The 57,671-nt window shown below is 69.5% G+C and carries 52 protein-coding genes (1 of these 52 running past the window's edge); 43 read left to right on the top strand and 9 right to left on the bottom strand.

Annotated features, from left to right (window positions below; translation table 11 throughout):
* On the bottom strand, nucleotides 1–1,226 hold the 5' portion of the coding sequence (locus ACFUJ1_RS18290) for a helix-turn-helix domain-containing protein (RefSeq protein ID WP_378647032.1). 358 nt of this gene lie to the left of the window's left edge; 1,226 of the gene's 1,584 nt are visible here — the first part of the coding sequence; it begins with the start codon at nucleotides 1,224–1,226; its stop codon lies off the left edge, out of view.
* 80 nt (nucleotides 1,227–1,306) lie between these two features.
* Between ACFUJ1_RS18290 and ACFUJ1_RS18285 the strand changes: the two genes are divergently transcribed.
* Nucleotides 1,307–1,609: a hypothetical protein gene (locus ACFUJ1_RS18285; protein WP_378647030.1), complete on the top strand. Its 303-nt coding sequence runs from the start codon at nucleotides 1,307–1,309 to the stop codon at nucleotides 1,607–1,609.
* A gap of 417 nt (nucleotides 1,610–2,026) precedes the next feature.
* Here ACFUJ1_RS18285 and ACFUJ1_RS18280 read toward each other — a convergent pair whose 3' ends face one another.
* The 3 genes from ACFUJ1_RS18280 to ACFUJ1_RS18270 form a co-directional block, all read right to left on the bottom strand.
* A complete protein-coding gene (locus ACFUJ1_RS18280) occupies nucleotides 2,027–2,221 on the bottom strand; it encodes a hypothetical protein (protein ID WP_378647028.1) in 195 nt (64 codons plus the stop codon).
* A 198-nt stretch (nucleotides 2,222–2,419) separates the two neighbouring features.
* Nucleotides 2,420–2,758, bottom strand: coding sequence for an Lsr2 family protein (locus ACFUJ1_RS18275; protein WP_378647026.1), 339 nt, complete (start codon nucleotides 2,756–2,758; stop codon nucleotides 2,420–2,422).
* A 133-nt stretch (nucleotides 2,759–2,891) separates the two neighbouring features.
* Nucleotides 2,892–3,137 (bottom strand): hypothetical protein, encoded by a 246-nt coding sequence (locus ACFUJ1_RS18270; protein WP_378647024.1) that lies wholly within the window; start codon nucleotides 3,135–3,137, stop codon nucleotides 2,892–2,894.
* A gap of 1,039 nt (nucleotides 3,138–4,176) precedes the next feature.
* On the opposite strand from ACFUJ1_RS18270, the gene ACFUJ1_RS18265 reads away from it, so the two are divergent.
* Nucleotides 4,177–4,605: a group 1 truncated hemoglobin gene (locus ACFUJ1_RS18265; RefSeq protein WP_378647302.1), complete on the top strand. Its 429-nt coding sequence runs from the start codon at nucleotides 4,177–4,179 to the stop codon at nucleotides 4,603–4,605.
* A gap of 58 nt (nucleotides 4,606–4,663) precedes the next feature.
* Here ACFUJ1_RS18265 and ACFUJ1_RS18260 read toward each other — a convergent pair whose 3' ends face one another.
* Together ACFUJ1_RS18260 and ACFUJ1_RS18255 are read right to left on the bottom strand one after the other, a co-directional pair.
* On the bottom strand, nucleotides 4,664–5,278 hold the full coding sequence (locus ACFUJ1_RS18260; protein WP_378647022.1) for a hypothetical protein: 615 nt from the start codon (nucleotides 5,276–5,278) through the stop codon (nucleotides 4,664–4,666).
* Nucleotides 5,279–5,978: 700 nt separating this feature from the next.
* Nucleotides 5,979–6,794: a hypothetical protein gene (locus tag ACFUJ1_RS18255; RefSeq protein WP_378647020.1), complete on the bottom strand. Its 816-nt coding sequence runs from the start codon at nucleotides 6,792–6,794 to the stop codon at nucleotides 5,979–5,981.
* A 744-nt stretch (nucleotides 6,795–7,538) separates the two neighbouring features.
* Here ACFUJ1_RS18255 and ACFUJ1_RS18250 point away from each other — a divergent pair.
* From ACFUJ1_RS18250 to ACFUJ1_RS18120, 27 genes are all read left to right on the top strand, one after another.
* Entirely contained in the window at nucleotides 7,539–8,351 is an 813-nt protein-coding gene (locus ACFUJ1_RS18250; protein ID WP_378647018.1) for a hypothetical protein, read from the top strand.
* Nucleotides 8,348–9,595: a cutinase family protein gene (locus ACFUJ1_RS18245; protein WP_378647016.1), complete on the top strand. Its 1,248-nt coding sequence runs from the start codon at nucleotides 8,348–8,350 to the stop codon at nucleotides 9,593–9,595. The genes ACFUJ1_RS18250 and ACFUJ1_RS18245 overlap by 4 nt, the downstream gene beginning before the upstream one ends.
* Nucleotides 9,592–10,704: a lipase family protein gene (locus ACFUJ1_RS18240; protein ID WP_378647014.1), complete on the top strand. Its 1,113-nt coding sequence runs from the start codon at nucleotides 9,592–9,594 to the stop codon at nucleotides 10,702–10,704. Before ACFUJ1_RS18245 ends, ACFUJ1_RS18240 begins: the two co-directional genes overlap by 4 nt.
* 78 nt (nucleotides 10,705–10,782) lie before the next feature.
* Nucleotides 10,783–12,258, top strand: a complete 1,476-nt coding sequence (locus ACFUJ1_RS18235; RefSeq protein ID WP_378647012.1) for a cutinase family protein — start codon at nucleotides 10,783–10,785, stop codon at nucleotides 12,256–12,258.
* Nucleotides 12,259–12,376: 118 nt separating this feature from the next.
* Nucleotides 12,377–13,069, top strand: coding sequence for a hypothetical protein (locus ACFUJ1_RS18230; RefSeq protein ID WP_378647010.1), 693 nt, complete (start codon nucleotides 12,377–12,379; stop codon nucleotides 13,067–13,069).
* Between the two features lie 13 nt (nucleotides 13,070–13,082).
* Nucleotides 13,083–13,724 carry a hypothetical protein gene (locus tag ACFUJ1_RS18225; RefSeq protein WP_378647008.1) on the top strand — a complete coding sequence of 214 codons (642 nt, stop codon included), beginning with the start codon at nucleotides 13,083–13,085 and terminating at the stop codon, nucleotides 13,722–13,724.
* Nucleotides 13,721–14,020, top strand: a complete 300-nt coding sequence (locus ACFUJ1_RS18220; protein WP_378647006.1) for a hypothetical protein — start codon at nucleotides 13,721–13,723, stop codon at nucleotides 14,018–14,020. The genes ACFUJ1_RS18225 and ACFUJ1_RS18220 overlap by 4 nt, the downstream gene beginning before the upstream one ends.
* Before the next feature lie 155 nt (nucleotides 14,021–14,175).
* Complete coding sequence (locus ACFUJ1_RS18215; RefSeq protein ID WP_378647004.1) at nucleotides 14,176–14,718, top strand: alpha/beta hydrolase; 543 nt, start codon at nucleotides 14,176–14,178, stop codon at nucleotides 14,716–14,718.
* Nucleotides 14,712–14,945: a hypothetical protein gene (locus tag ACFUJ1_RS18210; protein ID WP_378647002.1), complete on the top strand. Its 234-nt coding sequence runs from the start codon at nucleotides 14,712–14,714 to the stop codon at nucleotides 14,943–14,945. Before ACFUJ1_RS18215 ends, ACFUJ1_RS18210 begins: the two co-directional genes overlap by 7 nt.
* 65 nt (nucleotides 14,946–15,010) lie before the next feature.
* Entirely contained in the window at nucleotides 15,011–16,363 is a 1,353-nt protein-coding gene (locus ACFUJ1_RS18205) for an FAD-dependent oxidoreductase (protein ID WP_378647001.1), read from the top strand.
* A gap of 160 nt (nucleotides 16,364–16,523) precedes the next feature.
* Nucleotides 16,524–17,321, top strand: a complete 798-nt coding sequence (locus ACFUJ1_RS18200; RefSeq protein ID WP_378647000.1) for a hypothetical protein — start codon at nucleotides 16,524–16,526, stop codon at nucleotides 17,319–17,321.
* The gene (locus ACFUJ1_RS18195; protein WP_378646999.1) at nucleotides 17,303–18,760 is read left to right on the top strand and encodes a hypothetical protein; all 1,458 of its coding nucleotides are present in this window, start codon (nucleotides 17,303–17,305) and stop codon (nucleotides 18,758–18,760) included. Before ACFUJ1_RS18200 ends, ACFUJ1_RS18195 begins: the two co-directional genes overlap by 19 nt.
* Nucleotides 18,757–20,229: an SCO6880 family protein gene (locus tag ACFUJ1_RS18190; RefSeq protein WP_378646997.1), complete on the top strand. Its 1,473-nt coding sequence runs from the start codon at nucleotides 18,757–18,759 to the stop codon at nucleotides 20,227–20,229. Before ACFUJ1_RS18195 ends, ACFUJ1_RS18190 begins: the two co-directional genes overlap by 4 nt.
* Before the next feature lie 59 nt (nucleotides 20,230–20,288).
* On the top strand, nucleotides 20,289–21,947 hold the full coding sequence (locus ACFUJ1_RS18185) for a hypothetical protein (RefSeq protein WP_378646995.1): 1,659 nt from the start codon (nucleotides 20,289–20,291) through the stop codon (nucleotides 21,945–21,947).
* Nucleotides 21,948–21,987: 40 nt separating this feature from the next.
* Nucleotides 21,988–23,100, top strand: a complete 1,113-nt coding sequence (locus ACFUJ1_RS18180) for a C40 family peptidase (RefSeq protein ID WP_378646993.1) — start codon at nucleotides 21,988–21,990, stop codon at nucleotides 23,098–23,100.
* A complete protein-coding gene (locus tag ACFUJ1_RS18175; protein WP_378646991.1) occupies nucleotides 23,097–23,762 on the top strand; it encodes a hypothetical protein in 666 nt (221 codons plus the stop codon). Before ACFUJ1_RS18180 ends, ACFUJ1_RS18175 begins: the two co-directional genes overlap by 4 nt.
* On the top strand, nucleotides 23,759–24,289 hold the full coding sequence (locus ACFUJ1_RS18170; protein ID WP_378646989.1) for a hypothetical protein: 531 nt from the start codon (nucleotides 23,759–23,761) through the stop codon (nucleotides 24,287–24,289). The genes ACFUJ1_RS18175 and ACFUJ1_RS18170 overlap by 4 nt, the downstream gene beginning before the upstream one ends.
* Entirely contained in the window at nucleotides 24,286–25,419 is a 1,134-nt protein-coding gene (locus ACFUJ1_RS18165) for a hypothetical protein (RefSeq protein WP_378646987.1), read from the top strand. The genes ACFUJ1_RS18170 and ACFUJ1_RS18165 overlap by 4 nt, the downstream gene beginning before the upstream one ends.
* Before the next feature lie 55 nt (nucleotides 25,420–25,474).
* Nucleotides 25,475–26,410, top strand: a complete 936-nt coding sequence (locus ACFUJ1_RS18160; protein WP_378646985.1) for a hypothetical protein — start codon at nucleotides 25,475–25,477, stop codon at nucleotides 26,408–26,410.
* A 9-nt stretch (nucleotides 26,411–26,419) separates the two neighbouring features.
* On the top strand, nucleotides 26,420–27,379 hold the full coding sequence (locus ACFUJ1_RS18155) for a hypothetical protein (protein WP_378646983.1): 960 nt from the start codon (nucleotides 26,420–26,422) through the stop codon (nucleotides 27,377–27,379).
* Between the two features lie 250 nt (nucleotides 27,380–27,629).
* Complete coding sequence (locus ACFUJ1_RS18150) at nucleotides 27,630–28,859, top strand: hypothetical protein (protein WP_378646981.1); 1,230 nt, start codon at nucleotides 27,630–27,632, stop codon at nucleotides 28,857–28,859.
* 54 nt (nucleotides 28,860–28,913) lie between these two features.
* A complete protein-coding gene (locus tag ACFUJ1_RS18145) occupies nucleotides 28,914–30,767 on the top strand; it encodes a type IV secretory system conjugative DNA transfer family protein (protein ID WP_378646979.1) in 1,854 nt (617 codons plus the stop codon).
* Nucleotides 30,764–31,663 carry a DUF4913 domain-containing protein gene (locus ACFUJ1_RS18140; RefSeq protein ID WP_378646977.1) on the top strand — a complete coding sequence of 300 codons (900 nt, stop codon included), beginning with the start codon at nucleotides 30,764–30,766 and terminating at the stop codon, nucleotides 31,661–31,663. The genes ACFUJ1_RS18145 and ACFUJ1_RS18140 overlap by 4 nt, the downstream gene beginning before the upstream one ends.
* Nucleotides 31,660–32,568 (top strand): hypothetical protein, encoded by a 909-nt coding sequence (locus ACFUJ1_RS18135; RefSeq protein WP_378646975.1) that lies wholly within the window; start codon nucleotides 31,660–31,662, stop codon nucleotides 32,566–32,568. Before ACFUJ1_RS18140 ends, ACFUJ1_RS18135 begins: the two co-directional genes overlap by 4 nt.
* A gap of 169 nt (nucleotides 32,569–32,737) precedes the next feature.
* Complete coding sequence (locus tag ACFUJ1_RS18130; protein WP_378646973.1) at nucleotides 32,738–33,655, top strand: hypothetical protein; 918 nt, start codon at nucleotides 32,738–32,740, stop codon at nucleotides 33,653–33,655.
* Entirely contained in the window at nucleotides 33,652–34,575 is a 924-nt protein-coding gene (locus ACFUJ1_RS18125) for a hypothetical protein (protein ID WP_378646971.1), read from the top strand. The genes ACFUJ1_RS18130 and ACFUJ1_RS18125 overlap by 4 nt, the downstream gene beginning before the upstream one ends.
* A 168-nt stretch (nucleotides 34,576–34,743) precedes the next feature.
* Nucleotides 34,744–35,094, top strand: a complete 351-nt coding sequence (locus tag ACFUJ1_RS18120) for a hypothetical protein (protein WP_378646969.1) — start codon at nucleotides 34,744–34,746, stop codon at nucleotides 35,092–35,094.
* Nucleotides 35,095–35,704: 610 nt separating this feature from the next.
* Here ACFUJ1_RS18120 and ACFUJ1_RS18115 read toward each other — a convergent pair.
* The gene (locus ACFUJ1_RS18115; protein WP_378646967.1) at nucleotides 35,705–36,910 is read right to left on the bottom strand and encodes a multiprotein-bridging factor 1 family protein; all 1,206 of its coding nucleotides are present in this window, start codon (nucleotides 36,908–36,910) and stop codon (nucleotides 35,705–35,707) included.
* A 338-nt stretch (nucleotides 36,911–37,248) separates the two neighbouring features.
* On the opposite strand from ACFUJ1_RS18115, the gene ACFUJ1_RS18110 reads away from it, so the two are divergent.
* Nucleotides 37,249–38,280, top strand: coding sequence for a hypothetical protein (locus ACFUJ1_RS18110; protein ID WP_378646965.1), 1,032 nt, complete (start codon nucleotides 37,249–37,251; stop codon nucleotides 38,278–38,280).
* Here the strand turns inward: ACFUJ1_RS18110 and ACFUJ1_RS18105 are convergent.
* A complete protein-coding gene (locus tag ACFUJ1_RS18105; RefSeq protein WP_378646963.1) occupies nucleotides 38,212–38,811 on the bottom strand; it encodes an NUDIX hydrolase in 600 nt (199 codons plus the stop codon). The two genes, ACFUJ1_RS18110 and ACFUJ1_RS18105, sit on opposite strands and share 69 nt — an antisense overlap.
* Before the next feature lie 235 nt (nucleotides 38,812–39,046).
* Here ACFUJ1_RS18105 and ACFUJ1_RS18100 point away from each other — a divergent pair, with 235 nt between their 5' ends.
* The 13 genes from ACFUJ1_RS18100 (at nucleotide 39,047) to galE (ending at nucleotide 51,369) form a co-directional block, all read left to right on the top strand.
* The gene (locus ACFUJ1_RS18100; RefSeq protein ID WP_378646961.1) at nucleotides 39,047–39,220 is read left to right on the top strand and encodes a hypothetical protein; all 174 of its coding nucleotides are present in this window, start codon (nucleotides 39,047–39,049) and stop codon (nucleotides 39,218–39,220) included.
* A 120-nt stretch (nucleotides 39,221–39,340) separates the two neighbouring features.
* Nucleotides 39,341–40,645 (top strand): cytochrome P450, encoded by a 1,305-nt coding sequence (locus tag ACFUJ1_RS18095; RefSeq protein WP_378646959.1) that lies wholly within the window; start codon nucleotides 39,341–39,343, stop codon nucleotides 40,643–40,645.
* Nucleotides 40,646–40,730: 85 nt separating this feature from the next.
* On the top strand, nucleotides 40,731–41,975 hold the full coding sequence (locus ACFUJ1_RS18090) for a cytochrome P450 (protein WP_378646957.1): 1,245 nt from the start codon (nucleotides 40,731–40,733) through the stop codon (nucleotides 41,973–41,975).
* Nucleotides 41,972–43,120, top strand: coding sequence for a hypothetical protein (locus ACFUJ1_RS18085; protein ID WP_378646955.1), 1,149 nt, complete (start codon nucleotides 41,972–41,974; stop codon nucleotides 43,118–43,120). The genes ACFUJ1_RS18090 and ACFUJ1_RS18085 overlap by 4 nt, the downstream gene beginning before the upstream one ends.
* A 96-nt stretch (nucleotides 43,121–43,216) precedes the next feature.
* The gene (locus ACFUJ1_RS18080; RefSeq protein ID WP_378646953.1) at nucleotides 43,217–44,104 is read left to right on the top strand and encodes an SAM-dependent methyltransferase; all 888 of its coding nucleotides are present in this window, start codon (nucleotides 43,217–43,219) and stop codon (nucleotides 44,102–44,104) included.
* Nucleotides 44,101–45,288 carry a cytochrome P450 gene (locus ACFUJ1_RS18075; protein ID WP_378646951.1) on the top strand — a complete coding sequence of 396 codons (1,188 nt, stop codon included), beginning with the start codon at nucleotides 44,101–44,103 and terminating at the stop codon, nucleotides 45,286–45,288. Before ACFUJ1_RS18080 ends, ACFUJ1_RS18075 begins: the two co-directional genes overlap by 4 nt.
* On the top strand, nucleotides 45,273–46,022 hold the full coding sequence (locus tag ACFUJ1_RS18070; protein ID WP_378646949.1) for a ferredoxin: 750 nt from the start codon (nucleotides 45,273–45,275) through the stop codon (nucleotides 46,020–46,022). Before ACFUJ1_RS18075 ends, ACFUJ1_RS18070 begins: the two co-directional genes overlap by 16 nt.
* Nucleotides 46,015–46,875: an NAD(P)-dependent oxidoreductase gene (locus tag ACFUJ1_RS18065; RefSeq protein ID WP_378646947.1), complete on the top strand. Its 861-nt coding sequence runs from the start codon at nucleotides 46,015–46,017 to the stop codon at nucleotides 46,873–46,875. The genes ACFUJ1_RS18070 and ACFUJ1_RS18065 overlap by 8 nt, the downstream gene beginning before the upstream one ends.
* On the top strand, nucleotides 46,872–48,029 hold the full coding sequence (locus ACFUJ1_RS18060) for a hypothetical protein (RefSeq protein WP_378646945.1): 1,158 nt from the start codon (nucleotides 46,872–46,874) through the stop codon (nucleotides 48,027–48,029). The genes ACFUJ1_RS18065 and ACFUJ1_RS18060 overlap by 4 nt, the downstream gene beginning before the upstream one ends.
* 19 nt (nucleotides 48,030–48,048) lie before the next feature.
* Nucleotides 48,049–48,360 carry a hypothetical protein gene (locus tag ACFUJ1_RS18055; RefSeq protein ID WP_378646944.1) on the top strand — a complete coding sequence of 104 codons (312 nt, stop codon included), beginning with the start codon at nucleotides 48,049–48,051 and terminating at the stop codon, nucleotides 48,358–48,360.
* Nucleotides 48,357–49,556 carry an amidohydrolase family protein gene (locus ACFUJ1_RS18050; protein ID WP_378646942.1) on the top strand — a complete coding sequence of 400 codons (1,200 nt, stop codon included), beginning with the start codon at nucleotides 48,357–48,359 and terminating at the stop codon, nucleotides 49,554–49,556. The genes ACFUJ1_RS18055 and ACFUJ1_RS18050 overlap by 4 nt, the downstream gene beginning before the upstream one ends.
* A complete protein-coding gene (locus ACFUJ1_RS18045; protein WP_378646940.1) occupies nucleotides 49,553–50,359 on the top strand; it encodes a class I SAM-dependent methyltransferase in 807 nt (268 codons plus the stop codon). Before ACFUJ1_RS18050 ends, ACFUJ1_RS18045 begins: the two co-directional genes overlap by 4 nt.
* A gap of 29 nt (nucleotides 50,360–50,388) precedes the next feature.
* Nucleotides 50,389–51,369, top strand: a complete 981-nt coding sequence (gene galE, locus ACFUJ1_RS18040) for a UDP-glucose 4-epimerase GalE (RefSeq protein WP_378646938.1) — start codon at nucleotides 50,389–50,391, stop codon at nucleotides 51,367–51,369.
* Nucleotides 51,370–51,426: 57 nt separating this feature from the next.
* Here galE and mobF read toward each other — a convergent pair whose 3' ends face one another.
* Nucleotides 51,427–57,393, bottom strand: coding sequence for a MobF family relaxase (gene mobF, locus ACFUJ1_RS18035; protein ID WP_378646936.1), 5,967 nt, complete (start codon nucleotides 57,391–57,393; stop codon nucleotides 51,427–51,429).
* Nucleotides 57,394–57,671 lie beyond the last annotated feature (278 nt).

Genomic DNA, 57,671 nt, shown 5'->3' with positions numbered 1-57,671 from the left:
AACCCACCACGGTGGAGCTCCACCGCCGGGAGCAGCGCGAACATCCGATCCGCCCGCGCGACTGCGGAGAAGGTCGCGCGCCGATCGCCCAGACGCGCCGCGATGCCGGCCTCGGCCAGACACCCGAGCACCGCCTCCGGGCTCGGGCGGCCCGCGCCCACCGACTGCGCGGCCTGTGCGGCGGCCAGCCCCGGTTTGAACTGCTGGTGGAACGCGCAGGCGTCCCCAGTCCAGCCCGCGACCCAGCCCTGCACCGCCTCGTCTTCGGCCGCGCGCGCCGCGCGGCGCGCGATCGCGAACCACTCGAAGCTCTCCGCAACCGCACCGACGTCGCTGAGCCGAATCGCGATCAACCCCGCGTTGCGCGCATACACCCGCTGCAGCCGCCGCCGCACCGCCGCACCGGTCGCGCTGAGCAAACCGGCCTGCACGCGAGCCAGGTCCATCATCCGCGCCGGGATGAATTCGGCCGGCGACATCGATTGCACTCCGGCACTGCTGCGCTCGACCGATTCCTCCAGCCGCTCGACATATCCGAGTCGAGCGTGTGATCCACCGGGCGGATCGAAATCGACACCGATCAGCTCAGTCACCGGGTGGACAGGCAGCAGTGCCGCACCTGCCGCGGCGAAACCTACGAAATTGCGTCGATTCATGGCGTCCTCGGGTTCGTTCGGCGGGAACGAACCCGGCTCCGAGTAATCGCTCCCGAATCCGAGCCGGTCTGGCCGGCTCCGATACAAGAAACACAACGCATCCATGTAGTGAGGGGACGGGACATCGTGGCCCTGCTCCCACCGTGACAGCCGCTGATGACTCAACCCGTCAGCGGAAACACCGCGTGCGGACAACACTTCCTGCAACGCCTCGACCGCCTCGACGAGGGTGAAACCCCGTGCCGCACGATGTGCTCGCAGCATCGATACGCCGCAGTGGCGGTGAGTTACGGAGGCGGCGTCGTGATCGGAACCGCCGGCTTTTTTCACCTCGCGGGCGATCCGGCGCGCGCACCGCATCGTATGTGGGCTTTGAGTCATGTGCACCATCCGTCCCCTGGGCTCGGCCCCGCTGGTCACACCGCCGTCGATGCTAAACGGGACTCCTCCATGGTGTCGACGCACCTCACAGTTCTGCACGTGATTCGTGCAGAACCGAATCAGATGCCAGGAAAAGACGGCATTGAAGTGGTCATCGGTTCGTTTCGTCGGCCATTCTCGATCCGTCATCGCCGTTCCAGGAATTTCCCCGACCGATACCGGCGACCGCGAATCCACGTTTCGCACAATCACGGATAGGAAGACCCGTTATGAGAACCGACTTACTCGATAATCGCGATCCAGGTGGATTCGGCGGCGGATACGCCGCCCAGGGCGGTTACCGCACCGGCCCGGGAATCGGCTTCGCGCCCCGGTTCGTGATCGCCATCGCCCTGGTGGTCGGGCTCGCAGTCGTGATCATGCTCGCCGTGGTGATGATGTTCCCCGGTACGTCCTACCAGACCTCGCGCGCTGCCACTGCCAGCTCTACTTCTTCGTACCTGGCACCGGCTTGCTACCCCTTCAGCAGCTGCGGGTCCGGCACCGGCCTGCTCGCCTCACCGACGCAGTAGCAGCTCGACCCTGCGCCCTGGTTGCGGGTCATCGCCGGTGCTCGACCGAAAGACTCGTTCCCAGCGAACGGGCTGCGCTGCCTGGATGCGGGCCGCCAGAGGGCAGCGTCCATACATCGGCCAGTCGGCCCGACCGAGGGCGCACTCGCCGGGAGACGTGCGGTCTCGGCTGTAAACCTTCAGCATGCGGGACCGTGCTCCAGCGACGGTGTGAGGGGTACCGTCGTCATGGAAACCGAGCGGGCCACCCGGCCGGAGTCGGGTGGCCCGCTCGCGTCATCGCGCGGCGTGTGTTCCTCACGCTCCGCACGGTGAGGTTCGCGGTGGCCGAGATTGCGGCCGGAGTGCGGCGGTGAGCGGCCTTCGCGTTATGAACGCCGGTGGAACCCCGCAATTCCGGGAGTGCTGCGCCGCAGGTCAGGATTGGTGCCGGGCGCGGATCGTGGTCATGGTGTCGAGGAAGCGTTCGATGTTGTCGTCGGTGTGGTTGGTGTTGAGCATCAGCCGCAGTCCGGCTTCGCTGACCTTGACTGCGGGGTTTCGGAGCCGAGGCCGTGGGTGCGCCAGGTGATCGCGGAGCCCTGCGGCGCCGCCTGGGATATCGTGACTCACGGTGGCTCGGGTGCCGAGGCTCCTTCCTCGGGCTCCGCATCGTTGATCATGTGCAGTCGGCGCGACGGCGCCCTTCCCTGACAGGTCCGCCAACTCGGCACGGTGCAGCTCACCGCCGACAGTTGAGGTCCAGTCCGCGCAGGGCGTAATCAGAGTCGCGAGATCCCGACCTGTTGAATCGGCTGATTGTCTCCGTTGTCAAGCTGTGGTGGCGGCGCGGTAGGCGTCGATGATGTCGGTAGGGATACGGCCGCGGGCGGAGATGTCGTGTCCGTTTTCGCTGGCCCAGGCGCGGATCGCGGCGACTTCGGCGCGGTTGCTGGCGTTGCGGGGTTGGGTGCTACGGCTGCGGGGCGCTTTGCCCACACGGCGGGCGTGCGGTATCCACTGTTCGAGGAAGCCTCGTAGGGTACCGGCGTTGGTGTCGGAGAGGTCGATCTCGTAGGCGATGCCGTCGAGGCCGAAGGTGACTGTTTCGGTCGCGTGCGATGTGCCGTCGTAGTCGTCTACTACGGTTACTACGACTTTGCGGGCCACCAGAGCGCTCCTTCACGTCCATCCAGCATCAAGATCGGACGAGTGTATGTGGCCGGTTCGAGGCGATTGGACCGGCCCTGGGGCATGGTCGGGCTGCGGTTGTGACCTCGATGGGTTCGGATGCCGATATGGTTCAGTGCGGGAGCGCGGGTAGGTCGAGTTCCTCGATGAGGGGCAGGCTGACCCCGGACATGACCACAACGACAGCCGACCAGGTCAGGGCTTTGTCGATCCATTCGCTGCGATCGTGGTGCCAGTAGCGCCAGTCGTTGGTGTCGTATTTGCGGAATATGTCGCCGTCTTGGTTGCGGACACAGGTGATGTCGGCGGGTTCGGGCGAGTCCCAGTGCAGATCGTGCAGGGTCCGGGCGATGGTCACGTCACGATTGTGGGCCCGCGCCTGCCCCGACGTCGAGTACCGCGAGCTGCGATAGATCCGCGCCCAGGCACCTTCGACCGGCACCTATCGGATGGTTGCAGTAAATGGAGTCATCCCAGCGGGGCCGAAGCCGGCGTTGCCGTGCCCGTCGGGCGGCCTTGGGCTTGTGCGCCACAGCCGCAGCAGAAGAGCCGGACGGTCTTGTGGGCGGCAGCCTTCGCGGCGGCACTGGCCAGGGAGAAAGTGCCGAGTGGCCAGGCTGTGAAGGGCCTTCGATACGTAGCGCGTCGGCACCGCAAGCGGAGCACTGTGGGCGGCCTCGCAGGTCTTTGGCCTTCCTCGATGGACCGTCCAGCTGGCGATGTCACCTCGACTAGATCGGACGGATGGGGACTTCGATACTCTCTCGGATTCGTCGGTCCCCAGCGCGAGAACCCGATGCTGACACCATTCGCAACGCGTGCGTGGCCTGCCGTAGCGTGGGTGACGGAGAGTTCGCGGGCAGGTTCGCCGAGAAAGGCAGACCATGTCCCCATCACGTCCATCCCACAGCGCCGCTTCATCGGAGGCCGCAGATCGCGCTCAGCGCTCGAATGAGCGGATGCGCGCACGCCGGATCGCCGCTCGTGAACGCGAGCGTGCGATCGGTGTCGCGGTTGGCCGGTATCTAGCGCTATGGCAGGCCATCGTGCAACGCGAAGCCAAGCGAGACCAGGAGGTCGCGGCCTTGCGAGAGCAGATCCGCGAAGTTGAGGAGCGCACCGCTACGGAGGTCGCCTCTCACCGCCTCGATCAGGCACGAACCGCCGCCGAGATCCGAGCGCACACGCACAGTGACGACGAAGTCGCCGAACTTCTCGAGATCAGCCCCCGTCGGTTGCGTCAACACCTCGCCGCTGCGCGCGCGCCCGAGGGCAGCCGCGAGCCGAACCCGGAGGCTCAGCACACCGATGAGGACCTGGCTGATGGCGCCGACCACACATCGCCGGGCCGCGGACAGCTCCAGAAGCGCGGTCGTCGTAGTGACAGACCCGCTCGAATTGACTCAGCTGCCGGAAACGAGCGTCGAGCTCAGGATGCTGGGTCCGGGGCTGTATTCGACCGTATCGGGGGCCGTGAAGTCCTCGAAGCCGTAGTCGCCGACTTCTACACTCGCGTGCTCGCCGATGATCAACTGTCCGGGTTCTTCTCCGGGGTCAACATGAAACGATTGCGCGGTAGGCAAGTCGAGTTCTTCGCCGCAGCTCTCGGTGGGCCGGAGCCGTACATCGGTGCTCCGATGCGCGAAGTTCATCAAGGGCGCGGGATCACCGCGACCCACTTCGGCCTCGTAACTGGCCACCTTGCCGAGGCGCTGCGCTCCGCACGCGTACCCGAGGGGCTAGTGCAGCAGATCCTGGGCGTGGTCGAGCCGCTGGCAGAGGACATTACTTCGGGAATCGGTGGCGAGCCGACTACCTTGCGCTAGTGGGTCGCAGGCAATTCGAGATTGGCGGTCCCGCGGCCTCGTCGAGGTCCGCCGCGGTTCAAGCGTTGGCGTAGCCGCCTGCGCTCCACACCAGCCATCGAAGCTCGTGGGGCGAGAAGCCCTGCTGTGCTGGGATGTTCGGTGCTGGTGCGGAAGGCCAGTATCCGATCCCGCAGCGGTGGCAATAGACGGCAGTTCGCCACACAGCCAGCGCTGCGGGACGTCCCTGAGAGATTGTGAGATTGCGCCGCCTGCGCGTCCGTGTGGTGTTGAAGGTCAGGACTGCCGGAAACAGCGTGATGGTCAGCATCACCAGGATTGCGATGAACAGCGCTATCCGGTCGGCGATGCTTTGGCCGCCATCGTCGGTCAGGGCCAGAGTCGCCGGTATCAGTGGGATGAGCCCGAATACCAGTAGTAACAGGCCGACCACCGTCAGTCGGTCCGTGGGCTGCAGGGGAGGGGCGGGCGCGAGACTTTCCGCCAGCGCGGAAACGTGCACGCGGTTCATGGTCGCGGTGCCCAAGACGGGCACAAGCCCTGCAGGCGAGATACCGGCGCCGGTGTAGGTGCCTGTGGCCGTGCTTGTCGAGGTGCCGCCCGCAACCAATGCAGGCACACTCTGCGTGACGTCGGCTCGGTGGCAGAGCGGGCAGTCGATGTCGATGTTCATGCGCGGTTCCCTGTTCCAGGCCTGCGTTGGAGGCATCGGCGGCGGTGCTGATACCTGCTGCGACGGAGCTCGAGTGAACATGGAACACAGCCCTTGGAGGAAAGTCGAGTCAGAACCGGATCTGGTACTCCTCTTGGTTCCGGTCATTGGCCGAGAACTACGTCGTGACCTGCTGTTGTGCAGGGAACTGATGCTCGGTGACCCGCTGAGCGATGGCGGGTAAGTGCTCAGCCCTAGCATAGGTTCGCCGTGAAGTACTCGGTTTGGAGCTCGTAGGCGCTTCGGAGGCAGGGTGCGGCTGACTGCGTTCGGTCTGGCCGAGAACGAGTGCCGCCGTTGGTGCATGTGGCCCCGGCGAGAGAATTCAGCTGCAACGTCCTCCTATTGGTGCGAATATCGGGGTTGCCGCTACATATGCTCCTGGAGTTTTCTCGAGGGCCTGTCGTTACCCATGCGACTTGGTTGAATCGTAATCCGTCATTGGGGCAGCAATCAGGGAGTCTTGATCTGCCTGAGGATTCGTAAGGGCGGTATCGCAACTCCTGGTCCTGATGCTCAGGAAGTTCGCTGTTGAAGTCGACTGACGTCGGGCCGGCCTGGACGTCAGTGGCCAGGACCTGAGTTGTCGTTGTGTGGTCCCGCAGTTCAGCGACGGACAAGACGAGACGTCGTCGGCGTGTCGTGTAGGCGTGTCTGCGAGTCAGGCGCCAGAGGGCTCGGGGCCCGCGTACGGCTTGTTGATGGCGGTGAGGAGTTGGATGTTGTGACTTTGGTCGGCGTCGGCGACGGTGATAAGGCAGGAGCCGGGGACGCCTGTGTGCGGGTCGCGGATGTGGAGCAGATCGTTGACGTCGCGGGTGTGGGTGACGTCGATGCTGGTGTTCCAGAGGCGCTGGAAGTCGCGGTTGGGCCGGAGTCGGTGGATGAGGGTGCGGGCTTGTTCGGAGTCGCGGTAGCGGCCCAGGGTCGACTTGAGGGTGGCGACGGAGTGTGTTGCCTCGTACTCCCAGTCGATGATGATCTGGCGTGCTGTGGCGCTGAAGGTCCAGGCGGGGACGGACCAGGTCTCGTCGATTCCGGGCAGGTTGGCACGTAGGGCGTCAGTGCAGGCCAGGATGTTCCACAAGGGGTCGACGAAGGCCGCGATGATGCCGCGGCCTTCGAGGTCGGCGAGGTGGGCGAGGTGGGCGGCGTTGCTGGTGACGCACTCGTGGAGTTTGGACAAGGGGGCGAGATCTTCGGGTGCCGCGCGGAGTTCGCGGAGATGGCGTGCGAGCGCGGGGCCGAGCCGGTAGCCGTCGATGATCTTGTCGAGGGTTTCCAGGCCGGGGACGTAGCCGTTGACTTCGATCTCGAATAGGTAGGACGCGCTCACGCCGTGGCGTGCGTAGGCCTTGCTGCGCGAGAGGTTCAGGTTCTCGCGGACGACGCGCAAGCTGTCGCCGAGGGCGGGCAGACGTGGGAGTTGTCCGGTCCCGGCGGTGCCGGGCGTGGGTGGTGGGCGATGCTGGGCCATGCGGGGCCCCCCTTTCGAGTGGCTTCCGCCACAGGACTTCGGCAAGTTATGCTGATCGGTTCTCCCCTCCCGACCGCATCTGTAGTACCAGAGCTTCTGGGGCCGAGCAACATCGATGAGCGGCCGTCGTGTTCCCAACGGTTGCTGGGTGGCCGCTCCGCAGCTCCGAGGTCCGCCGACTGGGCCGCGAATTGATCCGCTTGGATGCGATCCGGCGTATTCACCGCCGAATCATCAAATCCTCGGCAAATGGCCTGCCACTGGCGGGAAAAGCATGTTGACGATCCGATGCTCACCGAAAAGTAGGAGAGCGGAAACACTGGCGCTGCAGCGGGTTCGGCGGTTTGGATGGTGACGCACCTTCCGAAACAGTGCTGAAAGGAGGAAACCAGTGGATCCCCTGCTGCTGGCCATCAACGGCATCAACGCCGTGCTGTCCGTCGCGTCGAACGCGCTCTACGTCGTGTCACAGGTCGCGTCGCTCGTGCTGCCGTTCCTCTGATCGTCCGACTCGCCTGAGAAGTCGCCTCCTGGAGGCGCTTTCGCCTCCAGGAGGCGCCAGGCACTCCGCGCCGTCGTTGTCGCGCGAACCTCCCGCTTCCACCCTGAGCCTCGAAGGGTCTATTCGCCATGCCCGAAACCAGGAAACCGGCCGTTCCGGTTCGCCATCCAGGCTTGCGTTCGAGCCGAGACAAGCAGTTCCGGCACAGTCTGCGCGGATCGCGGGTCTTGCTCGCCGGAGCCGTGCCCGTGGTGATGGTGCTCGCCGCCGCCGGGATCGCTCAGGCCGCCGAGCCGGCCTCGATCGCCGATCAACCCGGTGTCACCGGCCCCGCACAGCCGGGTACGACGGCCCCTCCGCCGCCGCCCGCACCCGCGCCTGAGCCCGCCCCCGAACCGCCCCCGGCACCGGAACCGCCGCCGGCGGTGTACTACTCGCAGCCACCCGAGGTCCGTAACTCCGTGCTGTCGCGCCCGGCCCCGCCGCCGGAGGAGCCGGTGGAGCCGGTGCAGATCGAGGATCTGCATTTGCCGGAGTTGGTGGAGCCGGTGGCTCCGATCGAGGCACCGGAGAACACGATCCGGATCGGTCAGTGGCAGAGCCCGCGCCCCGAGTGGCTGTCCCCGGAGTACGCGGACGCTATCAACGACGCCGCTGCGGGCGCCGAGGCCCAGGTTGCCACCGCGCTGGACTCGGTCGGCATCCCCGCCGGCCGCTCGGACCGGGTCAGCGGCGCCACCTTGGCGGGCGCCGGGATCGGCGGTGCCGCAGGCGCGGTCATCGCGGGCGCGCCGGTCGCCGCCGCCGCAGCTGTCGTCGGTGGGCTCGCCGGAGGCACCATCGGCGGCATCGCCGGTGCGGCTCTGGGGACGGTGGTTCCGGTCCCTGTGCTCGGGGAGGTCACTTCCGGGGTGGCGGGCACCGCGCTCGGTGCCGCCGCCGGGGCTGTGAGTGCCGGACTCGTGGCGGGCGTGCCCGCGGCTGTAGCCGGTGCGCTGGCCGGTGGCACGGTGGGCGCGGGATTTGGCGCCGGCGTGGGGGTGGGGCAGCAGTGAACCCGACCTCAGCACGCGCCCGCGTCCTCGCGGCCGCCGTCGCCGCGGCCTCGGCCCTCGGGGTGGCCGCCGGGATCGAAGGTGTGGGGGCCGCCGCAGCGGTTCCGATCGGGCCGGAGTGCCCGGCGCTGTACGTGCTCGGCGTGGACGGCACCGGGCTGTCCTCGCCGACCGCCGACCCGCTGGCCGATACCGGCGTCGTCGGCGCGCTGATCGGGCCGGTCCTGAGCGCGGTTCCCGGGCTGGTGCAGCGTTCCTACATCCCCTACAGTGCCGGTTTCGGTGGCGCTGTGCCCGGCGGCGGTCTCGAGCCGTACGCGGTGTCGGTTGCCCAGGCGCGTAGCGGCCTCGACGCTGCGGCTGCCGAGATCGCGCAGCAATGCCCGGCGACCAGGATCGCTGGCGTCGGATACTCCCAGGGCGCGCAGGCGGTGGGGGAGTTCGCTCGCGCCGTCGGCGCCGGGGCAGGGCCGGTCGAGCCCGATCAGATCGCTGGGATCGCGCTCTACGCTCACCCCGGTCGCGCTCCGGGATCCCCGACCATTCCCGGTCGACCCGGTCAGGTCGTTCCCGATGCCGTTCCGGGAACCGGGGGCCAAGCCGTCGGCGCCGTAGAACTGACGAACCCCCCGGCTTCCGGCGGTGGCCTGGCGGCACGTGCCGACGATTACGGCGCGCTCGAGGGGCGTGTCGCCGATATCTGCACCGACGGAGACCTGGCGTGCTCGGCGCCGGAGCGTGCGCTGGGGTTCCAGGTAGCCGCCGAGATCGCCGCTCAGGCCGATCTGCGGGACCCGCTCACCGCGCTGTCCTCGCTCAACGCCATCTTCCACGCAGCACTCGGCGATACCTGGACCACTGTGCTGGAGCACGACTTCGCTATCGCCGACGGCAACGTCGACTACCTGCCCCAGCAGCCGGTGAGCCAGCGGCTGCTCGACGCCGCTGACCCCAGAGTCCCCACACCGTCACCGGAGGAGATCGACGCGGCGGCAGCGCGCTGGAACCTGATCACCGCGACCGTGGCGGCGAATCCGTGGTTGGTGGGCAAGCTCGTCGGCCAGTTCGGCTCGGTGTGGGGACAGCTGTCGGCCGACAACGCCGACCTGATCAATCCGGCCGTGTGGCTGCGCTACGCCGACACGATCACCCGGCACAACTCCTACCCGTCCAGCGGGCAACTCGCCTCCGGCACGGCCTGGATGATCGCCCTCGCCCACGACCTCGCCGGGAGCTCCCGATGACCGACCCCACGACCGACGACGACTTCTACCGCCCGGCGCCCACCGACTTCGACGCCAAGCCCGGCACCCTGCTGCGCCGACGCGCCGTCCGTACCCCGAAGCTGGGAAGGGTGCGTCGGGCCTGGCAGGTCGTCTACGCCACCCAGACCGGCACCGACACCCCGGTTCCCGCCTCGGGAATCGTGCTGACCGCTGACATCGTGTCCTCGGCGGGCCCCGAGCCGGTCCTGGTCTACTGCCCGGCCTTCCACGGCCTCGGCGGCCGCTGCGCGCCCTCCCACCTGCTGGCCGACGGGGTATCGGAACCGGAGACCGGCTTCCTCGCCGCCGCACTGGAGCGCGGCTGGACCATCGCGATACCCGATGGGCAGTTCCTCGGGATCACCGGCATGGGCCCGCACACCTTCCTGGCCGGAAAGGCGGCCGCCCACACCGCTCTCGATCTTGCTCGCGCCGTCACCCAGCACCCCGAGCTCGAGGCCGCTCACTCGCCTTGCGCGCTGTGGGGCTATGCCGACGGCGGCCGCGCGGCGGTATGGGCCGCCGAACAGGCTCCGCACTACACCCCGGAGCTCGATCTGCGCGCGGTCGCCGCAGGGGCGGTGGTGACTGATCCCTCGCGGCTCGTCCCCGACATCGACGGGGGTCTGTGGGCAGGGCTGGCGGTCGCTGGATTCGTCGGTCTCAGCCGGGCGTACGCGCACCTTCCGGTCGCCCATCTGGTCACGGTCGAGGGCGAGCGGGCCTTCGAGACCGCAGGCAGTCTCGACGTCGCCGAGCTCCTGGTTCGCTACCGCGAACAGCGGCTGGGGCAGTGGTGCGAACGCGAGGACCCCTGGAACGACCCGGTGTGGCGCTACGTCCTGGACAACGAGACCACCGCCCGGGAAACCCCGCAGGTGCCGGTGCACCTCTACCACGGCACCGCTGACCCTCTCGTCCCCGTCGCCGCGGGCCGGGACCTGCTCGACGAATACCGCTCGCGCGGAGCGCAAGTCAGCTGGCGCGAATACGAGACCGGCCACAACGGCGCTGCCGCCGACGGCGCAGCCGAGGCCATAGCCCGCCTCGCCGCCGCTCTCGCACCGCGATCCACACCAGCCACCTGAATGGCCTGCCCGCATCCCGCACCCCCCGCCAGGGGTGCGGGCAGGCACCCCCATCCACTCCGAATCCGAGGAGAGCCCATGCTCCGCTTGCCCAGCACGGTGCGCCGAGTGGTCGCTACCGCGGCAACCGGCATCACCCTGCTCGCGGTGACCAGCACTGCAGGCGCACACGCCGAACCCGCACCGCCGCTGGGCCCACGCTGCCCGAGCCTGTACGTGCTGGGCGTGCAGAGCGAAGCCGAAGGCACTCCCATCGGCGACTTCACCAGCGACACCGGCACCCTCGGCCAGATCCTCGGCCCGGTGACCGCCGCCACCGGCGACCTCGTGCAGCGCGCCTACGTCCCCTACGGCCACGCCACCGACGGCACCGCGCTGGAATACCGGGACGCAACCACAGAGGCGGCCCTACAGCTCGAACGCATGGCCACCGAGGTCGTGACCCGCTGCCCACGCACCCGGATCGCCGCCGTCGGCTACGCCCAGGGCGCTCCCGCCGTCGCGGACTTCGCCCACCGGGTCGGTCACGGCGAATCCGCGCTCGACGCCGGGCAGATCGCCGCGGTCGCTCTACTCGCCAACCCGGACCGCGCACCTGGCACCCCGGTCCTGCCCGGCCACGACGGCACCACGCCGACCAGTCCACCCGGGAGCACCGGGCAGCGGGTCGCCTCTGTAGCGCTGTCCGCTCCGTCGCTGACCGGACAGGGAATCGCCGCGCCACCAGCAGCACGCGACTACGGAGCACTGCGCGGCCGCGTCGCCGACCTGTGCATTCCCGGCGACGCCACCTGCGACGCCCCGCTCGGCAGTCCGCTGGCGGCCACCGTGGCCAACATCGCCGCGCGCAGCGACCTGCACGACCCGGTCGCCGCGATCTCCACAATCTCCCAAGCCCTGGCCGCGACCATCTACACCACCACTGTCGAGGCGATCAACGACGACCTGACCGGCACCAGCCTCGACCAGCTCTCCTACCAGCCCACCCAGTCACTGGCCGAACGCTTGGCCGCCGCGTCCACCCCCGCGGCCGCACCACCCGGCCCCGAGCAGGCGCTCGCCGCGATGTTCAAGATCGGGACGATCGGGCTCAACGCGGCAGTGACGGTAGCTCGCACCGTGTTCACCCCGGCCACACTCGCCGAACTCGCCACGACGGGGTTGGCGAACCCCTGGGCCGCGGTCGCCGCGTTGGGCACGAAACTCGCGTCCGCGATCGTGGAGCTGATCCCGCCGCAAACGGCGCTGCGCTGGGTCGACGAAGCGTTCCAGGCGATCACCAGCACCGTCACCGACCGCGGCGAGCTCTACACCCTCGCAAGCTCCGCCCGAAACAGCGACACCGCCGGGCGCCAGTCCACCTACGCGGCCAAATCCGCCACCGGCAGCAGCTCCGCCCTGAAGGCGACGGCCGACTGGCTCACCGCCATCGCACGCGACCTGGGCGCCACCGACCAACCGGTATCCCCGGCACCGACCACCCCGTCTCATACGACCGTTTCGGCACCGATGCCTGCCCCGAGCGGCGCGGCGCGACCGGGCAGCGGGGGCTGAACCCCTTCGGGCGGAGCGCGATTCCAGCAGCCGTACCCACGACCTGTCTGCGGATTCTCCCCTGGCACTCCGCCCGAAGGGCCCTATCCATCCCGTAATCCAAGGAGGTGACATCGACATGCCCGACATCGACACCCGCCACGGCCGGCAATGGCTCGACACCGCGAAATCGAGGGGCCTGCAGTCTGTTTCAGCATCAGCCCGCACTGAAGAAACGAGGCCCTCCTCCGACGGTCGCGGCGGATGGGCGTGGCTCGACAACCTGAACCAACCCGACATCTCACAGCCGGTATCCGCGCACAACTCTCGTACCCGGCTGCGGAGGTGGATCGCTGCCGGCTTCGCCGCCGCATCGCTCACGACCGGCGCGATCATCGCGATCGCGGGGGCCGAGGCAGATCCTGCCGCGAGCCAGACGGCAAGCGCCACATCGTCCCGCGCCGTCATGCCGGGCCCGTGTGCGGGGCTGAGTGCGCCGGTCGTCACCGACGCCGACGGAGACGCTACGAGCCTGACCGGCGTGATTGCGGCGTTCGAGCACGCCTACTACCAGCGTCGAGACGCCGCGGTCGCGCTCACGTCTGTGGCGCCGGAAGCGGGTCTGGCGCTCGATGCGCTGGCTGCTGGGATCGCCTCCATCCCAGCCGGCACCGGCCACTGTGTGGCGATCACCCCGATCGCCGACAGCGCCGCCGAAGTTCACCTGGTCGAGCACCACCCCGATGGACATCGCATCGACTACCTGCAGCTGATCAACACCCGCGCCGACGGCGAACGGGTCCTGATCACCAATGTCCAGAAGCGGGGCTGACATGAGCGCCCCCATGACCTCGGATCGCCCGCCACGAGACCACCCCGGACCGCGCTGGGAACCGCACACCGTCACCGCTCCGGAGCAGCTGGCGCCGGTGCGCGAAGCGCCGCTGCCGACAACGGGGCTGTATCCGCCGCTGTTCGCGGTCCTCGGCGCCCATGGCGGCGCCGGAGCGTCGACGCTGGCGCGGTGGTGGGCACCAGCCGCCGACACCGGTCCGGCCTGGCCCGCCAGCTCGCACACCACACAGCTCGTCGTCATCGCGGCCCGGCTGTGCTTGCCCGGGTTGGTAGCCGCAGGCGAGCGACTGCGCGAATGGCACGCCGGCGCGGCCCCAGACGGCGTCGTCGTGCTCGGGCTCGTGCTCACCGCGGCCCGGCCCGGGACGGTGCCCGCCGTCGTGCGCCGCTACCGGGCCACGATCGCCACCCTGGCCACCGAGGTCTACGAGATCGGTTGGCACGACGAACTCGTCGTCACCGAACTCGACGAGCTCGCCGAGTTCCATCCCGCCGATCCACCGTCGCCGCGGCGCGTCCGTGTGCGGGAGACCGTGCCCGCCGATGTGCACCGTGCCGGAACCCAGATCATCAGCCGTCTCGCGACGACCCGGCGGGACGCCGCAGAATCCGAACCGGAGGCCCCCTCGTGAACCTCTCCTCCGCGGCCGGTGCGGTCGCAACCGTGCTCGCCCAGGGAATCGAAGTCACACCCACCATCCCGCCCGGTGCGTCGCAGCTGCTGAACCTGGTGAACTACCTGGCTTGGATCGTCATGCTCGCCGGAATCGCGGCGCTGATCTACGCCGGCGGCAAGTTCGGATGGGAACGGTTCCACGGCGGCGCCGTCGAATCACCCAAGATCATCTTGGGCGCGCTGGTCGGAGGCATCGTCGCCACCAGTGCCGGGGGCATCATGAGCGCCGTCGTCGCCGGAGGCGGCTCATGAACGCGGCTCGGCAACGCCTCCACACGGCTCTCTGCCCGGGGCGCTGCGGCAGCCCGCGAACTTGGAGCCGCCGCGAAACCTCAGTTGCCGGTCGAGCCGGAACCGGAACCGAGAGAGCGGGACACCGGATCGGAGCGGACTCGGCTCCGGCGACTGTGGTCTACCTGGTCGACACCCGCGCCGACAGCGGAAGCTGGGACCCGGTGGTCGGGCACCTGCACCAGCTACTCGAAGGGCGTATCGCACAGATCGCGATACCGGCGCGGAGTGCAGGTCGCCGGCTGGAGCCGCACCTCGTAGTGGGCGATGGCGAGCAACCCCTGGTCCTGGTCGCGCACTGCGGGGGAGCGAGCGCCATCCTGCGATGGGCGAGGTCCAGCATGCTTGCTCGACCGGTTGCCGGGATCGTTTTCGTCAACCCCCTGCTCGACCAGACGTCGCACGCGGACTCGATAGCAGAGACGGCGCTCATCACAATGCGTCAAATCCCGACGTGGACAGTGACCGGTCAGCACGACCCGTACGCCACCCCGGATCGTTGCCGTCGTTTCGCTGAACAGATCTGGGGCGACCACGACATCGTCCTCGAGGCGGGGCATGTCCTGCCGCTTCAGGATCCGATGGCAACGAGTGAACCGATCCTCGCCGCGCTCGACGTCGCCTACCGCATGCGCTACGTGGGAGGTCGGCCGTGCTGAGCGCCAAACAGCTCCCTACACAGGTGCTTTCGCCGCTTACACAGCTGCTTGGCTGGCTCGCCTGGCTGGTGCTGCTGCTGTGCGTGACCCGCGCGATCTGGGTCGGAGGGCTGCTCGCGATCCGGACCTACCGCGAGGAGAGCATCGAGGGTCTCATCGGCGCGCTGCTCGGTGCCGCGCTGCTCGGTGCCGCGAGCTCGATCGCCATTCAGGTCCTTCCCCGATGACCCCCGATCAGGAGGCCTCCACCATGACCTCGACCCGTACCCGAGTCGGACCATTCTCTCGCGCGGTGCCCGCCGTGCTGCCTCGCCGTGCGCCGGTTTCCGGGCGCGGGCACGCCGTCGTGATCGGCGGCGGGATGGCCGGCGTGCTCGCGGCGTGGCCGTTGCGCGGCTATGCCGAAATCATCACCGTGATCGAACGCGACACCTACCCGGCGGAACCCGCCTTCCGCCCGGGCATGCCCCAGGCAAGGCACGCCCATATCTTCCTCGAAGGCGGACACCGCGCACTCGAAGGGCTGATGCCGGGAATCCGCGCGCAACTCGAGGTCGCCGGCGCCACCGAGGTACGCATGTCACGGGAGCTGCGCTGGCTCGCCTCCCACGGTTGGCTCGCCGACCACGACACCGCCCTCACCGGCCTATCGGCTACCCGGCCGCTGCTCGATCACGTGGTCCGCGCCCGCGTCGCGGGCGAGGCGAGCGTGCGCTTCCTCGCCGGGCACGATGTCATCGGTCTGCTCGGATCCCGGAGTTCGGTATCCGGGGTCCGGCTGCGCCCGCGGGGCGAGGGAGCGGTGACGACGGAGCTGTCCGCCGAGCTCGTAGTCGATGCCTCCGGTCGCCGGTCGATGTTGCCGGCCTGGCTCGCCGAACTCGGGTGCCCGCGCATCCGCGAGACCCGTATCGATGCCGGAATCGCGTACAGCAGCAGACTGTTCCATCGCCCAGCCGGGGATTTCGAGTGGCGCGCGGTGTACCTGCAGGCCCACGCCCCGGACCAGCCGACCACCGGGGCGCTGATGCCGGTGGAGGGTAACCGCTGGCTGGTCAGCCTCGGCGGCATGCGCGGCGCCGAGCCTCGCCAAGGCACAGAGGGATTCAACGAGTTGCTCGCCCGGCTGCGCGATCCCATCCTCCGCGACGCGCTCGCCGATGCCGAACCGGCGGGTCGGGTCAGCGGATTCCGGCCCGGTTCCAGCGTGCGCCGCCATTACACCAGCGCGGCCACGCCCGACGGAGTGGTCGCCCTCGGTGACGCCGCCACCGCCTTCAACCCCGTCTACGCCCAGGGACTCACCGCCGCCGTGCTCGCCGCCCAGGCCCTGCGCCGCGCCGTCCTACGGCACAGAGGCATCGAGTACGCGGTTGCGAGGGCGGCCCGCCGGGACATCGCCGTGGCCACCCGCATTGCCTGGCTCCTGTCGACCGGCGAGGACGCCCGATTCCCCGCCACCATCGGCGCGCATCCTGGGCTGTTGACCCGCGCCCAGCACCGGCTCCTGGACCGGGTGCTGCAGCGCGCGACCACCGATGCGACTGTCACCGCCGCAGCACAGCAGGTGATCTCGATGGCCGCATCCCCGGCAGCGCTACTGCAGCCCGCCGTGCTCGGGGCCCTACTGCGACCGGAGCACTGACAATGCCCGATTCGCACGCCATGGCACAGAGGCCCGGAACACCGCAGCACGCGATATCGCACGGGGGCAAGCGCTACACACGGTCGCTGCATCGGGCGTCGTCAACCGCTAGCCGAGTGGCTCCGATCAGGCGCACCCACACGAGAAGGAGTGGCCGCTCGTGAAGTCTTACCGTCTGCTGATCATCCTGCTCGCCGGGATCGTCGCGGTCGTGGCCGCAGCGTTCGTGCTGACGATCGTCGACTCCGACCACGAGGAGACCGCCCCCGTCGGCCCTGAGAGGCCGACGGCGACCGTCGCCGCCACGTCGTCCTCGCCGACACCGTTGCCACCGGGAGCGGACGTATTCGGCAACCGCCTCGAAACCACGAACAGCGAGGCAGGGACTGCTCTGCCGCAGGATGCCGGCACTCGACCGGCCTGGCAGCGACCCGACTATGGAAGCAGTGTCCCGGCGCGGATGCAGTGGCAGCGTGGCTGGGGAGGCGCGGCACTGCCGGTCTCGGGTAGCGACGGCCCGGAGCGGATCGACAGCGGGATCGCGGCGGGATTCGCACGAACTCCCCAAGGCGCGGCGCTGGCCGCGCTCGACGCCTTGGCGCGCGCACTGGCCGCGCCCGACGGGGTGTGGCAGCGGGTGGTGCGCGAACGCTACTACGGCGATCACGCCGGGTTGCTCGACCGGTTCACCCGCGCCCGCGCCCGCACCCGTACGCCGAACGTCGGTCGCTACGTGGTGGTGCCCGACGGCATCCGGGTCGCCCCGGGCTTCGCCGACGACTTCGCGGTCGTGCAGATCGCCACCCGCGCCGACCTCGGCTACACCATGGCCAGCTGGCCGATGGCCTGGATCGACGGCGACTGGCGTGTGCGAGTCGACAACCCGGAAAGCCTCTGGGGGCCCGGCCAGACGGTGATGACCCTCGACGGATTCGGGATATGGAGGGCAGGCGCATGACTCCCGTACTCCTGCCCGGCCGGGAGCAGCTGCCGGCTCCGGATGTGTGTGATCTGCCCCTGGGCCCTCAGCAGGTGTGCGACCAACTCGGCGAAGCCGTCACCGACGCCGCCGGATCAGTGCTCGATGACCTCGCCGACAACCTGTTCGACAGCTTCGGTCGCCTGCTGAAGTGGTCGATGACCTGGTGGACCGACCTGCCCGCACCGCAGCTGACCGGTGCCGGCGGTGAACCCGGACCGGCGCTGGCGGCCATCCGGGAGTACAGCGGCGGGCTCCAGGTGCTGCTGCTCACCACCGGGCTCATCTTCGCCGCGGGCCGGCTGGCCATGGCGAAACGGGCCGCGCTGGCCGGGGAGGCTCAGGAGAGCGTCCTGATGCTCGCTCGCGCCGTGTTCACCTCGATGGGCTTCGCCGCGGTCGTCACCGTCGGCACCCGCGCCGGTGACGCCTTTTCGGACTGGGTACTCACCGACGTCACCCGCGGCGACTGGGCCCGCGCGATCGAGCACGCCATCGACCTCAACACCGTGAGCGGGCCCGCACAGCTGGGCACCGGCGTGCTGCTGGTGATCGGGCTGCTCGGCACGATCAGTGCGCTCGCCCAGCTCGTGATGCTCGTCGTGAGGCAGGCGCTGCTGATCGTGGTCGTCGCGGTGATCCCGCTGGCAGCCGCCGCGGCGGGGACCGGGCCGGGTTCGCAGGCGTACAAGAGACTGCTCGGCTGGGCGCTGGCGTTCGTGCTCTACAAACCGGTCGGCGCCCTGGTCTACGCGATCGCGCTGACGGTGATCGGTGGCCAGGACCAGCAGGACCCGCAGCAGGTGCTGCTCGGGCTGATCCTGCTGGTGATGAGCGTGGTGGTGCTGCCCGCGCTGATCCGCCTGGTTGCGCCCGCAGTTTCGGTCCTCGGCGGCGGTGGAGGAGCCGGTGCAGCGCTGGCCGGCGGCGCGGCGGGTATCGCGATGGCGGGGGTGGGTGACCGCTCGCAGGCCCGCACCGCGAGCGAGAACGATACCGGGCACGGTGGGACCGGGGCGCCGAGCGGCAGCCCTACCCCGCCCGGCGGCGCGGGCGGCGGCGGGCGCGCGATGCCCGGCGGCGGCAGCGACGCGAGTGCGGCTGCTGACAGCGGCGACGGGAGCCACGGCCGTTCCGGTGGCGGGTCGATATCGCCGGGTTCCGGCGGCGGGGCCCGGTCCGCGGGCGTGGCGCCGAAGCCGGGTGCTGGTGCGGGCTCGGTAGGTGGCGCGCCAGCGGGCGGTGGGGAAGCCGCGGCCGCAGCAGGCGCTGGTCCTGCCGGTGCGGCGGTCATGGCCGGGCAGGTGGCGAAAGACGCTGCGAAGTCTGGTGTTTCAGCGATGGAAAGCGAAACCCGTAATGCGACCGAGGGTGGTCTGGATCCGGATGCGCTCGGCCCGGGCGAGGTGCGGCGATGACCACGCGGATGTACGGGCGGTGGGAGCGCCCCCGCAGCGCCGGCTTCTTCGGGCTGACCTGGGGTGCCTCGATGCTCGGGCTCGGTCTGATCATCGCGGTGATGCTCGGCTTCATGGTCACCCGCTCGCCGCTGGTAGCGCTGGGCACGATCACCATCGGCGCGGCGGTATTCACCCCGCTGGTGATCACGCGAGGCGGGCGAACCGGGTGGGAGCTGCTGCTGGTGCGCGCTCAGTTCGTGATGGCGCGCGGGCGCGGTGAGCACGTCTACCGCGCTGGCCGCTTCATGACCATCCCCGGCATCGCGAAGTTGCCCGGTCTGCTTGCCGACTCGCGCCTCAGTGAGTACGAGACGCCCGGCGGCAAACGGTTCGCGATGATCCATGTCCGCCGCAGCGACCACTACACGGTGGTCATGCGGGTGATCTCGCGCGGGAAAGAGTTGGTCGACCAGTCCCGCATCGATGCTTGGGTCGAGGCCTACGGTCACTTCCTGGCCACTCAGAGCCGCGGCGGCGAGGTCGTCGCGGTGGTCTCCGTGCTCGACAACGTCCTGGAAACCCGGCTCAAACAGACTCGCGAAGTCACCCGCCTGGTTCGCCCCGACGCCCCGGCATACGCGCGGGCGGTGATGCGCGAAGCCGCCGCCGACACCGGCGGGGTCGGAGTCCGCATCGAAGCACGCGTCGCCATCACCTACCGTGCCATCGGCCGCGGTCGCATCCGCCGCGACGAGGCCGAGCAGGCCCGCGAGATCGGGCAACGCCTGCAGGGAGTTTTGTCCCAGCTCGCCCGCGCCGGGCTCCCCGCCACCCCGCTGCAGGCATGGGAGGTCCTGGGGCTGGTCCGCAGCCGCTACGACCTCGCCGCCCAACGTGATGTCGAAGCCGCCGGCCTCGACATCACCAGCACCCAGTCCTGGGACTCGGTCGGCCCGGTCGCGCACGTGAACCGGTGGGACCACTACATCCACGACGGCGCCCGATCGATCACCTGGGAGATGGACGCCGCCCCGCGCGGTGCGGTGATGGAGACCGTGCTCGAAGAGCTGCTGCGCCCGCGCCCGGACGTGCCCCGCAAACGCGTTGCGGTCGTGTATCGCCCGCACTCCGCCGCCGAGGCCACCAGTCTGGTCGACTCCGACTTCCGGGACGCGGTCGCCGCCGAGCAAACCGAACGGGGGATCGCCAGCGCGGCCGCGAAGATCCGGGTCGCCAATACCGGCGCCTCCCGGGAAGAGCAGGCCCGCGGCGCTGGCTTGACGCGCTTCGGGGTGCTGATCACCGTGACCGACCTGCTCGAAGGCGACCTGCCTGGCATCGAGGCCTCGGTGAAGGCGATGGCCGCGGCATCGCGGCTGAGCGTGCGCCGCTGCTACGGCAGCCAGGACGCAGGCTTCGCCGCGTCCCTCGGGATCGGGCTCATCCTGCCCGAGCACGCTTCGATCTCGAAGCGGGTCTCGGCATGAGGAATCCGACAGTGGGGAAGAAGAGTGCTGCGCGTAGGCGCACCGAGATCGTCGCGGGCGTGCGTGTGCTGACCCCGGCCGCACGCGCCGCGACCGAGGAGGCCGTCGCCGCGCCCGGTCTGCGTGGGCGGCGCGCGCGATGGGCGATATCGAGCGATGATCATCGACGGGCCACCGCCGCGCGCCGGCTGGAGGCGAATCCCGCCGCCCGCGATGGCTTCGACCGATCGTCCCCAGCGCTGACCGACCGCGGCTACCGCGGGCCCGGCGGCGGCCGCACCTCCTCCATCGCCGCCACCCCGGAATGGCGGGCCACCACCGCCCAGGTTGCCGGGCTATGGCCCTTCGCGGTCGGCGCCAGCGCACCAACGGTAGGAACCCCGGTCGGGACGCACTACATCACCGGCGCCCCGGTGCATTTCGACCCGATGAGCTGGTTCCTCCGCGGCTTCATCACCGCGCCGATCGCATTCGTCCTGGCCCTCAACGGATTCGGGAAATCCTCACTGATTCGTCGGATCGTCACCGGCGCCGTCGCGGCGGGAGAAACGGTGCTGTGCATGGGCGACACCAAACCCGACTACCGCGACCTCGTGATCGAACTCGGTGGGCAAGTGGTCGATGTCGGCTACGGGCACGGCACGCTGAATCCGCTCGATGTCGGAGCGCTCGGGGCGAGCCTGAGCCAGCTCTCCGACCCGGATCAGCGTCGCCAGGTCGCCGCTCGGATCGAAGCCGGGCAGGTCAACATCGTCGCCGGCCTGATCGAGCTGGTGCGCGGTGCCCGGGTCGCGGACTACGAGGAAGTACTGCTCGCAGCCGGGTTGCGCGAGCTCTACAACTCGTCGACCGAGTTCGATCACGAGCATCCGCCATTGCTGTCGGATCTGCTCGCGGTGATCTCGGGTGGCAGTGAGCGTTTGCGGCACTTCGCCGAGGAAGACGACGAAGCTTCCTACCGGGCCGCGACCAAGACGCTGCGCCGCTCGCTGCGCGCGCTGGTCGAGGGGCCGTTCGGGGCGATCTTCAACGGGCCGACGACCACCCGGCTGGATTTAGTGAGTCCGGCGGTGTGTGTGGATGTGTCCCGCATTCCCGACGGTGATACCAAGTTGCTGGCGGCGGTGTTGATGGTGTGCTGGTCGGAGGGGTTCGGCGCGGTGGCCGCCGCGCACGCGCTCGCCGATGCCGGGCTCGCGCCGCCGCGGCTGTTCGAGGTCGTGATGGACGAGATCTGGCGGGTGCTGGGTGCCGGGGAGTTCATGGTCGACCGGGTCGATGCCTTGACCCGGTTGAACCGCACTCTCGGTACCGGGCTGATCATGTGCAGCCACACCATCAAAGACCTCGCGGCGTTCGACTCCCCGACCGCCCAGGCCAAGGCATTGGGGATGTTCGAGCGGGCCAGGGCGAAGTTGGTCGGCCCGGTCGGGCCGGAAGAGATCAACCGGATCCGGGGCGTGGTCGGGATTACCGAGACCGAGAAGCTCTTGGTGACCTCGTGGGCGGCGCCGCGCCCGCCCAGCGACGACGATCTCGACCCCGCCCGCCGCGAATCCCCGCCCGGTACAGGCTGTTTCCTGCTCAAGACCGGTGAGGCCGACGAGCCGGGGATTCCTTTTCGGATGGTTTTCACGCCTACCGAGCGTGGCGCGGACGTGCACAACACCAACCGCCGCTTCGACCATGTGGCCGATCGCGACGAGGCCACCGGGTGAGCGGCGAATGAAAACCTCTTCACGCACAGTATCCGCCGCAGTGTCCGCCGTCCCGGTGCTCGTGCTGACGTTGCTCTTGGCGGTGGTCGGTGCCGAGCAGGGCGCGAGCTGCACCGTGCCGCTGGCCTCGGCGCACGGCGCCGGGATGAGCGGGCCCGCGGGGCGGTCGGTGGCAGGGCTGAGCGAATCCCAGCTGGTGATGGCGCGCAACGGGGTGGCGATCGGCTTGCAGCGGCGGATGCCCGAGCCGGTGATCGTCGCCGAGCTCGCCGCTCTGGCGACGGAGTCGTCGTTCCGAAATCTGGCCAATCCCTCGGTGCCGGAGTCGCTGAATTACAGCAACGACGGGCTGGGCTACGACCACGACTCGATCGGCCCGCACCAGCTGCGCGCCAGCGTCTGGGGTTCGGTCGGAATCGCCACTCTCATGAACCCAGTCCACCAGATCAACTGGTTCTACGACCAAGCCGAGAAGATCGGTGCCGCGGCCGCGGGGATGTCTCCGGCGCAGCTTGCCCAAGCCATCGAGCGCTCAGCACCGAATGCGTATGCCGGGCAACTAGATCTGGCCCGCCAGCTCTACGCCGCCTTCGCCGATGTCGACCCGGGGGCGACGCCTCGCTCCGGTTCCAGTTCGATGGCGCCCGGCTGCGGAGCAGGTGATTCCGGAGCGCTGGTGCCGGGGGAGTCCAGCGCGTTCGGGCAGGCGGTGATCGCGCACGCGGCTCGCTGGATGGGCACCCCGTACGTGTGGGGCGGCGGGGACACCAGCGGCCCGACCGGCGGCGGGTTCGACTGCTCGGGGCTGACCCTGTACGCGGTATACCACGCCTCCGGCGGGCGGATCCGGCTCCCGCACTACACCCAAGCCCAGCAAGACCACCCCGCTACGCAGGAGGTGCCGTTCGCGCAGCGCGCACCGGGGGATCTGGTCTTCTTCACCGCCCCGGGCGATGCGGACTCCCATCACGTCGGGATCTACTACGGCCGCGACGAATCCGGCCGCGATCTGCTGCTGCACGCCCCGCAGACCGGCCAGACCGTGACCCTCACCCCGCTGTCGGCGTGGGAGGGCGAACGGATGGACATTCGCCGCTACACCCCGCAAGCATCCGCGGGCGGCGGCATCAACTCAGGAGGTCGCGCGTCATGACAATCCTCCCGCCCCTCACCCACGGGATAGGTACTGCGGAGTTCGTGGTCGCCGCGTGCGCCGAGCAACTGCGCACCTTCACCCGCGTCGCCCAATTCCGTGACCTGGCCGTCGCGCACGGCTTCGGTGATCGGACGGCATTCGACCGGTTCGCGACCGCGCTGCTGGAGATCGCGGAGATCGATTTCGAGGGCGTGCGTCAGCGCGAGATCCGCCGCCGGGCATCGGCCCGCCGGCTGGCCGGACGCGCCGCGAGCGGCCCGCGGCTGGTGTTGTATTCGGCGGCGACGATGAACAGCTTCCTCATCGCCGGTGCCGACGACCGAATCCTGTGGCACGACGTTCTCCCGGGCTATGTGACCCGCGGTGACGGAGCGCGCGCGGCTGAGATGGCGGCAGGCCAGGCGATCTGGCTGGCTGGGGCAGCGCGGGTCGAGTGGGGCGCCGACGCCGCGTCGCTGCAGTTGGTGCTCGCGCGAGGACGCGGCGTCGACCGCGACGTCCTGCGGGACAAAGCCGCCGCGGTCGCGATCGACCTGCACGTGGCAGTCCAGTCGCTGCACCACCCCGCCGCCGAGCAATGTCACCGGCCCGGCCCGGTGCACTGGACCACCGCCGACCTGGCCCGCCTCTACGACCAGCACGGGCAGGACATCACATGAACACGACCCAGCACATGCTCGCCATCGCGGCCGCCGCCCTCGTCGCGGTCGGTTGCAGCACCGCCGCTGAACCTCCAGCACGACCGGGCTGCCGGGACGCGGCGTTTCCGGCGCCGTTCGCCGCGGTGGATCCGTGTGCCCCGGAGCAGGTCCTCACCACGGCGATCCGCGCCATCTTCGACTACCGGCCGGCGGAACAGCCCGACCCGCGCTTCGCCTTCATCGCCGCGGCACCGCTGCTCGACCCCGGACTGATCGAGTCCGGGCGCGAGGCGTCACTGGTCTGGGCGCCGGTGACGACCGGGCAGTGGCAGCGCTGGCGCACCGAGAACACCACCCTCGTGACCACCGTCGACATCGAGCGCGATGACCATCCGCCCGACACCGAGACCGAGGTGAACCGGGTCCTCGCGGTCACCGTCACTCCGGTCGGTCAGGCGTCGTTGGTGTTCGCGGTCTACGCCCTCACTGCCCGCCCCAGGGCTGGGGCGGGGTGGCAGCTGGCTGGGTTGGGGGTGCGGGGGTGAGCGGAGATCCGGTCGAGGAGAGTGGCCAAGCGCTGCGGCAGGGGTTCGTGCAGGCGTTGCAGACGGCGCACTCCACCGCGGCGATGGTGCGCAGCCGGGGTGGCGATGCCCGTTCGGTGGCTGCGCACCGTCAGCAGATGCGCCTGGCCGAGACCCGGGAGGGCCGGTCGCTGATCGAGCACGGGCTTCGCGTCGACGCGGCGGGGGAGGCCCGCGAGCAGGCCGCGACACTCGCCGCCGCGAAGGTCGACGAGGTCCAGGCGCGGATCCGCCGCGGTGGGGAAGCCCACCGCATGGACCAGCGCGTCAATCGCCGCGGGATCGAGCGGGCCGACGCTGACCTCGCCCGCCGCACTCGGCTGGACGATCAGGAGTATCGGCACCGCGAGGAGACCCACACCGACCAGCGGACCGCCCACACCAACCGCGAAATACGCCTCGACGAACTGCACGAGCTCGACCAGCAGTACAAGCAACTGCTGATCGATATCCGCGACCGCGCCACCGACCTCACCGACACCCTCACCGCGACCGGCCCCGATGGCGAGGCGATGGCCGCGACCGCTGGCTTCGCCGCCGCCGATGCTGCTGCGGATCTGTCCGAGCAGCACGCCGCCGACGCTGCCGCATACCGCGAACGCCTCATCGACGACACCGGCCGCGACCCCGGCGACGTCGCAACAGCACCGGCACCGGGAGAACCCGGAAAGCAGAAACAGGGTCCCGCCGCTCGCGGGACTGCGACCACTCCTGCGGGCTACGTCATCGACGTCGAACTCGACCCCGCCGCGATCATTGACGCCGAGATCGTCGACGTCGAGCGTGTCGACGCCGACAGGCCCCCACGGGCGGCGTCGGCGCAGCGGGAACTCACGGCGGCACCCGTCACCGGGGCGGGTGCGGCAGCCGATCTGGCCGCTGATCTGAGCATTGCCGCCCACCTGGCCCACACCGCCGCCGAGGCGAGCGACCCCGCACCGGACACCGATGCCGGGGCGGTGATCAGCGAGGCGATCGCCGCGACCGGCGTTGATAACGCCCAGCTGAGCGAGGTAGCGGAGCTCGGACTGGAGGCCGCGGCCCGAGCCCAAGGTCCGACACGGGTGCGCGCGCCGGGGCTGGATCCCTGACTTCGTTCTGCGCGAACAGGTTACGACTTTCTTGCCACAGAAATGAGGCCTTCTGATGAGTTATCCGAGATCGGAATTGGACCGGCTGCCACCGTGGTCGCTGCGGCTGCTCGAACGCATTCAGAACACCACGGCCACCCACGCGCGAGTGCTCCGCTCGGGGTTCCCGGCCCACGACCCTGGCACCGCGGGCAGCGCGGTTCCGGTCCTGAGCTGGCGGGCGCATCTGCGCGCGCTCGAGTCCGAGCGCACCGAGTCCGAAATCCATGCGCTGGCGACCGGGATCTCACCCGAGGCGATCGCCTGGGCGCGCGCGGGCGGTGAGCGCGGGCAGCAGTGGAGCGAGCGCGGGAACGCCCCGCCGATCAGCGGACACCGCGAGGAGCCGGTGCGCGCGCACATGGTCGGGGGCATCGCCCACGATGTATGGCACCTCGAGCACACCGCTGCGGTGATCGCCGAGTACCAGCACCGCGTCGCTCAGGGGCAACTGCCCGAGGATTCGGCAACCTATCAGCGGCTGCAGCGCAATCTGCTCGCGGTGTGGGAACGCGCGGACGCCACCGCCCACGCCGTCGAGCTCACCCCCGCCGAAGGCGCCGCGATCTGGGGCCGCGACCGCGTCGGCTGGCAGCACCTGGTCGCGGTGACGGTGCGCGGCTACGACAACGCCGCGCTGGTCGAGCGATGGCAGATCTACGGCTGGCCCGGCCTCGAACACGAAGCCCACCGCGCCACCGCCAACCTCGCCGTCCACACCCCGGCCTCGCAGCGCGCGGTCAGCCCACCGGTGGTGTGGCGGATGATCCAGGACGCCACCGACGCCATCGCTGATACCGAACCGTTCGCCGTTGGCGACCGCGCGCTGGAGCGGGCGGTGCGGGCCGCGCTCCCCACCGACCACGCCGCGGCCTGGGACACCGAACCCGACACCGGACCCACCTCCAACGGTGCGCGTGGACGCGGCGCCGAGCCCGGTAACCCGGAGTGAGCAGGCTCGATGATGGCGAACCCGGACCCCGTAGACCTGCCGATGTCGGTACTGAGGTGGCAGGCCGAACTGCTGGCCCGCATTCGGTTCCTGGCCGGTGAGCACTCCCGCGTCCAAGCCGCCGGGTGGGCGAACTTCGAACCACGCGAACCCGGCGAGGATCCCCGCGCCGCCTGGCGGGCAGGACTCGACGTCCTCGAAGCCCAGCGCGAACACGCCGAGCAGAGCGCGCTCAGCGCGGGGGCGCAACCAGTCTGGATCGCTGACGCCCGCACGCTGGGAGCCCTGAGCGCCCACCAGCGACCCGACCGCGACGCGACCGCGGCGCTTCCGGCGCGTGCGGACCCGCGGCAGGCGTTCTGCATGGACATGCTCAGCCTGGACCTGTGGCACCTGCAGCGCATGGCCGCAGTAGCTGCAGCGCGCGCCGGCGGCCAGGCCGAGGGCCGGTGGAGCCTGGGTGCCCAGCCCCGCGCCGAGCTGCGCTTCGGTCAGAACATGTCGCTTCACCGGCGCCGAGTCACCGCGCTGGCCCGCGCCGCCGAGATCACCCCGGCTGAGGGCGACCGGCTGTGGGGTCCCGGTGCGGAAGGCGCCCGGCGCGCCCACGCCCAGCGCCTCACCGGCTATGACGAGCTCAGCGTGGCCCACGAATGGAACTACTACGCGCAGTCGCGCACCGATCTCACCGTGCCCCCCTATGCCGCAAACGATCCCGCGACCGCGCCGCGAGCCGCTGTGCCACCTTCGCCACGCCGATTCCTCGATGCCGCCACCGCCACCGCGCACAGAATCTCGGTCGAGGTTGCTGCCGCCTACAGCGACTCTGCTCTCGATGCTGGCGTGCTCACTGCCGCCATCGACTCCGCCCTGTCGGGCGGTCACGACCGTTGGCCCACGCAAACCGACGAGCCCACCAACCTCACCGCTGGTGACCGTTCGCCCGGTATCGAATCCGACCCGTACTGACCTGCCCGAAGGAGTCCCAACTCTCGACCCACCTTCTCTATCTACCTGCGAAGAGTTCGACCTGTCGGTGCTGTGGTCACGGGTACTGACCGCGACATCGAACCTGCCCAGTCAGGGGACATCCACACCGCCTGCTCTCAATTGGAGCGCGCGGTCCTGCCTTCCTCCCACGGAGGTCGACGATGTCCACCACCCCACCCACCTACTTGCCCACACAGGCGGTGCCGCTGCTCGGTCGTGAGGCCGGGCGATGAGCTGGCCCGATCCGCCCAGCGGACGCACCGACCCCGCCTACTACCACGACGCCGACCCCCTCGAAGCACAGTTACGAGCCGACTTCACCCGCTACCACCACCTCCGTGAGATCGGCCCCTACGGCGAAACCATCGACCAGCAGCGCGAATTCGCGCTGCAGGCCGATGCACTGGCGGTGCGGTGGGGCCGCCACGACAGCCTCGACCACCGCAGCCTGTGGCATCAGCTCGACGCTGCCGTCGCCGGTTGGGAATCCCAGCCGGAAGCCACCCGGGTTGCGTTTTCCCAGGTCAGCCGAGCCAAGGCCGAGGGCCGCAGCATGGTCGCGGACTCGGTCTGGCGCACCCTACGCCAAGCCGCGGAGATCACCGGCCACGTCGAATATCGGATCAACGGCTCCGACCAGGACGGCGCTCGCTGGCGGCCTCCCGAACCCGGCCCCGCCGTCGAGCACGGTCCGGCCTCTGCGGCCGATCGGGCTCTGGGCGGGCGCGGACCCGACCTGCGGCCCGAGCAGGTCGAGGCGATCATCGCCAACACCGCCCGCCTCCTCGGCGAACCCACCCCAGACCCCGGCGACGATAGTGCTGGTGCTGGGCTGCTGCCCGCTCACATCGCTACCGCAGCGGTGGACTACGCCTACGACGACGAACAGGTCGTCGAGGCTAGGCAGATCACGGCGCTGCGCCAGCTACAGAACGTGGCCGCCGAACACACCAACCTCGCGTCCGGCGCCGAGGGCTGGGACGGCTGGACCGGGGAGCCCGATCACGACCAAGCCCACCTCGCGAAGCTGGACGCCCTGTCCGAGGCCATGCGCGCCGCGCGTCGCGCCGCCGCCCTGGCTGGAGTCCCGGCCACCGATGTCGACACTGTCTACCGTGCCGGGCTCGAAGGCACCTACTGGTACCAGCAGCCCGGCGACCCCGTGCGCGGCCGGATCGCCCGCCTGACCGAAGAACGCGATCGCGCGCACGCCGAACTCGCCGATTTGCGGACCGCGGGTGGCGGCTCGGTTGCCTCGGCGGCGGTCACAGATCCGGCACCCGGCCTCGGCACGGTAGGCGCCGAAGCCGGTTCCGGACCGGGCGGTGAGGTTTCGGCTGCCGTCGAGGCAGCACTCCCGCCGACCTCGGGCGCGCCGCAATGGCCCGCGCCCGAGCCCGTCGACAGCTCCTACCTCGACTCCGCCAGGCGCGGCGCTGACATCGGGATCGCGCCATGACACCCGCTCACCGAAGCGAAATTTGTTCAATTACAACCGATCTGAGGTGACATTGTGTTCTCCGTACGACAGGCCCGCCGCCGCACCAAACGCGGTCTCGGCGAGGAGACCGCCTTGCTGCTGGCTTTTCTGGCGCTGCTCGGTTTCGGGCTGCTGCTCTGGTCGGCGCTCAACATCGGCAGCTGGTGGGCGGGGCTGCCCCTGGTCGCCAGCCCACCCGCCGCGCTACTGCAGGTTGCGGCAGGCAGCCACGCCTGGCCGTGGCAGTCCAGCGTGCTGGCCGTCGCCTTCATCGCCGTCGCCATCGCCGCCGCGGCGGCCGGTGCGCACCGGTGGAGCAGCGGCAGCGAGATCGACGCGGCCGCGCGCACCATGCAGCAACCCGGCCGGATCCGGATTGCCCGCGCCCGCGACAACCTCGCCGCCAACCAGCGCCTGCTCCGCGACGCACCTCCCGCTGTCCGGGAGCTTCCCGGTCCACCGCTGGGCCGCACACTGGTCGGGGGCGTGGAGCTGTTCGTGCCGACCGAGCTCGGCGTGACGATCGCCGCCGGCACCCGCACCGGCAAGACCATGGCGTGGGCGATTCCAGCCGTAGTGTCGGCGTGGGGGCCGTGCTTGGCCACCAGCAACAAGCCAGACCTGCTGCGGCACACCCGATTCGGGCGCGAACAAGACGGCAAGGTCTGGGTGTGCGATCTGCAGGGCGTGTCGGGCGCGGTCGAGTGCGGGTTCTGGGTCGACCTGCTCGCCCAGGTCGACACCTTGCCCGCCGCCCGCAAGCTCGCCGGGTTCTTCGTCTCCGCCTCCACCGGCACCGCCGCGCAGGCCGCGAACGCGAAGGTCGACAGCTACTTCGATGGCGGCGCCCAGGAACTGCTCGCTCTCTATGTCTTCGCCGCCGCCCGCGCCGAAGGCGATCTGCTCCACGTCGCCGAATGGCTCGGCCGCGACCAGGACCAGACACCCGCCCTGATCCTGCGCCACAGCGACCACCCCCGTCCGGCCGAGCGGATCCTGGAATGCCAGGGCCTCTACGCCCGCCAGCGCGACGGCCTCTATGACATGGCCAGGCGTTTCCTCAACGTCCTCTCCGATGAGGGCTACGCCCGCCTGATCACCCCACCCCAGCGCGCGCGCTTGACCGCGCGGGAGGTCACCAACCCCACGACCCGCGCCATCCGGGTCGCGGTGGACCGGGCGGAGCAGCCGCGCACACATTCACTGCCGCAGTTCATACCCAGCGAGTTCGTGACCTCGACCGACACCCTGTATGCGCTATCGATGGCCGGCCCGGACGGCGCCACCCCACTGACCTCGGCGCTGGTCGGGCAGATCCTGGAAGCCGGCCTGCAGACCGCCCGCGCGCGCCCCGACGGGCGGCTCGCGGTCCCGCTGCTGGCGGTGCTCGACGAAGCCGCCAACTGTGCTCGCATCTCCGAACTCCCGTCCTACTACACCTACGCCGGAGGGTGCGGGATCATCCTGATCACCATCCTGCAGGTCCTCGAACAAGGTGAAGACCTCTGGGGCGCCAACGGCCTGGCCACGATGCGCGCGCAGTCCATCGAGGTCTACGGCGGCGGCATCGCCGCGACCGGCTACCTCGAGCACTGGTCGGCGATGACGGGCCAGCATGACGTCGCTGACCGTTCCCGCTCCCACGGCCCCGGCGGCACCAACCGCACTCTGTCCTGGCGCGCCGAGCCCATCCTCGACGTCGCCCTGCTGGCCGCCCTGCCCAAAGACCGTGCGCTGGTGCGGCTTCCCGGGCACGGACCAGTGCTGGTGCGCAAGATCTGGTGGTCCGACACCACCTACGCACCCCTGATTCGTGCCTCGCTGGCCCGCTTCGACAAACCCGCCCTCCCCGCCGCGAACACCGACACCGGGGGAGCGGTCTCGTGACCGCGCCGAGCCCTGCCGGACCGGGTTCGGTCGGCGCGACGGTGCCGAGCCAGCCGCCTGCCTACCGAACGACTGTCGAGTTCGTCGAGAAATGGTTGTTGCCGGCGATCACGGTGCGTTTGGCCGAGGCCAGCCGGGAGGACACCTACACATGGTGCCGCCGCTACTGGCTGCACCGGCCGGTGGCGGTCCGCTTCGCCCACCTCCATCGTGCTTTCGAAGCTCAGCGCCGCACCAGCAGCGCCACAGCCTTGAGCACGTTCCTGCTCGGGCACCTCGACGCCCACCTCGCTGTGGTGCTCGACGCTGCCACCGGCCCGCTGCACCGCTGCACCCGCGCCCACCACACCCCCACACCGACCCTGTCCTTCGACCCCGTCCCGCCCGGCTACTTCCGCCGCACCACCCCCGAACCGAAGTTCGAAGACGTCTCGGGTGGTGAGGACATCGGGAAGCCGAAGCGGCTCTTCGCCCACTACAGCGACTTCGCCGAGCAGTGGTTGCTCCCGGTCACCTCCTACCGCATCGCCGCCAACAACCGGGAAGGCCAATACACGTGGTGCAGGCAATGGTGGCGCCACCACAGCGTGGCTCTACGGTTCGCCGCGTTGCACGCGGGCTTCGAAGGCGCCCGCATCGCCGACGACGAGACCGCGATGAGCACCTTGTTCGTCCGCCACATCGATCCCCACATGCGCGCCATCCTCGACGCGGCCAACGGCCCCCTGCACCGCTGCACCCCCGACCACCACGTCGACCTGCCGGGCCTGCCCGCCGACCCCACCCCGGCGAACTGGTTCGGTCCCTCCGGTGCGACGGCCCGGGTGGAGAGGCTCGGGTTCGGGCCTGACTTTCGCGCCATCGGCCGAGCGCTGAGCGAAGGCCCACCGCGATGAGCGGCCCGACCGAGAGTCAGTCGCGGGTGCTGGTCGCGCTGCACCGGATGTCCCGCACGCTCACCGAGCTCAGCAACGATGCCGCTGCTCAGCAGGCCGCGACCGGGAAGCGACCCGAACGCTCCTGGTACGAGTACTTCCACCACTACGCCATCGACCGCGAAGCCCTGACCGAGGCCGCGCACGCCGCCGCTATCCCGAAGACCTGGACCGACCACGTCCGCGGCCGCGGCGTCCGCGGCCTCGCGTGGGTTCCGGGCAAGCGTCTGCCCGCCCCGGAACCAATCGACTGGGACCGCGTGCTCGGCGACCTCGACACCGACATCCGAAGACTGCAGGAGCTGGCCGGGCTCGCCGCCGACTACCAGGTACACCCCTCAGCAGGCTCGGCGCGCCTGTCCACCGCTGTCGATATCCACCTGCGGATCATGCGGGCCCGCACGACCGGCATCGCCAACGTCCTCGGCCTGACCAGCGACCAGGGCCACGAAATCTGGGGAGCCGATCAGGACTGGATTCACGTAGCCGCCAGCCACGTCGCCGACCTCACCGTCATCGACCGTGACGCCCGCGCCCGTGAACTCGTGCGCGTCGACACCACCACCTACACCACGCAGAACAACACCCTGCACGGCGCCGGAATCTCGCTCACCCGAACTCCAGCCCTGCCCGACCTCGACACCCTGATCCCAGCGATCACCGCAGCCCTGGCGCCTGCCCGACGCGCCACGACTGTCACCGACCTTGACATCCGCACCAGCAGCACCGCGATCGAGATCGCGACAGACCTCCACACCAGCCGCGGTGAAGTTCTCGACGTCACCGGAGAACCGGACCGGTGGGAAAGCGGCTCCGAACAGGCTTCCGGGCCTACCGGTCCTGCCGGGAACGGGGCCGAACGATGACCGGACTCGGCCCGGGGCCCGTCCGCCGGACTTTCGGACCCAGTACGCACCACGGTCAGAACCTGCTTTCCGGTGGGAGTGACGAGCCCACACCGGGCACCAGCGCGACGACCCACCAGACCCGCCCCCACCAAGCGCGCGACGGAATACCGGCCCGAGGAGGCCGGTTATGAAGGCCCCGACCGAGCCCCAGACCAGAGTGCTGGCCGCGATCCAGCACCGGGCACGCATCCTCGCCACCGAGAAAACATCCGCCACCGGGCAGCGGTCCCCGCTCGACGGTGCACCGCAGCAGCCGAGCCCCGAATCCCGACGCCACCACATCGCCGTGCGCCGCGCGCTGGTCGAGGTCGCCCGTGCCGGAGCGGTCCCCGCCGCGTGGATCGCCCACGCCATCCGCGAAGGTGATCAAGGGCTGCCCTTCGACCCCGACACCGCGCTGCCCGAGCCCGAACCCGTGGATTGGGACACCGTGCTGGGCGGGCTCGACACCGAAGTCCGCCAGCTCCAGCACTGGGCCGCCCTTGCCGCCGCTCACCACGCCTTCCGCATCCCCGGCACCGGCCACTACGCCAGTGGGATCGATCGCAACCTGCGCACCCTCTACGCCCGCACCGCCGGAATCGCCAACCTGCTCGGCATCGACCGCGAACTCGGCCGCGACCTCTGGGGCGCCCACCGCGACTGGACCCCTGCTGCCATCGCCACGATTTCATATACTCCCCACCCCGAGCTTCCGGCGCACTGGAGCCGGATCGCCCAGACCTCCACCACCATCACCTCCCAGCACGCTGCCGCCCTGGCCAACGCCGGCATCACCATCACCGAGAGCCCCGCTATCCCCAGCCCAGACACCCTGCTCCCCGCCGTCGCTCGTGAACTCGCGCCCGCCCCGGCGCTCTTCTCCGATCTCGGGAACACCATCGACGCAGCAGTCGGCGCCGCACAGCCGATACGCGAGATGCCAGCCGCTTTTGGTGACCCTGCCGCGGTGTTCAGCCATTCCGGCGGCCCCGAGCCCTGGAGCGGTGATCCCGCCTGGGCGCAGCGCCAGACCGCGCCGATCTGGCAGGAGCCCGGACAATGACCGAACCCACCTCACGCCGTATCAAAGACCTGCCACCCGCCCAAGCCATCGTGCTGCACCGCATCCACGACCTGGCCGCTCGCGGCACCGAACTACGTCGAGCGCGACAGAACACCGCGCCGGGCACTCCGGAAAGTGCACAGCTCACCGACAACATCGACACCGCCGACCGCGACCGCGCACTCACCGAAATCCGCGCCCGCAGCACCAGCGTCCCCGTGCCTTGGATCGACTACGCCCGCCGCACCGGCCAAACCGGACGCCCCTGGGACCCCGACCGGCTTCTGCCGACTCCCCAGCCATCCGACATCCGCGCCAGCCCCGCCCGCGTCGACAGCGACATGCGCCGCATCGCCGACATGGCCGCCCTCACCGCCGCCCGCGAACACCAGCTAGCCACCGCCGGGACCATCGAACCCGAACCAGCTGCCGCGCAACAACTCCGGCGCAACATGGCAGCACTCCACACCCGCGCCATCGCGACCGCCGACGCCCACGGACTACCCGACAAACTCCGGCGACGAATCGCCCGGACCGCCTCGGCCGAAGCCGAAACCCGAGCTCTTCTCTACCGCGACTACACCCCCGACGACCTCGACACCGAATGGCGCAACCACGCGACCATCGGAATCGCCGATAACGCCCGCCAGTCCATCCGATCCCTCCGTCGCACCGGCCGCGGCGTCGGAGTCGTACCTAGCGCAGGCGCCGACCTCACAGCTCCCGGCGCGCTTGTCGAGCATGCCCGCCGCGCGCTCGGCACCGCGGAGGCGCAGCCGGGCGAAGGTATGGACGCGGCGATCGCCGCAGCATTACCCCAGACGCTGGACACCGAAGTCTCTGCCTGGGACAGCCAGCAGCCGCACGCTGAAGCACCCGGGCATTCAGTCCCCAGCCTTGATCGCGACCCACAGCTCTGATCTGTGGGGGTCCAACGGGTTGCATACCGGCGCAGGCGATGCGCACGTTGTTGTCGTGGAACTCCAGCGTGACGAAGACCTAGAGCCCGTGCTGCCCCGACACGGACGTGCTGACCGACTTCGACCATGACCCGGACTCCGGCGAAACAGACCCTCTAGTATTCGCACATGCGTTCGAATAAAGAGTCGGGGCCGCGGACCGAGGGCACCGCCCCGCAGCCCCGATTCGCCAACCCGGCCGGGCACTGGGAGCGCATGGCACTCACCCCGGCAGCGCCGGTATGGGTGCGCCTGGATGCGGTCCTGGTCCGCGACCCTGGTGCCGCGCGGCGGGTGAACGGCTCGGGGGTGGAGTTCGCCGGGGAGGTGCGCGGCCAGCTGACGCACTGGGTGCCGACGGTGGACGGGTTCTGGATGGGTCGGGTGGACTACACCCTGCGCTACGCGGATGGCCGGGCGCTGCTGCAGGTGCGCGATCAGCTGGTGCCCGGCTACGCACTGCGGCCAAGGATGGTGTAGCCGTCGCGCCTCGCCAGAGGCTATGTCCGCGATCCTGGAGAACTAGTCGTACTCGTAGTCGTCGACGGCGAGCAGTAGCGCCGAGGACGACGACCCAGGGTCCGAGCGGTGCGCCAGTGGACGATTTCGTAGGTTCCTTGACGGCAATGAGGGGCGCGCCGGCCGCGGGGGCGACGCCGCCGTCCGCGTGGCGGGTTCCGTCGTGGCGCGCCCGCCCGTGGCCCGCGGGAACTGACTGCGAGATCGGATTCAACGACGGGACGGCAGCAGGATCAGCGTGGAATCAGAGGGTTCAGCCTGGTAGCGGCCTCGTTCGCGATCGGGCATGGGTCCTCTGAGCCGTTCAGGGTGACGAAGGAACCGCGCTACAGATCGTCGTCCCGTACACCCTCGACAGCAGCGACGGCGCTCAATTTTCGTCGACCGGGCGACTACCGCCGAAGGCGAACGCCGGATCTGGGCCTGCACCTCTGACCGATGCTCCAACCGCTGTGGGCACTCTGGCTGAGCGCGCGATTCCGGATGTGACGACCCGCCGCAGATGCCGGGGGCCGAATGCGGCACAGACAGATCACGCAGTTGTCGGTCGCCGCTGGTCGTGCGGTGCCTTTCATGCGGCCAATACGTATGCCTGCAGCGTCTCGCGGGCAGCTGCGGCAGCGCTCGAGTTGGGGAAGTGGGCGGCAAGTAGAGCGTCGAGTTGGTTGAGACGTTTCCGTACCCAGCTGAAATGTGCGCTGATGGGGGTCTCCAGCACTGGCGCGACGGCGGCGAGGCTCGCGTCGAGATCGCCGAGTCGCGCGGCTGCGGATGCGAGATAGATGTGCGAGAGCATCTCGTCGCCCGGTGAACGCTGCGCCTGCCACGCTCGGATAGCGTCCTCGGAAGCGCGAACGGATTTGCGGAGCAGCTGTGGTTCTTCAGCCCACATCAGCGAGAAGCCCCGGTAGTAGATCTGTTTGGCTTCGCTGAAACTGAAAAGTCCGGAGATTTCATCGGCACTGGCGTGGTCGCGAGCGCGGTCGGCGTCATCGAGTAGCGCCAGAGCCCGGTGTGAGTCACCCAGATTGGCGACCGACGCGGCGAGTCCGCACAGGAGACGGGACTCCATCGTCCCGGTTGTCTGGCTGACGTAGTTGAGGCCGTCTGTTGCTGCGTCTCGCGCGGCCTCGAAATTCTTGGTGAATCGCCAGGCCAGAGCTTGTGTGCCGCGCGCCCACGCCCGGAGGGTGTCGTGGTTGGCGCGCTCGCCGAGTGTGAAGGCAGCCTGCGCGTGGACCCGCGCCGTGTCGGCTTGGCCGAGGTCGAGGGTGAGGTAGGCCAGCACACCGCAGACTCGGCCGAGCGCGGTGTAGAGCGTTCCAAGTTGCTCAGGGGTGTGAGCTCCGGCTCGGACGCGGCGGGTGAGTTCGGTGCGTAGTTCGAGTGAGCGTTGGAGCGTCCGGTCGTACGGCTCGAACCGTGCCGAGTCAGCGATGCCGCTGATCCCGTCGTTGATCGCTTCCAGGTCGACGGCGTCGGGAAGCGCTAAGAGGGCTTCGGATTCCCGTTTCGCTCGGTCCAACATGCGCACGGTGTCCGCTCGTCGCGCGAACTCACGTTGATCGGCGTCCCACGCAGCGACCAACTGGCCCTTGCCGGCCAGGACGATGTCGGCTTGCTCGACCCACCCTCGGTCCTTGGGCCACCGGTCACCGGATTCGACTCGGGAGAGCAGCGAGTGGTCGCAGTACAGCTTTGCGGCGAGTTCGCGAAGGCTCCAGCCGTTGCCGGTCCTGAGCTGCTTCAGGATCCTCGCCGTTCGGCCAGTGTTCATACCAAGCAATGCTGATGCCGTCGCATCCACCGCGCACCCGCCCCGTCGTTGACACTTCCCCGATCTGCTGTCTGTCAACAGCGTACGTCGGTCACGTGCACCCATCTCATGCTGTTCTCTATTCACTTCCAGCGGGCGGCGTGCCCCAGCCGCCGTCCGAATGGAGGTCCTATCCGCGCATAGGGGGACGACGTCGCGGTGCAATCGCGTGTGAGGAGGTCTCGATGTCGGATGGTGGGGCGGTGCTGGGAGCAGGGTGCTGTTCGGCAACGGGCCGATTGGACGGGGACAGGATCAGGCTTCTCCGGGGGAAACGTGGCTGGTCACAGACGCGCTTGATGAATGCGATGCAAGCACGCGCCGCGCAGGTCGGAGTCGAACTGCCCGCTCCTTCGAGCCTCCGGGTCTCCATTTCGAGGTGGGAGAATGGGCATCTGTGCCCGCACCCGGCGCACGAACAGCTTCTCCGCGATGTGCTGGAGCCATCGGAGAGGCAGCCCGCCGACACGGGTGTGGCGAGCGAGGGCGATTCGCTATTTGATCTTCTGACCCAGCACATGGAGAGCCTGCGCCGATTGGATCGCAGGCTGGGAGCGGTCAACGTCCGTCAGTCCACTTCGCACTACGTCGGAACTCTGGAGGCGATGTGGCATTCGGCTTCCGGAGTTGACCGCCGGACCATTGCTCGCGTGCAGGCCGACACCGCATCGCTCGCCGCTTGGCAGGACTCCGACCTCGGAGATGTCGCATCTGCGGAGCGGCACTACGTCGCTGCCGATGTTGCTGCTTCCAGAGCCGACAGTCCCGTGCTCGCGGTGCACGCTTCTGCTCAGCACGCGGTTCTTCTCGCGGAGAGTGGCCGGGTCAGGGCCGCTCTCGCGAAGGCCGACTCGATCGAGCGGCAGTCGGCTGGTCTGCCAGCGACGATGAAGTCGTGGCTGGCCGCCACGACGGCGCAGGTAGCAACGCACGTTCCGAACGCGGGTCCGGTGGCGCTCGCCGCGTTGCGGCGAGCGGAGAAGTATCTCAACTTGGCTGATGTAGAGGAGGCGCGGTCGATTCCTTTCCTTTTTCACGACCAGGTCCATCTCATGCGATGGACTGGTCATGTCCTGGCGCGACTCGGAGACTCGGGCGCCGAGCGGGCGATCATCGACTCGATGAGGGCGATGCCCTCGGACTTCAGCAGGGCGCGCTGCGGGCAACGCCTCGATCTGGTCGAGGCCCAGTTGGCAGCTCGGCAGCCTGGTGAAGCGGGGACCACCCTGGCGCATGCCGCATCCGAGGTGGAGGCACTGGGTTCAGTGCGATTGCGGCGGCGTCACCAGCTCTTGGCCAGGCGAGTCAGGCCGCTGCCTATGGCCGAATAGGGCGGCGGCTGACATCAGTCCGATGGCGGTTCCGGCGCCGAGCACCCTTCCAGCCGTCAGTAACCGCGAGGTATCGCTGAGCGGTATCCACATCAGCTCGGCGGCCTCCTCATGATCGGTGGGAAGGCCCCGTTGCACGGCGACGCCCGCGACGAACACGTGGTGCGGAGTCTCGACGAGTCCAGGCATCGGCTCCAGCTCGGCCACGAGCCGAAGATCGTCGACTTCGAACCCGGTTTCTTCGAGCATCTCCCGGCGCGCGCATTCCGACGGTTTCTCGCCGGGCTCGAGTATGCCGCCGGGAGATTCGAAACCGACCTTGTCGACGATCCAGCGGTGCCGGTGGAGGAGTAAGGCGCGACCATGTCGGTCGATCGCTGTCACGATGGCGACCGGATTCAGCCGGACCGCATGGTGTGGACGCTCGACACCGTCCGGGGTCGTGATTCGGTGGCGATCCACCCGGATCCACGGCTGTGCCTCGTAGACAATCTCCGCGCCGTGGTCGGCTGTCCTCGGGGGCTCGACCATGCTGCTCACGCTACTCCGGGCTGGTCGGTGGATTACAAATCGCTACGTTCCAGGCACCGATTTGCCGCGCAACGCTGGGTTCATGAGCAACTCCGTGGAACCGGTCCCTGCGACCGTCCGAATCATCGAGGCATGAGGCGCGGCGGTGCTTTTCACATGCAACAAAGGCTCTCGCATTGACCGATCACCTTCTTGTCCTCGAGGGCCGACGGTCGATGACGGCGAGGTAGTTCACGTGGAGGTGCGCTTCGACCGGTTCCCGGACGTGCGGCTGGACTACAAAGCGTTGGCACCGGTGGCTCGCACATTCGCGGCAGCGGCTGCAGCTCGCCAGATCGCCAGAGTCCGGATCGACGACATTGTCACCGACATGTTGAACCCGCTGCCATGCGCAGCGCTCTGGCTGTGAGTCATCGGCCCCGCGCCGGGCTGTGGCACCCAACTGCCCCCAAAGACGAAGTTCGACAGATCGCCCGGCGGGTGCGCGATTCAGCGCACGATGTCGCTGCTGTGGAGGAGTCACCCTCGAATGTCACTCAACCAGGATTTCGCGCCACCAGGGTGCCCTGTCCTTCAACATCCCGGACCGATCGGCTTGAACGGGCCGGTATTCGCGTTGCATTCGTCCGAGTACGCGCGGGATCCGCATGCCGTCTACGCGGAGATGCGCCGGTATGACCCCGACTTCGCTCGCGTCGAGCTGGCGCCCGGAGTGCCCGCCACGCTGGTGATCGGGTGGGAGTGGGCGGTGCGGATCTTGTACGACGCGGAGCGGTTTCGTGCAGATCCGGGTGGGTGGGTGGACACGGTCAGCGGGAGCTGTCCGGTCAGGCCGATGATGGAGCCTCGCCGGAACGCGCTGCGGACCGATGGTTTCGATCATGGGCGTTACCGGCGGGCCACGAAGGCGGCGTTGGGCGTGGTGGATCTGCACCGGCTGCACGAGGTGGTGGCCGGGCACGCTCGCGAGCTGGTGGAGGCGGTCGCTGAGCGGGGCCGGATGGACGTGGTCGCGGACTACGCCGGTCCGCTGGCTTTGTCGACGATCAATTCGATGATGGGCTGCCCGCCGGAGCTCGGTGTCGAGCTGGCGCGGGGGCTGGCGGCGATGTTCGATGCCGAGGCCGACCCGCGGCGAGTCAACGGTGTTCTCGATGGGTCGCTGGGTGCGTTGATCGACCTCAGACGTGCGGAGCCGGGGGATGATGTCCCGACGGCGTTGATGCGGCACGCACCGGATATGGGTCGCCGGGAGCTGCGGGAACAGCTGCTGACGATGTATGCGGCGGCGCTCGAGCCGTTGCAGCACTTGGTGGTGAACACGGTGCTGTTGCTGCTGACCGATCGCCGGTTCGGTGATGCGCTGGTGAGTCATTCGTGCACGGCCGAGGAGGCGCTGCACGAGGTGCTGTTCCGGGATTCGCCCTTGGCGAATTTGTGCGTTCGCTATCCGGTGCAGCCGATCCCGATCGACGGGCTGATCGCACCCGGCGGCCGGGCGGGCCCGGTCCACGGCATCACCCTGCCCGCTGGTCAGCCGGTACTGATCGGAATGGCGGCCTGCAATACCGATCCCCGGATCACCCGGGCTCCGGACGCCAGCGGGCGAATCGATTACTCCCATAACACTGCCCATTTGGCTTTCGCGGCAGGCCCACATGCGTGCCCGGCTCGGGATTTGGCGATCCAGGTGGCGATCGACGCGGTGGAGGAGCTGCTCGACCGCCTGCCGGAACTACGCCTCGCCTGCCCGGTGGGGAAGTTGGTGTGGCGGCCCGGCCCGTTCCACCGTGCGCTCGAAGCCCTGCCGGTGGCGTGGACTCCGCGCCGCTGATCCTCATCCGGGCCTTCGCCCGTATCGGAGCTCGCCTTGCTCTGCCTACCCCCTGTTTTCGACCGAACCTCGATATGGAGCCGGTATGACGACCGATCTCGATTCAGCCCCCGACCCCTATGCCTTCGATGTGACCGGTGCCGATATCGCCGGGGAAGCTGCCCGGCTGCGGGCGGCGGGTCCGCTGGTTCCGGTCCTGCTGCCCGGGAGGGTTCGCGCGTGGGCGATCACCGCGCCGGCGTTGCTCAAGCAACTGTTCACCGACCCGCGGATCAGCAAGGACGCCTGCCAGCACTGGCCCGCGCTCATCGCCGGAGACATTCCGGAGGACTGGCCGCTGAGCACCTGGGTGCGGGTGCGGAACATGTTCACCGCCCACGGCTCTGACCATCAGCGACTGCGCAAGCTGGTCGCGCCGGCATTCACCGCGCGGCGGACCGCGGCGCTGACGCCGGAGATCGAGCAGATCACCGGCGAGCTGCTCGATCGCCTCACGGAGCGCCCGCACGGCGAGGTGGTGGATCTTCGTGAGGAGTACGCAGCGCAGGTGCCGTTGCGGGTGATCGCGGCGTTGATGGGGGTGCCGGGCGAGTTGCAGGCGGACTTGCGGGCCTGCGTGGGTGAGATCTTCGCTCCGAGCCGTGATCCGCAGGAGAATCTCGCCGAGATGGTCGAGTTGCTGGCCACGCTGGTCGCGCTTCGCCGCGCCGAGCCGGGGGAGGATATGACCAGCTTGTTGATCACCCGCCGCGACGACGACCGCGACCGACTCAGCGAGCAGGAACTGCTCCACACTCTCGTGCTGATCATCACCGCCGGGATCGAGACGACGGTCAACCTCATCGATCAGGCCATCTACCAGGTCTTGACCCGCCCTGAACTGCTCGCTCAGGTACACGTGGGCGGCGTCGACTGGCCCCGGCTGATCGAGGAGACGCTGCGCTACGCCCCGCCGGTGGCGAATCTGCCCTTGCGCTATGCGGTGACCGACCTCGAGGTGGAGGGGCGGCGGATCGTGGCAGGCGATCCCCTGATCGCTGCCATCGCCGCCGCCAACCGCAGCTCGGACCAGCCCGGCCCCGACGGCTTCGACCCAAGCAGGAGCTCATTCGAGCATCTGTCGTTCGGATACGGCCCGCACTTCTGCCTCGGTGCGCCCCTGGCCCGGCTCGAGGCCGCGATTGCTCTGCCTGCGCTGTTCGCCAGATTCCCGGATATGAAGCTGGCCGGCGAGCCGGCGCGGTTGCCGACGCTGGATACCTTCATCTCCTGCGGCCACCAGTTGTTGCCGGTCGAGCTGAACTCCGTGCGCGAAGGTGTGGACGCGTGAGCGGGGCCACGACCGATATGGACTCGGTCATGCTGGGTGAGGATCCGGTCAGCGCGGTCGGGGCGTTGACCGATCTCCTGACGGAGGAGGCGACACGTTTCCGGTCGCTGGGGCACCTGAGCGATAAGGCGATGAACGCTCTGGAGGCTTTGCAGCTGACCGCGTTGTCCGCTCCCGAAACCGGCCACACGCACAGCATCGCCACCCAATGCGAAGTCGTCGCGAAACTGACCGCGATCGACTCGGCGCTGGGCGCGGTGACGGCGCTGCGGTTGGCGACACCGCCGATAGCGGTCGCGTTCGGCGACGACGCCTGGAACGCCGTCGTGGCCTCGCCGATCCCGCATCTGAGCGTGGCGTTCTCGACAGTCGGTCCGGCCGCACGGGCGGTGCCGGTCGTCGGGGGCTGGCGGGTCAGCGGGCGCTGGGTCTGCCCGGGCCATCGCCGGGCGGGCTGGATCCTGGTACCCGCGCGCATCGACGCGGGCGCGACTCTGATGCTGCTGGTCGCCCGGGAACAATTCGCCATTCAGCCCCGCAAGCGCGCCGCCCGCGGCTTTCCCGGCCTCGGCACCCGCTCGATATCTCTGTCGGAGAAGGTCGTGCCCGCACATCGGGGCATGCCTCTGTCCGCACTGCTCGAAGGCGAACACGCAGAACCCGGGTCGCTGGCCGCGGGGCCCTGCTACGGGCAGCCGATCGTGCCTCGGCTGTGCGCGCTCACCGCCGCGGTCGCGGTCGGAGTGGCGCGGTCGCTGCTCGACTACGTCCTGACCGCGAGCGGTGAACGCGCCGTGCCGCGACCGGAGTTCCTGGCTGCCAACGCGACTCACGTCCTCTATGCCAAGACCCACTTGCGAGAGCTGACCGAGGCGGTGGACCGCCACATCGACACCGGCGAACCGTGGAGCGAACTCGAGCGGGCGTGGTGCCGAGCTCACGCGAGTGGGGCCGCGCGGCAGAGCTGGCAGATGGCAGACCGTATTCGCTGCGACTACGAACCAGCCCCGGGCCAACCGGAGGTGATCGAGCAACGGTGCGCGGACCTCGATGCACTGTTCGCGCACGAGTTCCTCGGACTCGACGGGACTCGCGCGCTCGGTGAGGTGCTGAGCGGGCGCCCGGTCACCGACCCCATCCTCTGACCCGCCAGCCCGAACCCTCACGGCGTTGGCACAGCGAAAGCCATTGCAGCCTCTGATCTATCGATCTTCTGATCCAGTTGAAGGAAGTGATTACCGGTGACCCATCGGCCCGGTCTCGATGCGAACGCGGCGCATAGCGCCCGAATGTATGACTACTACCTGGGCGGCAAGGACAACTACCCCGTCGACCAGCAAGCCGCCGACGCGGTCAAACTCGTCTTCCCCCACATCGAGTACGCCGCGCGCACGAACCGAGCGTTCATGGTCCGCGCTGTCCGGTACCTGGCCGAGCAGGGGGTGGATCAGTTCCTCGATATCGGCACCGGGCTGCCTACCGAGCCGAACCTGCACCAGGTCGTGCAATCGGTGGTGCCGCGGGCGCGGGTGCTCTATGTCGACAACGACCCGATCGTGCTGACCCACGCCCGCGCCCTGCTCACCAGCACCCCGGCCGGTCGCACCGCCTACCTGGACGCCGACCTCACCCGGCCGGAATCGATCCTGAACGCCCCTGAACTGTCCGCGACGCTGGACCTGTCGCGGCCGGTCGCGCTCTCGCTGATCGCGATCCTGCACTTCATCGGCGACCACCACCGCCCGTATGAGCTGGTGAACACCCTGCTGAGCGCTTTCGCCGAAGGCTCATACGTGCTCATCACCCACGCCACCGGCGACTTCGACCCCAAGGGCACCGCCGCGGCCGCCGAGGTCTACCGAAACCGCGGCATCGAGGTCCGCACCCGGACCCGCGATGAGATCGCGCGCTTCTTCACCGGCCTCGACTTGATCGAACCGAACATCACGCCCCCGCACCGATGGCACCCGGCCGAGCCCGAGCCCGAACTCCGCCTCACCAGCACCGAGCGCTCCGAACCAAGCACCGGCACTTCCTTCCGGGACAAGCGTGTCTCCTTCTACTCGGCGGTGGCCCGCGTCCCTGCCCGCACGGCCGGGCAACGCCCCGGAGAGCAGGCACAGCAATGACGACGGAGGAATCGTTGACCGCGTGCCCGGCGCAGCGGTATCCGTTCGGCGACGTTCACACTCTGGACCTGGAGCCGGACTACCGTCGTGCCGGTCCGGTCGCGGCGGTGGAGCTGCCCAGCGGTGCGCGCGGCTGGCTGGTAACCGATCACGCGCTGGTGCGCCAAGTGCTGGCTGATCCACGGTTCTCGCGTGAGCAGGCGAACCGGGCGCAGGTGGCGCGGCTGTCGACCGAGGTGCTGCCCACTGCCGCGATCCTTGCGAGCGATCCGCCCCGGCACACCCGGCTGCGTCTGCTGATCGCGCCGCTGTTCAGCCCACGCCGGATCGCCGCGATGGCCCCGGCGATATCGGTGCTCGCGCATCGGCTGGTCGACGACCTCGGCACCACCGGCCGGCGCGTCGACCTCGTTGCCGGGTTCACCGATCCGTTCGCCGCCGTGGTCGTGTGCGAGCTCTTCGACGTCGCCGAGCAGTTCCGCGAGCGGGTCTTCGCGTTGGGCGATGCGTTGACGGCCCGGGATGCGACGGCGGAGTCGCAGGCTGAGGCGCGGGCGGAGTTCGAGTCGCTGACGCGGGCGATCGCCGCGCAGAACCCGACGGGATTGTTCGGCAGGGTGGGGGAGTCTCCGGAGCTCGACGAGGAAGTCGCGAATCTGATCATCGCCTGCCTGATCGGCGGGCGCGGATCACCGGCGGTGTTCCTGTCCAGCGCGCTGTTCGCACTGCTGCGCGACCCGCGCCTCTACCGATCGCTGGTTGCGCGGCCGGAGTTGATCCCGGCGGCGGTGGAGGAGCTGTTGCGGTTCGTGCCGGTCGGTGTTGGCGGGGGTTTCACCCGGGTCGCCACCGACGATGTGCAGCTGGGCCCGGTGCTGGTGCGCGCCGGGGAAGCGGTCATCCCGGCCATGCACGCTGCCGGGCGCGACCCGCTGGTGTTCGCCGACCCGGACACTCTCGTCCTGGATCGCGGCTCCCGGGTCGCGCATCTGGCTTTCGGGCACGGCACGCACTACTGCGTCGGCGCGGGCCTGGCACGGCTGGAAGCACGAATTGCTCTGGAGGTCCTGGTCACACGGTTACCGGGGCTGCGCCTGGCCGATCTTGCCGACACCGGGAGTTGGCGGCGCGGGCGGGTGGTGCGTTCGCTGGAGCGGTTGGAGGTCACGTGGACACCGGCCTGACTATCGACCCCGCCCGTTGTGCGGGCACCGGGGTCTGCCTGCCGATCCTCGGCGAGCACGTGCGCTTGGCCGACGGTATCGCCACCGCCGCCGACAACCCGGTGAGCATGGAGCAGGCACGGGCCGCAGCCGCGTGCTGCCCGAACGGCGCCATCAGCATGGAGGAACAGGTACCGGCGGGGTCCGTCGCCGATACCCCGATCGTGACCCTCGGCCCGGCCGGGACCGACGCCGAAACTGAAGCGCGCAAACATAGTTCGACGGTGCGGTTGGTCGATTCCTTCGCCGAGGCGATGAATGCAGCCACCGTGGGCGGGGTGCGGGCGCTGGTAGCGGCCGGGTACCTGGCCCTTGATGCGCGCGAGCGGGCGGTGGACTCCTGGGCCGATCAGCACTTCGCCCACACCGGAACCTTGCGGTTGCACCGGTGCTGGGAGAGCCTGACCAAGCCGATGTGCTTGGCCGTCCGCCGCGATCTGGCCCCCGGCGCGCCGGTGACGACGGTGGCCGCCCATCCCGCGACCCGGGTCTTCGCCGCCCGCTACGCCTCGGGCGCGCGGCTGGTACCGGTCACCGCCAAGCCACTGGCCGCCCGCGCCGCCGCCCACGGCGAGGTCCAGGCGTGCATCGCCTCGGTCGACGTCGCCGCCCGCTACCCGCAGCTCGAGGTCCGCTTCGAGTGGCAGCCGACCATGGTATGGCTGCTCTACGGTAAGGACGATATTGATGAGTGAACCCCGCGCTGCCGCGCTGCTCGGCGCCGGGATCATGGCCAACGCTGTCGCCGCCCGCCTGGACGCCCACGGGTTCGAGTTGCGCCGCTACAACCGCACACTCGACGCGATCGACGGCCCCGCCGTCCTGTGCGCTACCCCTGCCCAGGCCGCCGAAGAAGGCGAGGTGGTGTGGTCGTTCGTCCACGACGACGCTGCGAGTGCGGCGGTGTGGTTCGGCCCCGGGGGCGCCTTGGCCGCCGCGCGGGGCGCCGTGGTGATCGAATCCTCGACGCTGTCGCCGGGCTACGCCGAGCACTGGATGCGTGAGGCTGTGGCGGCCGGTGCGCGGCCGGTGCTGGCGCCGGTCACCGGCAGCCGGGCAGGCGCGCTTAACGGGACATTGGTGGCGTTCACCGCGGGTAGCGCTGAGGACCTCGCCGCCGCGGAGCCGTGGTTGCGGACCGTCGCCGCGGAGGTGGTGGCAACGGGCGACGCCCGGGCCACGGCGACGACTAAGCTGCTGAACAACGCCCTTGCCGCGGTGATCCTGACCGGACTGGCCGAAACTCTCACCGCCGCCCAGGCGTCGGGCCTCGACACCGGGCAGTTGTTGGAGGTGTGGTCACGGTACGGATGGGCCGCGCCGGTCGCCGACGCCTACGGCGTGGCGATGCTGACCGGCGAGCACCCACCGACCGACTGCTCGGTGGCCGTGCTCGCCAAAGACCTCCGCCACACCGTGACCGCCCTCGACGGGCACCCCGCCCCATTGATCACCGCCGCAGATGAAACATTCTCGCGGGCAATGGAACTCGACCTCGGCGGACGGGAGATGTCGGCCATCATCGACGCGACCAGGCGCTGCCCGTGACCGACCTCGACTGGTTCTCCCATACTGCCACCATCCCGCCTGCAGCCCGCCAGAAGGTCGCCGGGCACCTCGCAGGCTACGTGCGCACCGTGCGTGACCAGGCCCGCCGCCACCTCGGCGAGCACGCCAGCGTCTGCGTCTCCGGGTCGCTGGCGCGCGGCGAACCCGCCCTGCGGCGCACCGGCACGGACTACCGGCTCGGGTCGGACGCCGATCTGGTCGCCATCTGCGACGGCCACGACGAACTCGGGCAGGTCGAGCGGTTCACCCGCGCGGTGCTGGCGGCGCACCCCGACATCGACAGCACCGTGTTCACCGTCGCCCGCCAGGACCTGGGGCGGGTCACGGGCAGGTTCGGCGCCGACCTGCACCATGCGGCGGCCCGGCCTTTGGCCGGACCCATCCCCGTCGGGCTCGCGAACTCGCGCATCGGCCTTCGCGAAGGCATGGAGGGGCTGACCCACCAGCTCGCGCGGATCTACTGCCCCGACCACCCGCCGGGTGCGAGCCCGTGGCAGACAAAGACGGCACTGGAAGCGCTGCGCGCCTTGACCTGCAGCGGCGGGCAGCCGCGTGGCCCACAGCGTTACAGCAGCCTGATCACCGACCGGCGGGCATCCGCGGTATTGGGTTCTGCCGAGGTCGCAGCGCTGGTGGGCGCCCGCGAACAGAGCCACCCGATGCCGCTCGCTCCCGCCCATACCTACGAGCTGGTCCTCACCGCCGCCGCGCATCTGTTCGGCACCGCCGCCACCCACCCCGCCCTGCTGACCGGGCTGCACACCGTCCCGGCCGGGATCCATCTGCTCGACGGCTTCCAGCGCGCGATCCTTGCCGCCACGTTTATCCTGTACGGCCCGCCTCGGTTCCGGTGCGCGGCCGCCGCGGCCCTGCACGTCACCCTGACCGCGATCGACCGAGACACCGTGCCCACTGCGCTCGCCGACCTCGATGCGCTGGCCGCGATCTCGCCGTCGGAGTTCGGACGCTGCACCGGCCACCCCGACCGAGTGCTCCGGGCGCGCCTGCAGCGCCTGCGCGCCGACTACTACCACCACCTGGGCCCGCACAACTTCGGCGCCTGCCCCGTCACCACCTACACCGGCCCGACCTCTACGGCCAGTTCGACAGGATCGACGCACCGGCATGGATGAATGGCCAGACTGGGTGCGAATGCTGCCCGTCGTCGACAGCCCGTTCCCCGGCAGCCGCGGCTACCTGCTTGCCGGTGCGCACGGCCAAGTCGTGTTCTGGCACTTCGCGAGCGGGGCGCGCGTGCCGCGCCACCAGCACGGCCCCCAGATCGGCGTGGTCATCACCGGCCAAGTCGACCTCACCACCGCCACCAGCACCCAGACCATCTGCGAAGGAGGAAGTTTCAGCTTGAATGACCAGGAGCCGCACTCGGCCGTCGTCACGCCGGGAACGCTGGTGATCGAGATGTTCGCCGACCCCGACCGCCACACCGCGCGGCGGCCGTCGTGACAACGCGCGTCATCACCGCAGCCCGCGTGCGCACCGGCCATGGTGCCGTCCACGCACCCGGCGCCGTGGCCATCGACCACGGCAGGATCGCCTGGGCCGGACCGGCCACCGATCTGCCCCCAGCCTGGAACACCCCGGAGGTGATGCGGATCGACCTGCCCGAAGCGACCGTCCTGCCCGGCCTCGTCGACGCCCACGTCCACCTGGCCTTCGGCGGTGCCACCGTCCCGCCGACCGCGAGCGGGCCGCTCGCGTGGCGCGAGGTCGCCGCCACCATCCGCAGCGGGCTCACCGAGCTGCTCACCGCGGGCGTCACCACCGTGCGCGACCTCGGCGCGCCCCGCTACGTCGACATCGACACCCTCACACAGACCAACCCGAGACCGCGGGTGCTGACCGCCACCATCCCACTCACCGTGCCGGGCGGGCACTGCCACACACTCGGCGGCGCCATGGACACCTGCACCGCCATCCGCAACCTCGTCGAGGTCAACACCCTGCACGGCGCGGACTGGATCAAGGTCATGATCACCGGCGGATTCACCACCAGCGGAGCGAGTTCGCCCTACGAGCCGCAGTTCACCGATGCCCAGATCCGTGCCGCGGTCGAGGCCGCCCACGACCACGGGCTGCCCGTGGCCGCGCACGCCCACGGCACCGCCGGGATCCGGCAAGCGGTCACCGCAGGGGTCGACTCGATCGAGCACTGCACCTGGATGACCGCGACCGGGTTCGACCTCGACCCCGGCCTGGTCCGCGAGATCGCTGCCCGGGACATCCCGGTCTGCCCGACCATCAACCACCTCGCCCGCACCGCGACCGGACGACTGCCCTGGGCGGTACGCCGCGAGCACCTGCGGGTCATGCTCGACGCCGGTATCCGGCTGGTGCCCGGCAGCGACGCCGGGATCCCGCACACCCCGCCCGGTCGCTACCCGCAGTCGCTACCGGCGTACCTCGACCTCGGCCTCACCCCGGCCGAGGTCATCGACCTCGCTACGAGCGGTGCGGCCGATGCGCTCCGGATCGGCCATCTCACCGGTACGCTCACCGCCGGACTCGGAGCCGACCTCATCGCGGTCCCCGGCGACCCGGCCCACGATCTCACCGCGCTGAGCACCCCGATCCTGACCATGGCAGCCGGACACCTGCACCACCGAGCCGAACCCGACGCCCAGGAGGACACCCGCCCATGACCGCGACCGGCCCCACCCTGACCGCGGAATACGCCACCACCAGCCCACTGCAGGTCCGCATCGACACCCACGCCCGCCACAGCGAACACCCCGACGACCCCCTCACCACGGTTGCCGCCCCACTCGAACTCACCGGGAGTGAAGCGCTGGCCGACATCGGCTGCGGTGACGGACGCTTCCTCGCCCACCTCATCCAGCACGGCCACCGCGGCCGCCTGGTCGGGGTGGACAACTCCACCGCCATGGTCACCGCCGTCGCCGCGATCCCCGGCGTCCAAGCCGTCACCGGCGACGCTGAAGCCCTGCCCTTCGCCGACGACGAATTCGACGCTGTCACCGCCCGCCACATGCTCTACCACGTCCCCGACCCGGACAAGGCCCTGCGCGAGCTGGAACGGATCACCCGCCCCGGCGGACGTGTCGCGATCAGTGTCAACCACCCCGCTACCTGTGCCCGCACCCGCCGGCTCGTCCTCGACCGGGCCGCCGAGCACGGCCTCGCCCCCGTCGCGGGCATGGTCAACGACGTGAACTCCATGACCCTGTCGGCGATGATGGGCGAGGTCTTCGGCGAGGTCCGGACCGACCGGTGTGAAAACGCCCTGGTCTTCGACACCCCAGCACCCCTGATCCGCTTCGCCGAGGCACTGTTCTCCTTCTGCGGCATCGACCCCGCCAGCCCACACCGGGAGACCATCCTCGACGCGGTGACCACCGACATCCACGACTGGTTCCACGCGCACCCCGGACTCCGCTGGCGCGACCCCAAGGGCTACATCGTCGCCACCGCTATTGTCCGATAACCACCGTCTCAGAGAGGAACTCGACGCGCGTGAAGCTCCTCGTCACCGGCGGCGCCGGCTACATTGGATCCGTCGTCGCCCACCAACTCGTCGCGGCCGGACACCAGGTCGAGATCATCGACGACCTGTCCACCGGCTACGCCACCAACCTCCCCTCCGCCGCGACCTTCCACCAGCTGTCGGTCCACCGGGTCGCCGAGGTCCTCACCCCCGATGCCGGGTTCGACGGGGTCCTGCACTTCGCCGCCAGCATCGAGGTCGCCGAATCCGTCACCAACCCGGAGAAGTACTGGCACAACAACATCGAAGGCAGCCTCGCGCTTCTGCGCGCGATCCGCGCGGCGCGGGTGCCTCGGTTGATCTTCTCCTCGACCGGGTCGATGTATACCGGCGACGGCCACACCGCCTTCGACGAAACCGCGGAAGTCCGGCCCCGGAACCCGTATGCCGCGACCAAGGCCACAGTCGACCAGCTCATCGCGGGGGAGTGTGGCGCCTCCAGCACCCTCGGCGCCACCTCGCTGCGCTACTTCAACGCCGCTGGCGCCGTCCTCACCTCCGACGGCATCCACCTCGGCGAGCGCCACGATCCCGAATCCCATCTCATCCCGATCCTGCTGCAGGCCGCGAGCGGGCAACGACCCGAATTCACCCTCTACGGGACCGACTACCCGACCCGCGACGGCACCTGCATCCGCGATTACATCCACGTCACCGACCTCGCCACCGCCCACCTGCTCGCGCTCGACGCCACCCGGCCCGGCCGCCACGACATCTACAACCTCGGCAACGGCGAAGGCTTCACCAACCGCGAAGTCCTCGACACCGTCCGCGCCGTCACCGGCAGCGACTTCCCCGTCCGCACCGCGGACCGCCGACGGGGTGACCCTGCGGTGTGCATCGCCTCCAGCGACAAAGCCCGCCGGGAACTGGCCTGGAAACCAGAGCACACCAATCTCGCCACCATCGTCAGCGACGCCTGGCAGTTCCACTCCCGGCAGCATCGTTGAGTGAGTGGCCGCCTTTCGTTTGCTGGCTCGGTAGCGTTATGTGAGGGCGGCTTGGGTCTACAGGCCGAGTCCGGTATCTCTGCCAGGTCGAGCTGGCAGCTGGTCCGGTTCGGTGTGGTCGGCGGTTTCCCGAGGTCGGGTTCGTAGGTCGCGTTCGATCCGTCGCTGCCGTGCGTCGAGGTTGTGGCGGCGCTGTTGCTCGGTTCGGAGGCGGTCGATGTCGTTGGCTGTGCTGGCGAGAAAATCCTCTGTCGCGTGGTGGTATTCAGCTGCAGTGCTGTGAGGCGCGGTGGCTGGGGCGGTGATCTGGTCGGTGCTGGTGGTGAGGATTTGTTCCCAGGTGTCGGGTGGTCCTGCTTGGCTGATGGCGTGGCGGCGTGCGTCGCGAGCGTGTTCGCGTGCCTGCCTTCGTGCTTGCTCATGCTTGGTCTGTTCGTTGACGAGTTCCTCGACCTCGGTCCGGCGCGCGTGGCGGGTGCGGCGCTGGCGGGCGGGGGTGGTGTCGAGTTGCTCGCGCAGGGTGGCTAGCTGACTGCGGGTGGCATGCAGGGCGCGGTTGGCTTCGGTCAACTGGTCGTCGGCGGTGTAGCAGGTGCGGATGGCGTCCTGGGCCTTGCGGTGGCGTGCGCGTAGTTCGGCGGTATCGAGGTGCTGGGTTTCGGGCGCGGGCTGGGTGGGGGTGTAGAGGTCGGTGTAGGTGTCAGCGAGGGCGAGGCGGTATTCGAGTTCCTCGATGCGGGCGTGGAGTTCGTCGTCGGTCAGCGTGAACAGCGGATCGTGCTGGGGCGGGGTGTAGGGAGGTTCGGTGTCGGGGACTGGGTGGGCGCGGACCCAGGCTTCGATCTGGGCGCGCTGGTCGGGGGCGGGGGTGAATCGCCAATCGCGGCGCAGGATGGCGTGCACAGTGGCCAGTGGTTTGGTGGAGGCGAGGTGGTCCGCGCGGGCGTGGTGGTGACGGGCGGGATCGTGGTCGGGGATCGGCGCTGCATGGTCGTCGCGGCAGGATTGGCAGAGTCCGTCGTCGCTGCGGCGCGGTGGGCTCGGGATCGTGTCGGCGCGGTGGCGTTCGATTCCGCATTCGACGCACGTCAGTCCTCGGACTGCGGCGGCGGCTGCGTGGTCGTAGTCGAGGGCGTAGCCGTCGGAGACCGGGTCGGGGGCTTCGTCGCGCCGGTAGCTGGCGGGGCGGCGCCGGTGGGGGTGCTGATGGTCGATGTGAGCGATCTCGGGTGCCCCGGAGCCGGTGCGGATCTGCTCGGAGTCGGGGCGCAGGTAGGGCTGGTCGTCTTCTCCGGCGCGGATGTCATGGTAGGTCTGCTCGTCGCGGCGGGCCCGTTCCTGGCGGTCGGTGAGGGAGTCGGTGATGAGGCCGCGGTCTCGGCGGTTGCGGTGGTCGCGCGCCGCGACGGTGCGGTCGCGAGGCCGGCGGGTGGTGGTCGAGTCCTGCTGGTGCAGGCCTGGATCGATGACGGGGATGCAGGCTTCGATGAGCTCGCGGTGCTGCGGGTACTGGCGGGCGGCATGATGCAGGCGGGCGCGAGCGATGGGAAAGGCGAGCTGGTAGAGGGTGTCGGTGATCTGGTTCAGGACCCAGTGCTGTTCGGACGAGAGCGCGGTGCTGAGATGCTGATATTTCGCACGCGCCTCGGCGATCGCGCCGGTGTGGAACAGCGCGGTGATCGCGCGTAGGTCCGCGCTGACCGGATCATCGGTCTCGGCGGTCGGCTCGGGTGCCCGGGGGTCGCGGTGTCCGCTCGGGGGCGTGAGTGCGGTGCCGGGTGGTTCGGGTTCGAGTGGGGGCATGGGTTCCTCGAATTCGGGCGCGATGGTGTCGGTGTGGGGGTGGGTGAGGGCGTCGATGCGCCACGCGAGCGCGGCGGCGATCTGGTCTGGGCGCAGCCCGGTGCCGTCGCCTGGGGTGGCGGTGACGAGCAGTTCGTGGGCGGCGGCGATGACTTTCGCCGGGTCCCAGCCGGTGCCGGTGGCGCGATCGACGGCGGCCACGACTCGCGGCCACGCCGGGTCGGCGAGGACTTGCTCGGCGACGCGGGGACCGAGGAGATCGGGTAGCTCGTCGACCCAGCCGGGGCGCAGGGTGCTGCCGCCATCGAGGGCGGAGGTGTCGAGATCCAGGCGCGACCACAGGGCCGCGGCGGGCATCTCGTCGGGCAGTGGGCGCAGCTCGGCAGCAGTGGTGAGTCGGCCGGTGATGTCGATTCCGGTTCGGGCGGCGAGGTCGATGCGCTCGGCTACCACCGGCCAATACGGATCGCGAAGAATTCGCGCCTCGATCCGCCCGGCGATCTCGGCCCACAGCGTGGCCGGGCGAGCCAGATCACCGAGAGCGTCTTCCACTCGGGTGTCGAGCTGCTGCTGGTGTTCGCGTTCGAGGCGGCTGTAGCGGGGCGGGCCGGTCGGGCGTGGGTCGCGTTCACCGACGCCGAGACTGGCGCGCCATACCGCGAGGTCCGCGAGCAGACCGGGAACGGCCCGCAGCAGCGGTCGCGCCCAGACCGGCGCTGTCGTGGGGGTCCAGGTGGTGGTGTCTGAGCGGATCTGGCCGGCGAGTTCGCGCACGATTCGTGCGCGGGCATCGGCCTGTGTGGCAGCGGTGTCGAGTCCGGCCGGGATGCCGGGCGCCCAGGGCAGCGGCCCGCTTCCGGTTGCTGGGGCGGTGCCGGTGGGGTCGAGCCGCCAGGTCAGCACCGCGGCCGGGTCGGCGGCGGTGTCGAGTTCGCGGAGTGCGGCGGCCGCGCGAAGTGTGGCGACCGGGTCGGCGCCGGTGGCGGCGAGCATCGCCAGGTGTTGCCGTAACACCGGGTAGGCGGAACTGTCGGTGAGGTGCGCGCGCACCGATTCCGCGACCGCGTCCAGGCCGGCGAGGGCGTCGGGGCCGAGCACGTTTTCGGCCGCCGAGCCGAGGACGTCGAGGTAGATGTCGAGTGCACGCGCGATCCGGCGGTGCGGGTCCAGTGCGTCGCGTAGGTGGGTGTGGGCGGATTTCTGGGTACCGTCGCGGTCGAGCACGCGGGCCAGGAGCTCGACGGCGGTGCGCGGGAAGAGCGCAGGTTCGGAGTAGAAGGAGCCCTCGGTGCCATCCAGCGCGGTCGGGATGTAGAGGTGGTTGGCATGCACGCCGCGGGTCATGGCGACGTAGAGCTGTTGGCGGGATTCGGCGCCGGTGAGTGCGACATGGCAGGAGTCGGCGGTGATGCCCTGTGCTGAGTCGATCGTCGCGGCGTAGCCGAGCCGGACGTGTTCGGCGACGTAGTCACCCGGCAGCAGGACGCTCGCGCCGCCGGCTGCGTGGTGGCGGGCGGTGATCGCGCCGTCGTCGTGGACGGCGGTGACGGTCCAGGTGTAGCCGTTACGCACCCAGTCCCGATCCCCGAACCGCAGCCGCGGGTTGTTCCGGCGGGTACGGACGGTGTCCCCGGTGCTGGCCGAGAGCCCGTCGGCGAGCACGACTTCTGGGCCGGGCTCTGTGCCGGAGAGTCGATCGGTGCGGGCGCGGTCGTTGAGCGCGGTGACGGTCTCGTGGTTGGCGGCCAGCATGATCGCTGTCCGACCGGCGGTGTGGTCGCGGGTCCAGGCAGTGTAGGTGTCGTCGTGGACGGTGCCGAGATGCCCGGCATGGACGCGGCCGTTGTCGAGGTACCAGCCCAGCGCTGCCGGGTCGCCCTCACGCAACCCGAGGCTCGCAGTCGCTTCGGCGCTCGAGGCGAAGCGCACCACATGGGTCAGGGTGAGTGCGTGCTCGGGTGCGGCGGTGGCCATGTCGGCGTCCACGCCGCCGGCCTCGATCGACGGGAGCTGGTGGTCGTCGCCGATGCAGCGCACCGCCGCACCGCGCTCGGTCAGGTATTGCAGTAGGCGCAGGCGTTTGCCGGTGCCGAGTTTCACGTGCTCGTCGACGATCACCAGGGTGGATTCGTCGATGTCGAGCATCCACTGCGGCAGCGGCGGTGGGATCTCGCGTTCCCACCCCGGATCACCCGGGCGCGGGGTGTGGCGGGTGAGGGCGTCGAGGAGTTTGTCGACGGTCTCGCAACGCGCGCCGATCGAATCCCGGAGCACCGCGGCGGCGTTCGCGGTCGGTGCGAGTCCGAGGACGGTACCGCCCTCGATGTGCCAGGCGGTGGTGAGCACGGCCATCGCGGTGGTCTTGCCCGACCCGGCGGGAGCATTGGCGGATTGCACGGCCAGCCCGGAGGTGGCGAAGCCCTTGATCACCTCCACTTGCCCGGACAGCAACGGCCGTTCCGGGTTCGCGGTGTTGTAGTCGCGGACCGCTGTGGTCACGATGTCGGGGGCGAGGCTCCGGCCGCCGGGCTGCACGGACAGCTCGATCAGCGCCGCCTCCGCCGCCAGAATCCCCGCCGAGGTGTAGAGCTGCGTCCCGGCCGGGGTGTAGACGCTGGCCCCGTCGTGGCGGGCCAGCACCGCTGGGACGATGCCGAGTTCAGGCTCCAGGACCAAGTCGGGGTCACCGCAGAGCACAGACCGCGCTGGGTCCAATGCCGCGTCCACCACGGCTTGCGCTGTCAACTCCCACTGCTCACCCGTGACTTTGCCGCGGATCTGGCGCTCGACCTCGGCGCGGATGTTGGCTACGCGCCAGGTCGAGCGGTGCTCGGCGACGACCTCCAGCACCCGGTTCGCGGTCGCCGCGATCCACCCCGGCGTCGGCGAAACCCGGCGCAGTCGGATCGGATTAAGCGCTGCCTCGACCACCCCGGCGACTACTTCACGCCCGCCCAGCAGTGTGGCTGCCTCGGCTCGCCACGCCTGGCGTTGCTCGGTGAAGGACCGCAACCCGTGCTTGGCGGGCCGGGTTTCCAGGGTCGCCCGCTGAGCCAGATCGCGGATTTCGGCCGAGGAAGGTTCGCGGCCGTGCTCGTGCTGGAAGGCTGCGGCGAGCTCGCCGGTCCGCGACCGGATCTCGATCTCGCGACGCGACCACGCCCGCAACAGCTGCGCGGGAATACCGAGGATCTCGCGGATCGGGCGCTTTCCGGGGTCGGTACCCGGCCGCTCCGCGAACTCGACACCGATCAACTGCTCCAGATGGTGCTCGAGGCGGGTGTTGTAGATCTCGGAGACCGTGACCACCACGCGGTAGAGCGCGGCGCCGTCGAGGGTGCGCCACCGCCCATCGGCGGTGCGGACCCGATTGGCGATGAGGATGTGCTCGTGCAGGTCCGGGTCTCCGGCACGGCTGTCGCGGTGGGCGAAGCGGGCCGCGACGACGCCGTCCACATCGACCTGCCGCACCCCGTTGCGACCCAGCCGAGTAAAGGTTCCGTGCTCCTGCAGCCAGCGCAGCGCGTCATCGATCGCTGCCTGATGAGCTGCCTCGATCTTGCGCACGATCGACAACGGGGCCAACGCCCACAACGCGGACACCGACTTCACGGGCGAGAAAGTGAGGTCGAAACCCGCAACCGCAGTCGCAGCGGGCCGCGAAATTTTCGCGGTGTAGCCCGATAACTCCCGTGCGTCTATCGGTGGCCGGTTGTACTCGTCGACGAACATGTCGAACGCGATGCGCGTCCGAATCTGCGATCGGACCGCATCAGGGATTGCGGCATCCGGGTCGCTGCCGTGATCGATATTGTGTTCCCGAAAAGCCTCGGCGCACTGTTTCTGGAAGTTGGAATTGACCCGGTAGACCCGGTATGGATTGCCTAGCCGGGACGCCTTGTCGGCCGTTTCGTCGGCCTGTTCAGAGCTCGCGCCGGCCGCGATCGCGACGGCGAATGCGTGCTCCTCGATGCGTTCGGCGTCGGGATGGCGGCCCATTCCGAACAGCGATTCCATCTGCAACTCGGTTACTTCCGCACCCGAAACGATGCCGAGTGCGGTCAGTCCGGCGCCGTACCAAGTCCCCGGGGACTCGCCGTGTGCGGAGTAGTAGTCGGCCAGCGCGGAGCGCCCGCGCGCGTCGGTGTCGAGCGCGGCGATATTGCGCAGGTAGTACTCGTAGCCATTGCCTGCCACGACTTTGTGGATCGTCGCGGTCATACATCCATCGAGCGCCTTTTTCAGGCGGCTCTCAAGGTCTCGAATTCTCCTATTTTTGGGGTATTCGAGTGATTCCGCAGGACGTTATCGGATTGCAACACCCCTGGATGCAAGAGGTGTGCTTGAGAACGGAGGGCTGTGGAGGAGGGGTAGCGGAGCAGTGGGTTGTGGAGGGGAGAGCTGCGGGGTTGCGGTGCGGGTGTTAATTCTGAATGGAAGTAGTTGTGCTAGGTGGGCGGCGGTGGCTGCGGTGTGCGGGAGCAGCGGTGCTGCTCCCG

The organism is Nocardia sp. NPDC057227, assembly GCF_042669725.1.
Classification (GTDB): domain Bacteria; phylum Actinomycetota; class Actinomycetes; order Mycobacteriales; family Mycobacteriaceae; genus Nocardia; species Nocardia asteroides_A.
This window is presented reverse-complemented; position numbering and strand designations above follow the sequence as displayed.

Excerpts from the sequence above, each read along its gene's own strand:
- ACFUJ1_RS18285 (WP_378647030.1), top strand. The coding sequence starts at position 1,307 with ATGAGAACCGACTTACTCGATAATCGCGATCCAGGTGGATTCGGCGGC.
- ACFUJ1_RS18260 (WP_378647022.1), bottom strand. The coding sequence starts at position 5,278 with ATGAACATCGACATCGACTGCCCGCTCTGCCACCGAGCCGACGTCACG.
- ACFUJ1_RS18255 (WP_378647020.1), bottom strand. The coding sequence starts at position 6,794 with ATGGCCCAGCATCGCCCACCACCCACGCCCGGCACCGCCGGGACCGGA.
- ACFUJ1_RS18240 (WP_378647014.1), top strand. The coding sequence starts at position 9,592 with ATGACCGACCCCACGACCGACGACGACTTCTACCGCCCGGCGCCCACC.
- ACFUJ1_RS18235 (WP_378647012.1), top strand. The coding sequence starts at position 10,783 with ATGCTCCGCTTGCCCAGCACGGTGCGCCGAGTGGTCGCTACCGCGGCA.
- ACFUJ1_RS18230 (WP_378647010.1), top strand. The coding sequence starts at position 12,377 with ATGCCCGACATCGACACCCGCCACGGCCGGCAATGGCTCGACACCGCG.
- ACFUJ1_RS18225 (WP_378647008.1), top strand. The coding sequence starts at position 13,083 with ATGACCTCGGATCGCCCGCCACGAGACCACCCCGGACCGCGCTGGGAA.
- ACFUJ1_RS18195 (WP_378646999.1), top strand. The coding sequence starts at position 17,303 with ATGGAGGGCAGGCGCATGACTCCCGTACTCCTGCCCGGCCGGGAGCAG.
- ACFUJ1_RS18190 (WP_378646997.1), top strand. The coding sequence starts at position 18,757 with ATGACCACGCGGATGTACGGGCGGTGGGAGCGCCCCCGCAGCGCCGGC.
- ACFUJ1_RS18175 (WP_378646991.1), top strand. The coding sequence starts at position 23,097 with ATGACAATCCTCCCGCCCCTCACCCACGGGATAGGTACTGCGGAGTTC.
- ACFUJ1_RS18170 (WP_378646989.1), top strand. The coding sequence starts at position 23,759 with ATGAACACGACCCAGCACATGCTCGCCATCGCGGCCGCCGCCCTCGTC.
- ACFUJ1_RS18160 (WP_378646985.1), top strand. The coding sequence starts at position 25,475 with ATGAGTTATCCGAGATCGGAATTGGACCGGCTGCCACCGTGGTCGCTG.
- ACFUJ1_RS18155 (WP_378646983.1), top strand. The coding sequence starts at position 26,420 with ATGATGGCGAACCCGGACCCCGTAGACCTGCCGATGTCGGTACTGAGG.
- ACFUJ1_RS18150 (WP_378646981.1), top strand. The coding sequence starts at position 27,630 with ATGAGCTGGCCCGATCCGCCCAGCGGACGCACCGACCCCGCCTACTAC.
- ACFUJ1_RS18135 (WP_378646975.1), top strand. The coding sequence starts at position 31,660 with ATGAGCGGCCCGACCGAGAGTCAGTCGCGGGTGCTGGTCGCGCTGCAC.
- ACFUJ1_RS18130 (WP_378646973.1), top strand. The coding sequence starts at position 32,738 with ATGAAGGCCCCGACCGAGCCCCAGACCAGAGTGCTGGCCGCGATCCAG.
- ACFUJ1_RS18125 (WP_378646971.1), top strand. The coding sequence starts at position 33,652 with ATGACCGAACCCACCTCACGCCGTATCAAAGACCTGCCACCCGCCCAA.
- ACFUJ1_RS18120 (WP_378646969.1), top strand. The coding sequence starts at position 34,744 with ATGCGTTCGAATAAAGAGTCGGGGCCGCGGACCGAGGGCACCGCCCCG.
- ACFUJ1_RS18115 (WP_378646967.1), bottom strand. The coding sequence starts at position 36,910 with ATGAACACTGGCCGAACGGCGAGGATCCTGAAGCAGCTCAGGACCGGC.
- ACFUJ1_RS18110 (WP_378646965.1), top strand. The coding sequence starts at position 37,249 with ATGAATGCGATGCAAGCACGCGCCGCGCAGGTCGGAGTCGAACTGCCC.
- ACFUJ1_RS18105 (WP_378646963.1), bottom strand. The coding sequence starts at position 38,811 with ATGGTCGAGCCCCCGAGGACAGCCGACCACGGCGCGGAGATTGTCTAC.
- ACFUJ1_RS18095 (WP_378646959.1), top strand. The coding sequence starts at position 39,341 with ATGTCACTCAACCAGGATTTCGCGCCACCAGGGTGCCCTGTCCTTCAA.
- ACFUJ1_RS18090 (WP_378646957.1), top strand. The coding sequence starts at position 40,731 with ATGACGACCGATCTCGATTCAGCCCCCGACCCCTATGCCTTCGATGTG.
- ACFUJ1_RS18075 (WP_378646951.1), top strand. The coding sequence starts at position 44,101 with ATGACGACGGAGGAATCGTTGACCGCGTGCCCGGCGCAGCGGTATCCG.
- ACFUJ1_RS18065 (WP_378646947.1), top strand. The coding sequence starts at position 46,015 with ATGAGTGAACCCCGCGCTGCCGCGCTGCTCGGCGCCGGGATCATGGCC.
- ACFUJ1_RS18055 (WP_378646944.1), top strand. The coding sequence starts at position 48,049 with ATGCTGCCCGTCGTCGACAGCCCGTTCCCCGGCAGCCGCGGCTACCTG.
- ACFUJ1_RS18045 (WP_378646940.1), top strand. The coding sequence starts at position 49,553 with ATGACCGCGACCGGCCCCACCCTGACCGCGGAATACGCCACCACCAGC.
- mobF (WP_378646936.1), bottom strand. The coding sequence starts at position 57,393 with ATGACCGCGACGATCCACAAAGTCGTGGCAGGCAATGGCTACGAGTAC.